52 protein-coding genes are annotated in these 57,671 nt (G+C 68.4%); 20 read left to right on the top strand and 32 right to left on the bottom strand.

The genetic code is table 11. From position 1 onward, the window contains the following. Positions 1-212: 212 nt before the first annotated feature. The 4 genes from EDF63_RS02660 to EDF63_RS02645 all read right to left on the bottom strand — a co-directional run bounded on the left by EDF63_RS02660 (position 213) and on the right by EDF63_RS02645 (position 5,751). Positions 213-1,211 (bottom strand): LCP family protein, encoded by a 999-nt coding sequence (locus tag EDF63_RS02660; protein ID WP_123310969.1) that lies wholly within the window; start codon positions 1,209-1,211, stop codon positions 213-215. Between the two features lie 71 nt (positions 1,212-1,282). Next, entirely contained in the window at positions 1,283-1,537 is a 255-nt protein-coding gene (locus EDF63_RS02655) for an Ig-like domain-containing protein (protein ID WP_123310967.1), read from the bottom strand. A 123-nt stretch (positions 1,538-1,660) separates the two neighbouring features. After that, positions 1,661-2,125: a DUF3060 domain-containing protein gene (locus EDF63_RS02650; protein ID WP_123310965.1), complete on the bottom strand. Its 465-nt coding sequence runs from the start codon at positions 2,123-2,125 to the stop codon at positions 1,661-1,663. An 89-nt stretch (positions 2,126-2,214) separates the two neighbouring features. Beyond that, positions 2,215-5,751, bottom strand: coding sequence for an Ig-like domain-containing protein (locus EDF63_RS02645; RefSeq protein WP_148061704.1), 3,537 nt, complete (start codon positions 5,749-5,751; stop codon positions 2,215-2,217). 663 nt (positions 5,752-6,414) lie between these two features. On the opposite strand from EDF63_RS02645, the gene EDF63_RS02640 reads away from it, so the two are divergent. Continuing rightward, complete coding sequence (locus EDF63_RS02640) at positions 6,415-7,062, top strand: GntR family transcriptional regulator (protein WP_123310961.1); 648 nt, start codon at positions 6,415-6,417, stop codon at positions 7,060-7,062. A 406-nt stretch (positions 7,063-7,468) separates the two neighbouring features. Continuing rightward, the gene (locus tag EDF63_RS02635; RefSeq protein ID WP_123310959.1) at positions 7,469-8,050 is read left to right on the top strand and encodes a GntR family transcriptional regulator; all 582 of its coding nucleotides are present in this window, start codon (positions 7,469-7,471) and stop codon (positions 8,048-8,050) included. Positions 8,051-9,093: 1,043 nt separating this feature from the next. Here EDF63_RS02635 and EDF63_RS18585 read toward each other — a convergent pair. Continuing rightward, positions 9,094-9,594 (bottom strand): hypothetical protein, encoded by a 501-nt coding sequence (locus tag EDF63_RS18585; protein ID WP_185021255.1) that lies wholly within the window; start codon positions 9,592-9,594, stop codon positions 9,094-9,096. Positions 9,595-9,606: 12 nt separating this feature from the next. Between EDF63_RS18585 and EDF63_RS18580 the strand changes: the two genes are divergently transcribed. Further along, positions 9,607-9,966, top strand: a complete 360-nt coding sequence (locus EDF63_RS18580) for a hypothetical protein (protein ID WP_185021254.1) — start codon at positions 9,607-9,609, stop codon at positions 9,964-9,966. A 94-nt stretch (positions 9,967-10,060) separates the two neighbouring features. Here the strand turns inward: EDF63_RS18580 and EDF63_RS02625 are convergent, their stop codons facing one another. The 5 genes from EDF63_RS02625 to EDF63_RS02605 form a co-directional block, all read right to left on the bottom strand. Next, complete coding sequence (locus tag EDF63_RS02625; RefSeq protein ID WP_123310955.1) at positions 10,061-10,765, bottom strand: hypothetical protein; 705 nt, start codon at positions 10,763-10,765, stop codon at positions 10,061-10,063. A gap of 566 nt (positions 10,766-11,331) precedes the next feature. Next, positions 11,332-12,003, bottom strand: coding sequence for an antitoxin VbhA family protein (locus tag EDF63_RS18360; RefSeq protein ID WP_148061702.1), 672 nt, complete (start codon positions 12,001-12,003; stop codon positions 11,332-11,334). Between the two features lie 55 nt (positions 12,004-12,058). Beyond that, positions 12,059-12,694, bottom strand: coding sequence for a hypothetical protein (locus EDF63_RS02615; protein ID WP_123310951.1), 636 nt, complete (start codon positions 12,692-12,694; stop codon positions 12,059-12,061). Positions 12,695-12,782: 88 nt separating this feature from the next. Beyond that, positions 12,783-13,418 (bottom strand): hypothetical protein, encoded by a 636-nt coding sequence (locus tag EDF63_RS02610; RefSeq protein WP_123310949.1) that lies wholly within the window; start codon positions 13,416-13,418, stop codon positions 12,783-12,785. A 227-nt stretch (positions 13,419-13,645) separates the two neighbouring features. Next, the gene (locus EDF63_RS02605; RefSeq protein WP_148061701.1) at positions 13,646-14,095 is read right to left on the bottom strand and encodes a hypothetical protein; all 450 of its coding nucleotides are present in this window, start codon (positions 14,093-14,095) and stop codon (positions 13,646-13,648) included. Positions 14,096-16,635: 2,540 nt separating this feature from the next. Here EDF63_RS02605 and EDF63_RS02600 point away from each other — a divergent pair. Both EDF63_RS02600 and EDF63_RS02595 read left to right on the top strand, forming a co-directional pair. Next, entirely contained in the window at positions 16,636-16,857 is a 222-nt protein-coding gene (locus EDF63_RS02600; RefSeq protein WP_123310945.1) for an AlpA family transcriptional regulator, read from the top strand. Between the two features lie 3 nt (positions 16,858-16,860). Further along, positions 16,861-17,952, top strand: coding sequence for a site-specific integrase (locus EDF63_RS02595; protein WP_123310942.1), 1,092 nt, complete (start codon positions 16,861-16,863; stop codon positions 17,950-17,952). Positions 17,953-18,305: 353 nt separating this feature from the next. Here the strand turns inward: EDF63_RS02595 and EDF63_RS02590 are convergent, their stop codons facing one another. After that, on the bottom strand, positions 18,306-19,655 hold the full coding sequence (locus EDF63_RS02590) for a helix-turn-helix domain-containing protein (RefSeq protein WP_123310940.1): 1,350 nt from the start codon (positions 19,653-19,655) through the stop codon (positions 18,306-18,308). A gap of 36 nt (positions 19,656-19,691) precedes the next feature. Between EDF63_RS02590 and EDF63_RS18355 the strand changes: the two genes are divergently transcribed. Further along, positions 19,692-20,678 carry a hypothetical protein gene (locus EDF63_RS18355; protein WP_148061700.1) on the top strand — a complete coding sequence of 329 codons (987 nt, stop codon included), beginning with the start codon at positions 19,692-19,694 and terminating at the stop codon, positions 20,676-20,678. A 184-nt stretch (positions 20,679-20,862) separates the two neighbouring features. Here the strand turns inward: EDF63_RS18355 and EDF63_RS02585 are convergent, their stop codons facing one another. From EDF63_RS02585 to EDF63_RS02575, 3 genes are read right to left on the bottom strand one after another with little or no spacing between them, the layout of a single operon-like run. Next, positions 20,863-21,522: an ABC transporter ATP-binding protein gene (locus EDF63_RS02585; protein ID WP_123310938.1), complete on the bottom strand. Its 660-nt coding sequence runs from the start codon at positions 21,520-21,522 to the stop codon at positions 20,863-20,865. Next, a complete protein-coding gene (locus EDF63_RS02580) occupies positions 21,512-23,500 on the bottom strand; it encodes a hypothetical protein (RefSeq protein WP_148061699.1) in 1,989 nt (662 codons plus the stop codon). Before EDF63_RS02580 ends, EDF63_RS02585 begins: the two co-directional genes overlap by 11 nt. A 32-nt stretch (positions 23,501-23,532) precedes the next feature. Further along, entirely contained in the window at positions 23,533-23,964 is a 432-nt protein-coding gene (locus tag EDF63_RS02575; protein ID WP_123310934.1) for a lactococcin 972 family bacteriocin, read from the bottom strand. 544 nt (positions 23,965-24,508) lie between these two features. Here EDF63_RS02575 and EDF63_RS02570 point away from each other — a divergent pair. The 3 genes from EDF63_RS02570 (at position 24,509) to EDF63_RS02560 (ending at position 26,932) form a co-directional block, all read left to right on the top strand. Then, the gene (locus EDF63_RS02570) at positions 24,509-25,345 is read left to right on the top strand and encodes an alpha/beta fold hydrolase (protein WP_123310929.1); all 837 of its coding nucleotides are present in this window, start codon (positions 24,509-24,511) and stop codon (positions 25,343-25,345) included. 61 nt (positions 25,346-25,406) lie between these two features. After that, entirely contained in the window at positions 25,407-25,652 is a 246-nt protein-coding gene (locus EDF63_RS02565) for a hypothetical protein (protein ID WP_123310927.1), read from the top strand. Positions 25,653-25,720: 68 nt separating this feature from the next. After that, positions 25,721-26,932 (top strand): cupin domain-containing protein, encoded by a 1,212-nt coding sequence (locus EDF63_RS02560; protein ID WP_221180515.1) that lies wholly within the window; start codon positions 25,721-25,723, stop codon positions 26,930-26,932. Positions 26,933-26,938: 6 nt separating this feature from the next. Here EDF63_RS02560 and EDF63_RS02555 read toward each other — a convergent pair whose 3' ends face one another. The 4 genes from EDF63_RS02555 to ppk2 all read right to left on the bottom strand — a co-directional run bounded on the left by EDF63_RS02555 (position 26,939) and on the right by ppk2 (position 29,481). Beyond that, positions 26,939-27,355, bottom strand: coding sequence for a hypothetical protein (locus tag EDF63_RS02555; protein WP_123310925.1), 417 nt, complete (start codon positions 27,353-27,355; stop codon positions 26,939-26,941). A gap of 70 nt (positions 27,356-27,425) precedes the next feature. Then, positions 27,426-27,953 (bottom strand): DUF6611 family protein, encoded by a 528-nt coding sequence (locus EDF63_RS02550; RefSeq protein WP_123310923.1) that lies wholly within the window; start codon positions 27,951-27,953, stop codon positions 27,426-27,428. Further along, positions 27,950-28,486 carry a hypothetical protein gene (locus tag EDF63_RS02545; protein ID WP_123310921.1) on the bottom strand — a complete coding sequence of 179 codons (537 nt, stop codon included), beginning with the start codon at positions 28,484-28,486 and terminating at the stop codon, positions 27,950-27,952. The genes EDF63_RS02550 and EDF63_RS02545 overlap by 4 nt, the downstream gene beginning before the upstream one ends. An 86-nt stretch (positions 28,487-28,572) precedes the next feature. Further along, the gene (gene ppk2 / locus EDF63_RS02540) at positions 28,573-29,481 is read right to left on the bottom strand and encodes a polyphosphate kinase 2 (protein WP_123312180.1); all 909 of its coding nucleotides are present in this window, start codon (positions 29,479-29,481) and stop codon (positions 28,573-28,575) included. Positions 29,482-29,681: 200 nt separating this feature from the next. On the opposite strand from ppk2, the gene EDF63_RS02535 reads away from it, so the two are divergent. Continuing rightward, complete coding sequence (locus EDF63_RS02535) at positions 29,682-30,683, top strand: aldo/keto reductase (RefSeq protein WP_123310919.1); 1,002 nt, start codon at positions 29,682-29,684, stop codon at positions 30,681-30,683. Between the two features lie 91 nt (positions 30,684-30,774). Here EDF63_RS02535 and msrA read toward each other — a convergent pair whose 3' ends face one another. The 3 genes from msrA to EDF63_RS02520 form a co-directional block, all read right to left on the bottom strand. Then, entirely contained in the window at positions 30,775-31,296 is a 522-nt protein-coding gene (gene msrA / locus EDF63_RS02530) for a peptide-methionine (S)-S-oxide reductase MsrA (RefSeq protein WP_123310917.1), read from the bottom strand. Positions 31,297-31,395: 99 nt separating this feature from the next. Beyond that, entirely contained in the window at positions 31,396-32,217 is an 822-nt protein-coding gene (locus EDF63_RS02525) for an aldo/keto reductase (protein ID WP_123310915.1), read from the bottom strand. 141 nt (positions 32,218-32,358) lie between these two features. Further along, positions 32,359-32,817 carry a DUF4383 domain-containing protein gene (locus tag EDF63_RS02520; protein WP_123312179.1) on the bottom strand — a complete coding sequence of 153 codons (459 nt, stop codon included), beginning with the start codon at positions 32,815-32,817 and terminating at the stop codon, positions 32,359-32,361. 177 nt (positions 32,818-32,994) lie between these two features. On the opposite strand from EDF63_RS02520, the gene EDF63_RS02515 reads away from it, so the two are divergent. Then, positions 32,995-33,351, top strand: coding sequence for a VOC family protein (locus tag EDF63_RS02515; RefSeq protein ID WP_123310913.1), 357 nt, complete (start codon positions 32,995-32,997; stop codon positions 33,349-33,351). Between the two features lie 78 nt (positions 33,352-33,429). Here EDF63_RS02515 and EDF63_RS02510 read toward each other — a convergent pair whose 3' ends face one another. From EDF63_RS02510 to aztB, 4 genes are read right to left on the bottom strand one after another with little or no spacing between them, the layout of a single operon-like run. Beyond that, positions 33,430-34,608: a hypothetical protein gene (locus tag EDF63_RS02510; RefSeq protein WP_123312178.1), complete on the bottom strand. Its 1,179-nt coding sequence runs from the start codon at positions 34,606-34,608 to the stop codon at positions 33,430-33,432. A gap of 26 nt (positions 34,609-34,634) precedes the next feature. After that, positions 34,635-35,564 carry a metal ABC transporter substrate-binding protein gene (locus EDF63_RS02505; RefSeq protein WP_260232952.1) on the bottom strand — a complete coding sequence of 310 codons (930 nt, stop codon included), beginning with the start codon at positions 35,562-35,564 and terminating at the stop codon, positions 34,635-34,637. Continuing rightward, positions 35,561-36,772: an ABC transporter gene (locus tag EDF63_RS02500; RefSeq protein WP_123310911.1), complete on the bottom strand. Its 1,212-nt coding sequence runs from the start codon at positions 36,770-36,772 to the stop codon at positions 35,561-35,563. Before EDF63_RS02500 ends, EDF63_RS02505 begins: the two co-directional genes overlap by 4 nt. Then, positions 36,769-37,659 (bottom strand): zinc ABC transporter permease AztB, encoded by an 891-nt coding sequence (aztB, locus tag EDF63_RS02495; RefSeq protein WP_123310909.1) that lies wholly within the window; start codon positions 37,657-37,659, stop codon positions 36,769-36,771. Before aztB ends, EDF63_RS02500 begins: the two co-directional genes overlap by 4 nt. Positions 37,660-37,709: 50 nt before the next feature. On the opposite strand from aztB, the gene aztA reads away from it, so the two are divergent. Beyond that, the gene (gene aztA / locus EDF63_RS02490) at positions 37,710-38,342 is read left to right on the top strand and encodes a zinc ABC transporter ATP-binding protein AztA (protein WP_260232951.1); all 633 of its coding nucleotides are present in this window, start codon (positions 37,710-37,712) and stop codon (positions 38,340-38,342) included. Positions 38,343-38,357: 15 nt separating this feature from the next. Here the strand turns inward: aztA and EDF63_RS02485 are convergent, their stop codons facing one another. Genes EDF63_RS02485 through EDF63_RS02475 form a run of 3 tightly spaced genes read right to left on the bottom strand, consistent with a single transcriptional unit; the run spans position 38,358 to position 41,693 of the window. Next, complete coding sequence (locus EDF63_RS02485; protein ID WP_260232950.1) at positions 38,358-39,599, bottom strand: MFS transporter; 1,242 nt, start codon at positions 39,597-39,599, stop codon at positions 38,358-38,360. Positions 39,600-39,648: 49 nt separating this feature from the next. After that, positions 39,649-40,677, bottom strand: coding sequence for a Gfo/Idh/MocA family protein (locus EDF63_RS02480; protein WP_123310907.1), 1,029 nt, complete (start codon positions 40,675-40,677; stop codon positions 39,649-39,651). After that, positions 40,674-41,693, bottom strand: coding sequence for a Gfo/Idh/MocA family protein (locus tag EDF63_RS02475; protein ID WP_123310905.1), 1,020 nt, complete (start codon positions 41,691-41,693; stop codon positions 40,674-40,676). Before EDF63_RS02475 ends, EDF63_RS02480 begins: the two co-directional genes overlap by 4 nt. 223 nt (positions 41,694-41,916) lie before the next feature. Between EDF63_RS02475 and EDF63_RS02470 the strand changes: the two genes are divergently transcribed. Beyond that, positions 41,917-43,104: a Fic family protein gene (locus EDF63_RS02470; RefSeq protein ID WP_123310903.1), complete on the top strand. Its 1,188-nt coding sequence runs from the start codon at positions 41,917-41,919 to the stop codon at positions 43,102-43,104. Positions 43,105-43,117: 13 nt separating this feature from the next. Here EDF63_RS02470 and EDF63_RS02465 read toward each other — a convergent pair whose 3' ends face one another. Genes EDF63_RS02465 through EDF63_RS02455 form a run of 3 tightly spaced genes read right to left on the bottom strand, consistent with a single transcriptional unit; the run spans position 43,118 to position 46,585 of the window. Then, positions 43,118-43,858, bottom strand: a complete 741-nt coding sequence (locus EDF63_RS02465) for a copper homeostasis protein CutC (RefSeq protein ID WP_123310901.1) — start codon at positions 43,856-43,858, stop codon at positions 43,118-43,120. Further along, on the bottom strand, positions 43,855-45,408 hold the full coding sequence (locus EDF63_RS02460) for a M81 family metallopeptidase (protein ID WP_260232949.1): 1,554 nt from the start codon (positions 45,406-45,408) through the stop codon (positions 43,855-43,857). The genes EDF63_RS02465 and EDF63_RS02460 overlap by 4 nt, the downstream gene beginning before the upstream one ends. Further along, the gene (locus tag EDF63_RS02455; RefSeq protein ID WP_123310899.1) at positions 45,401-46,585 is read right to left on the bottom strand and encodes an ROK family protein; all 1,185 of its coding nucleotides are present in this window, start codon (positions 46,583-46,585) and stop codon (positions 45,401-45,403) included. Before EDF63_RS02455 ends, EDF63_RS02460 begins: the two co-directional genes overlap by 8 nt. A 216-nt stretch (positions 46,586-46,801) precedes the next feature. Between EDF63_RS02455 and EDF63_RS02450 the strand changes: the two genes are divergently transcribed. The 5 genes from EDF63_RS02450 to EDF63_RS02430 all read left to right on the top strand — a co-directional run bounded on the left by EDF63_RS02450 (position 46,802) and on the right by EDF63_RS02430 (position 53,149). Beyond that, complete coding sequence (locus EDF63_RS02450; RefSeq protein ID WP_123310897.1) at positions 46,802-48,598, top strand: peptide ABC transporter substrate-binding protein; 1,797 nt, start codon at positions 46,802-46,804, stop codon at positions 48,596-48,598. A 93-nt stretch (positions 48,599-48,691) separates the two neighbouring features. Further along, the gene (locus EDF63_RS02445; protein WP_123310895.1) at positions 48,692-49,651 is read left to right on the top strand and encodes an ABC transporter permease; all 960 of its coding nucleotides are present in this window, start codon (positions 48,692-48,694) and stop codon (positions 49,649-49,651) included. After that, entirely contained in the window at positions 49,648-50,541 is an 894-nt protein-coding gene (locus EDF63_RS02440; RefSeq protein WP_123310893.1) for an ABC transporter permease, read from the top strand. Before EDF63_RS02445 ends, EDF63_RS02440 begins: the two co-directional genes overlap by 4 nt. Further along, on the top strand, positions 50,541-52,229 hold the full coding sequence (locus EDF63_RS02435) for an ABC transporter ATP-binding protein (RefSeq protein WP_123310891.1): 1,689 nt from the start codon (positions 50,541-50,543) through the stop codon (positions 52,227-52,229). Before EDF63_RS02440 ends, EDF63_RS02435 begins: the two co-directional genes overlap by 1 nt. Beyond that, positions 52,226-53,149: an ROK family protein gene (locus EDF63_RS02430; protein ID WP_220036441.1), complete on the top strand. Its 924-nt coding sequence runs from the start codon at positions 52,226-52,228 to the stop codon at positions 53,147-53,149. The genes EDF63_RS02435 and EDF63_RS02430 overlap by 4 nt, the downstream gene beginning before the upstream one ends. A gap of 24 nt (positions 53,150-53,173) precedes the next feature. Here EDF63_RS02430 and EDF63_RS02425 read toward each other — a convergent pair whose 3' ends face one another. Then, positions 53,174-53,896: a hypothetical protein gene (locus tag EDF63_RS02425; RefSeq protein ID WP_123310889.1), complete on the bottom strand. Its 723-nt coding sequence runs from the start codon at positions 53,894-53,896 to the stop codon at positions 53,174-53,176. Positions 53,897-54,018: 122 nt separating this feature from the next. On the opposite strand from EDF63_RS02425, the gene EDF63_RS02420 reads away from it, so the two are divergent. Both EDF63_RS02420 and EDF63_RS02415 read left to right on the top strand, forming a co-directional pair. Continuing rightward, positions 54,019-55,305 carry a HupE/UreJ family protein gene (locus EDF63_RS02420; protein ID WP_123310887.1) on the top strand — a complete coding sequence of 429 codons (1,287 nt, stop codon included), beginning with the start codon at positions 54,019-54,021 and terminating at the stop codon, positions 55,303-55,305. 93 nt (positions 55,306-55,398) lie between these two features. After that, positions 55,399-57,534: an Ig-like domain repeat protein gene (locus EDF63_RS02415; RefSeq protein ID WP_260232948.1), complete on the top strand. Its 2,136-nt coding sequence runs from the start codon at positions 55,399-55,401 to the stop codon at positions 57,532-57,534. The last annotated feature ends 137 nt before the right edge of the window (positions 57,535-57,671 follow it).

Below are 57,671 nucleotides of genomic sequence, written 5' to 3'. Positions count from 1 at the left end.
CCCGGAGACTCCACCGACGGCGTTCTCGACGGTGGCACGCAGCATCCGTCCCTGCCCCGAAGCCAGCGACCATGAGAGCGGCCTGGATCGTGCGCTATCACCTGGGAGACCCGTCGTGCTACCCCGGACTGACGCCAGGACGGCGCGCGAAACATTGCACGATGGAGCAACCCCGAACCCGTCGGACGCGGTCTGCTCGAGTGAAGCGCTGGCTACCTCGAGCTCGCCGTCACCCAGGTTTCGACGTCGTCGCTTCGCAAAGCGCTGCTGAGCTCCTGCACGTCAAGATTATTCAGGGCCACATAGGACTGGCCGTCAGCGGACACTCCGCCTCCCGCTGTGGGGATGGTGAACGTGGTGAGGTCACTCGCTCGCACATGCCGCAGGCTCCACCCCAGGCTGACGATTGCGCGGAAGGTCAGCTCACGATCCACAGAGAGGTACGCACTTGTTGCGCTCACAAAGTCCTGGACGCGGCGTGGGTTGGTGATCGTGCCCCGAGATAGAGCTTCTTCGACCAGACCACGCATGAACGCCTGCTGATTCCGCACCCGCGTGTGATCTGCGTCGGCGAAGGGGGACCGTGCGCGCACAAAAGCAAGCGCCGCTTCGCCCTGCAGACGGTTGGGCCCCGCGGAGAAGTGCTGGCCCTGCGCTGTGAACGCCTTCGGTGACTGCACGGTGACACCGCCAAGGGCGTCCGTCATGCCCTTGAAGCCAGCGAAATCGATCTCGGCGACGTGATCGATGCGAACGTCCAGTAGTTGCTCCACGGTCTGCACTGTGAGTGAGACCCCGCCCCAGCTGTACGCTGCGTTGATCTTTGCCTCACCATGGCCAGGGATCTCGACCCACGAGTCCCGCATGATCGACATGAGGTACACGGTCTTCCGATCCGCTGGAAGGTGGGCGAGCATCAACGTGTCCGACCGGCCTCCGGGCGTGTTATCTGCGGGATCGGCTGAGCCCGAGCGGCTATCCGAACCGATCAGGAGAATGTTCTGAGCGTCCTCGGTTGCCGCTGGACGCTTGCCGTCCGGAAACGCGTCGACGATTGTGTCACTCTGCGTCTCAAAAGACCTTGCGATCCCTCCGACGAAGCTGCTTGCGACCATCGCGAGCACCACCGCGACAGCAACCAGCGTCCCGCCCATGGCGATGATTGCGACCAGGACAGGACGGCGCCGCCGTGTCGCTCGATGACCGGCCATGACGGCTCCTCTGCGTGGAAGGGGGACTGGGCGGCGGCCGGGGGAGCCGCCGCCCAGTGGTGGTGGTGGTGTTACTTGGCCGGGGTCAGCGAGATGCTGCCGGGGACCGTTTCGGTTGCGTCGTCGAGGGTGCTGGTGACGGTGAAGGTGTACGGGCCGTTGCCCAGGAACTTCTTCACGCTCCAGGTACCGTCTCGGGTCACGGTGGTGGTGACTGCGCTGCCCGATGCCGGGGCGACGGTGATGGTCGCGCCAACCTTGCCGGTGCCGGTGAAGGCGACCTGCGTGTTCGCGGTGAAGGTGTCACCATCGGCAGGAGCAGCCACCGCGAGGGGCTGATCCTTACCCTCAGCGGCCATTCGTCCGCATCTGGAGAGAGATTCCGTCGAATGGGCTCCGGCGCGCAACTGGGCGTGAATCGCAGATCGCAGATATCACGTGGGTACCCGCTACTTCTTGATGACCTTTGGCTGGATACTGTTACCAGATGACCGCTCGTTGAAAGTAGGCTCAGCGCCCTGGTACTTGACGGTGTTGTTCTTGCCGAGTGTGGTCACTTCGGTAGCTGAGGCAACGACGATGGTATTGCCGGAGCCTTCGACAACGAGGTGCTTGGTATTCCCTGCCTTGACCGTGTTGTTCGAGCCCATGACGTCGATCAAGTCGCAATCGTCGATCGTCATTGTCTGCTTTGACCCGGTTGGGGTTGCCTGTCCGTCGACACATTTGCCAGTCTCGTTCGCGACACCGCCAACCGACGAGGAGGGAGAGGGGCTTGCTGCCTTCGCGCGGGACGAGTTCTTCGCACCGCTCGGGGACTGGGTGTCCGTAGGCGTGGTGCCGCTACAAGCCGTGAGGGCCACTGCGATCAGGGTGGCTCCCGCAAGGGCCATGGGGAGGGTGTGGGTGCGCATGCGGCTGTGCTTCCTACTCGGATGTGACGTGCGTGGAAGGGGGACTGGGCGGCGGCCGGGGGAGCCGCCGCCCAGTGGTGGTGGTGGTGTTACTTGGCCGGGGTCAGCGAGATGCTGCCGGGGACCGTTTCGGTTGCGTCGTCGAGGGTGCTGGTGACGGTGAAGGTGTACGGGCCGTTGCCCAGGAACTTCTTCACGCTCCAGGTACCGTCTCGGGTCACGGTGGTGGTGACTGCGCTGCCCGATGCCGGGGCGACGGTGATGGTCGCGCCAACCTTGCCGGTGCCGGTGAAGGCGACCTGCGTGTTCGCGGTGAAGGTGTCACCATCGGCAGGAGCAGTCACCGCGAGGGGCTGATCCTTACCCTCAGAGGTGCTGTCATCCTTCGCGGGCTGGTTGATTCGGAAGTCGCGTTCCGCTCCGGACTCGACGCCGTCCTTGGTCTGGATGATGTCGAACGCGTAGGGGCCGTCGCCGATGTATCGGTTGATGCTCCAGGTGCCGTCCGTGTTGACGATGCCGCTCACCTCGGCCAGGCCGGCGGGACTGATGGCCTTCAGGGTCACCGTCTCGCCGTGGCGGCCGGTGCCGGTGAAGGTCTGGACCTTCGAGCGGATGTCATCACCTGCGGTGGGGGAGATGACAGCGAAGGGCTTGTCGATACCGATGACGGGGTTGATCTCCAGCCCGCGGAGTTCGCCGGTGACACGTCCTTCCTGCGTGATGTCGATCACGTAGGGGCCGTTGCCGATCCACTTGTTCACTGACCAGGTGCCATCGTTCTTCACGACGGTGGTGATGTCCGCGGAGGTGAAGTTCGTGGTGTGGATCCGCACTGTGGTTCCCGCAGCGCCGGTACCGGTGAACGCGACAGCCTTGCTCGCCGCGGACGATCCCGTGGCGGGGCTGGTGACGGTGAAGGGCTGATCAATCGGCGCAGCCGACTTCGGGGTCAGAGCGATCCCGTTGACCTGGCTCGTCTGGCCTGCCGCGACCTGCTTGACGTCGAAGGTGTAGGGGCCGTTGCCGAGGAATCGGTTGATACTCCAGTTGCCGTCATCATCCACAGTGGTGGACACGGCAGCGGCACCGTTAGTCGGAGTGAGCGTCACGGTACCGCCAGGGGTGCCCTTGCCGGTGAACAGCACCGAGGTGTTCGGTGCGAATTGCGAGCCCGACTCCGGGGCCGTGACCGTGATGGGCTGGTACTGCACCGTCGAGATCAGGGTGACGTTGGAGGTGGTGGTGTTGGCTCCCTTTGAGCTCTGCGTGACGCTGTAGACAGCGTCGGCCGCGGGGATGTTCGCCGCCGCGAAGCTCCAGGTTCCCGACTTGGAGACCGTGCCGGAGGCAACGATGTCCTGGCTGCCCTGCTTGCGCAGGTCAACGGTCGAACCGGGCTCGCCCGTTCCACGGAACTCCAGCTGCCCACCGCCGTGCTCGACGTTGTTCTCCGGCGAGGTGATCTTCACGGCGTTGCCGTAGTCCGCGGTCACCGTGACGGTACCGGCAGCGGTCTCACCGTGGAGGACCTGCTTGATGGTGTACGTCTGCTTCCCGCCGGCGTTCGGCGCGGCGATACCAGCCGAGAACTTCCCCGTCGCAGCATCCGCTGAAACGGTCTTGACCAGCTTGCCGGCAGCGTTGTAGATCTCCACCTTCGCGCCAGCATGCGCCGAACCCGAGATCGTCAGGTCCTTCGCGATGTCGGTCGGGAACGCGGCCTCAGCCTTGATACCAGTGGCCGTCAACAGCAGGGTGACGTTGGAGGTGGTGGTGTTGGCGCCCTTTGAGCTCTGCGTGACGCTGTAGGCAGCGTCAGCCGCCGGGATGTTCGCGACCGTAACACTCCAGGTTCCGGAGTTGGAGACCGTGCCGGAGGCAACGATGTTCTGGCTGCCCTGCTTGCGCAGGTCAACTGTCGAACCGGGCTCGCCCGTTCCACGGAACACCAGCTGCCCACCGCCGTGCTCGACGTTGTTCTCCGGCGAGGTGATCTTCACGGCGTTGCCGTAGTCCGCGGTCACCGTCAAAGTCTTTGCTGCGGTTTCGCCTTGGAGGACCTGCTTGATGGTGTACGTCTGCTTCCCGCCGGCGTTCGGCGCGGCGATACCAGCCGAGAACTTCCCCGTCGCAGCATCCGCTGAAACGGTCTTGACCAGCTTGCCGGCAGCGTTGTAGATCTCCACCTTCGCGCCAGCATGCGCCGAACCCGAGATCGTCAGGTCCTTCGCGATGTCGGTCGGGAACGCGGCCTCAGCCTTGATCTCGGTCGGATCGAAACTGACCGTTGAGTCCGCCTTCGCGGTGCGGATGCCGTGGTCCTCGAGCTGCTCGATCGAGACCGCGTTTGTGCCGAGCTTGAGACCCGTGATTGTTGCAGACCAGGTTCCGTCACGGGCAACCTTGACTGTGTTGCCGCCGTTGAGCGTGATCGATGCTCCAGGCACGCCCCGGCCCTTGAAGGTCGCCGATCGGCTCGCGAGATCATCGTCGTGGGAATCCTGGGCGAAAAGGTTCGTCGAGCTGTCCGCCACTACTTGCATCCAACCTTCCTTCAAGAGAAGCAGTTCGGCGCGCGAGTCGGAGCCATTGATGCCGATGCCATAACCCTTATTCACGCCGGGTCCTGCGTACAGGAGCCGGCCTTCCGAGGTCGTGTTCCACTGCTGGTTTTCGCCGCCCGAGCAGTCAGTCGCAGTGATCCAGGTGTTTTTCGGAGCGTCGGTGCCTGTCAGGCAGAGATCACCCTGGCGCACCTGACCGGGGTAGCCCGGCTGCGGGACCTGGGTGACTGTACCGGTCTTGCCCTTGACGGTCCAGGCGTTGGCGCCTGCAGTGAATTCCTGCAGGTTGTGATTCAGCGGGTCAGCCTTCCAGGCAAGGATCGCCTGGGGTGCGTTGAGGGTGACCGTTACCGACGTATTTGCCGTGAGATCCTTGCCGGTGTAATGCTCCAGCGCGATCTTGTTGTTGCCCAGCTTCAGGTTGGATACCTTCGCCGCCCAAGTGCCGTCCGCGGCGACTTGCACCTGGGAGCCGTCTCCGACGCTCACCCATGAGCCTGGCATGCCGCCGCCAGAAATCGTTGCGCTCCGCGAGAGTGTGTCTTTGTCGGCCGTCGACGCGTGGAACCAGCCAACCGACCCTTCAGAGCGCACGCGCATGGCTTGACCAGCAGTCAAGAACAGTTCGGCCGTTTGGGCACCGATGATGTTGATACCATAATCATAGTTCGCGCCTTTACCCCTGTAGTAAAGATTCCCGTCGTTTTGGCCGACAGCCCATAGCTGGCTCTCGGCATCCGAGCACTTGGTCGCGAGGACACGGCCCCCCTTAATATCTGTGCCCGTGAGGCAAAGATCGCCCTGCCGAATCTGGCCGGTACGCCCCGGCTGGGGGACTTGAGTGAGCGTACCTTCCGCGAAGGTACTGGTTTCTACGACGGCATTTGCCTTAAATGCCTGCATGACATGTCCCGAAGTTCCTCCCGCATAGGAGATAAATGCCTGCGGACCGGCACTGGCGGCGCGTGCGGCCGCGGGGCCGATCGCGACTCCGGCCAGAACTGTCGCGACGGCGACTGCTCCAGCACTGGCTTGAGCGAGCGCTCTCTTCTTTTTCATCAATGGGATCCAATCGCTTCGACGACGCCAGCCGCCTCGGGGTGAGGCGGAGGCCGGTGCGTCGGCAACTTACGGATACACACTATCACTCGGTATTTTAGATCACCAAATTCCGAGTAGTCGTGGACGAAATTCCACGTCGGACATGTCACATATGACCAAATTCGTTGGCGCCCGTGGCTGTTGGTCGCCGAGGCAACGGCGAGTCGGGCAAAGCTTTCGAGCTCGAGTAAGCATGCATCTCGCTTCCTACCCGGCAGTGGGGGGCCGAAGGTGCTGAGCGGCGCCGTGGGCTGCGCCGCTGCCTCGAGCACCTGCCTGCGGACGACGTGCCGTTGGTCTAATCGACGGGCCGGCTGGTCCGGTCAATGGCCGACTTTGAGAGCATGGTGACCGAACTCCAAGAGCGGGAGACTCGGCCGGGAGGGGTATCCCGTGTGCTGCCGAGCTCGCGTTCAGCAACGAAACCCACGCCTAGGGGTGGCCATCCTCGGCCGGTTGACCGTCGTCCCCGACGAGCTCGTGGGAGGGTGTCACCGCCAGCAGGAGTGCTGGCGCTCTGAGGCCCCCGGTCCGAGAGTGAGAAACTAAAACCTGCTCTGCACGTGCGGAGTGGTCCCTATGGGGAACACTGGGTGTTCCCACGATCAAAAGGACTTCTTTATGCCAGTACCCAACTCTGGTGCCCCAGCGAGCCGCTTGTTGATTCGCGACGAGGTCCAGGACAAAATCCGCAACGCAATCTTGGAGGGTACGCTAGTACCAGGTGAACGCCTCCACGACGAGGATCTGATCGGTTGGCTCGGGGTATCTCGCACGCCAATCCGGGAGGCTATCTCCGCCCTGGCCAACGAAGGCCTTATTGAGATGGCTCCAAATCGGTACACGCGGGTCGCGCAGCCCAATCCTGCGGAGGTGCTAGACGCATACCGCACCTTGGGGATCATACTGGGAGGGGCTGTCCGCCTTGCAATACCGTATCTGACCGAAGTGCAGCGCAAATCTGCAATTGCCCGTCTAGATGAGTCCCTCCGAACCTTGCCTATTCAAGGGACTCCGAGCATCGTCCCGACTATTCATATCGCCTACCACGCGTGGCTCGACCGATGCCCGAATCGGCAGCTCGTCACAGTGGGCAGGCAAGTTATGGACGGACTCGCATATAAACTCCGTGTCGAGACGATCGGTGACCTTATTCCCGCAAAGCTCCTCATTGAACATCTCACTGATTTCCGGGCGGCAATCATCGCAAGCGACGCCGTCGCCGCCAAACTTGCCATTGAGGCGGCGCACATGCTTCCCCGCCATTAGCGGATCTCTTCCTGCTCTGTTGTGCAATGACGTGACCGGCTGGCGTTTCAAACGCTAGTCCGGGTGAGGGCGCGCTGCTTCAGCCAGGAAGGTGCGCACGATCACTTCAGTAGAACTGTTCCCTTCGGGAGACGGGAGACGGGAGACGGGAGACGGGAGACGGGAGACGGGAGACGGGAGACGGGAGACGGGAGACGGGAGACGGGAGACGGGAGACGGGAGGCGGGAGACGGGAGACGGGATGCGGGATACGGGAGACGGGGTGCGGTCGCGTCCTGCGAGTGAGCTTCGAACCCGGTGGATGGCTGCGGCTGCCGCCGGCGTGCGGTCTCGTCGGCTAGCAAGGCGCCAACCCGCCTGTGTGGTGTCCTCCGCGATTGACTGATGTCCGGGATACGGTCTTGACATGCCTGTACCCCAGTCTTCGACCATCCAAGGTCCCCGCCGCCTTCTCCGTGACGTCGTCTACGAGCAGATGCTCAAGGCGATCGAGAATGGCACGCTCGAGGCAGGGGAGCGCCTGAACGATGATGAGCTCACGAGCTGGCTTGGTGTCTCGCGCACTCCGGTACGGGAAGCGATCGCCCGGCTCCAGTCCGAAGGTCTCGTGGAGATGGCCGCAAACCGGTACACCCGAGTCGCCAGCCTCTCCGGCCCGGAGCACGACCAGGCAGCCATGCTCCTGGCAGCGCTCCACAAGTGGGCGATCGACCACGCCGGCGAAGCGACCGCTGACGCACGGAAAGCCGGGTCTGTTGCCGCGAGCACGCTAACTACGGGCATCGACGCGCACGACGTCGACGCGTATCGGGGCCTGCAGGACGCTGTCGCGGCGCTCATCGCCGGGTTCAACAACCCGATTTACACGGCAACCGAGGCCGCGGTGCGTGGCCGGGTGAAGTTCCACGCCCCAGCTGCTTACGCGAGTATCGACTGGAATGCAGCAAGTGCAACGGCCGGAGCCCTCGCGAAGATTCAGCCGCTCTAGCCCAATTCGACCAAGGGGCACCGCGGCGGCTCGCCTCGTCCGACCTCTTCTAGGCGCTGACTGGGCAGCTTCTCGCCGAGCAGGGCTGCACGCGCGCGCCGCCCATGAGATCGGTGCCTCGCGGTGGCCTGGCCGACGCTACCGGTGCGATGCGCGCGGCACGTTGCCGATGAACTCGATCTGGGCTGGCGGCGAAGTAGGGCCCTGGAGGGGTACGCATGGAGCTCCCACCCTCCAAACTGACATAAGTTACATTATCCGATGGGCGGCTTGGCGAGCGCGAACGCCAGCGGTGCCTTCCGTGCGATCCCTCACCAGATAAGCCATGTCGTCGTCGCGACGCGTCCACGTAGCTGCTGGCTCAAGCTTCACACTGCCTCGGCGATCGGCACTTCACCCCTCGACAACTTGTTCCGGGAATGACTGTTATCGGAACTGAGGCGGTGGCGTGTGCCAGCTACTCCCTCGGGGCCCCCTCAACGGTCGGATCACACCTCTTGATGACGGCCTCGATGCCCAGCAACGGCGAAGATCGATCGTGGTTCGCGCCTTCCAGCAGGCCTCCCTTGATCAGGAGGTCACGAAGGTACGTCGGCGGGGCACAAGGCAGACCTCACTAATTATGGCCGCGATGATCAATGGGGTCAGCCCGAACGGTGTACCTGGTGTGTACCTGCTCAAACGGGGTGCAGGTACACCACCAGGTACGCTTCGATCGGCGCGGTTGCAAGGATCCGAGGGGATGTACCTGGTTGTACCTGGTCTGATCAAGAAACCCTTCCCCAGGATAGAATTCCTTGCGACACCCGTCATTGGAATCCTTTTTCCCTCCCTATACCGGTTTGCCCCTCTGAGCAGGTACGCCAGGTACACGGAAGAAAAGCCCAGATCAGCAGCTGGTTTCGGTGTACCTACCCCACGGGTACATGGCCGGTACAGCAGGTACACGAGCAGGTACGCGACGGCGTTGAGGGTGCGGTCGGCCCGTCGCTGGTCAAGCGGTCACCCCGCGGTCAGCTGCTGGCCACTCGGTCACGACGAGGTCACACGCCCTCGTCGGCCTCGAACTCGACGTCCGTCACCCAGTCGACCCATCTCCAGCGCCCAGCTTCGCTCACGATCGCGCGGCAGCCAACCAGCGTGCTCGCGACCCACACCCGGTCGACGCCTTCTGGAAGCTCGGGTGCTCGCGCCGGCAGTGTGCGCTGCACCACGGCGACGTCCGGGTCCGTGAGTAGGCCGGTGACGTCGAGGTCGCTCGCGACGGTGGCCCAGATGAACGCGTCGCCGTGCCCTCTCGGGAACGCCCTAAGCTTCGCCGGGACGTCGGCCTCGCGATCGAGCACCTCGAGCACCCAGCTGTTGAGACGGTCGATCTCCCCCGAGTTCCCCCATCCCTCCCCTGCGAGCACGATCTGACCGGGTCCCGGCGCATCGAACAGCGGCGACATGAAGTACACGCCGAGCCTGCGCAGCGGGCGTGGGATCTCGTTGCTGTCCATCTGGAGCGACGTCGACCGAGCCCAGTCCGGACGGTCGTCCATGATCTCGTCCAGATGGAGGAGCAGTCCCGGGAGGTGCTGATGCACGTCGCGGACGTTCGCCTTCGTGGTGAGACTGACGTACCAGCCGGGATTCAGACCCGGCACCGGGATGAAATGTCCGTGCTGTCGAAGGGCGGCCGACTGCCGCTGCTCCGGGACGTTGACATCCCGTACGACCTCGAGCGGCACATCTCCCGGAGGATGCCGGATGACGGCGTCGACCATGCCGTTCACGCTGCCGTCCTCGAAACGGTCCACCGCAACGCCCAGCTCGGCCGCCACAATCTGCCGCGCCCAGCGCTCCTCCGGGAGCTCACGATATCGATCACGCTTGTTCGTCACAGTGCCCATGCTCACCTGAAGCCGAGGTGACAAGCGAGAGCCGTAATAGTCCTGGGCATGATCGTCGCGAGCACGTCCGGCTTTGCGAACGGATGGACCAGACCGACCGAGGTCGATCCTGAGCTCAGAACTCGAGCATCGCCACGACCTGTCTACCTACGTCAAGCACAGCAGCTGAAGCGGGTTCGCCGCTGCCGCTGAGAATGACGCTTCGTATCTCGAACGACTCCGCCGTCGCGGGGCAGAGCATCTCCGTTGTGTCGAGGTGCAGGTGATAGTGCCCGGAGACGACGAGTTGCCGACGCACCTGTTCGACCGCGCGGTGGAACATTTGTTGTCCGTCGTTCGCGTAGTCAAGACCCGCAGTAGTCCAGCGGTGCCGGCTCGGCTCGAGCCGACGAGTGAGCTCTGTGGTGATCGGTGCGTCGTGTGCGAGGAGGACGTCAACGTGCGCCGTGCCGAGCGCAGCAAGGTCAGCATCGGTGAGTTGCTCCTGCGGACGCCACGACCCACCGCGACCGCCGACTGGCGGCTGCCGGCGGGGTCGATCGATGCTGTCCGCCCCGCCGAGGCCCGCGACGGTGGTGCCCGCCGCGGTGGCACCGCGCCATCCCCGTGGCAACCAGACGATTCGCTCGGTAAGTGACCTGTGCTCGTCGTGATTCGGCGGGTAGTCGCGCTCGAGGGCGTCGTACCCCTCGCTGTTGCCGCCGGTGATGAGGAGCTGCGCGCCCTGCGTCTCGAGGACTTCGTCGAGCCACTCGAGGTCGCGGCGCTCCTTAGGTGCGCCGTGCCAGACGAAGCCGCCGAGTACGTGGATCTGCCGCACACCGCGCGACGAGACGGCCAATCGCACGGCTTGTCCACAGCAGGTCGGCATGCGGGTCGCCAAGGAGTCCGATACGAGCGCCGACGTGGCACAGATCGTGAGCGCGCGGCATCATCAGTGGGCTTCATCGGGTCTGTGTTCATCGAGTGACCGTAGCTCTGGACGGGGGGAGGGGAACGCGTGTCTCGGAACGCTGGGAGCGTTGCTCGAGCCCGGCGACTGCTCGCTGTGAATTCTGACGTGCGGGTCGCTCGCGTCGCCCGGGCAGAAGCCGTGCTCGGCGATGCCTGGTGTCATTTGGTGGCGCCTCCGATCTCCTGCCAGGTGCGTGGAGGCGCGAACGCTCGCGGCCGGCATCGGAGTGGGATCATTCGGTAGCGCTTCTCCGGTCGTGGCGACCGGCGCGCAGCCACGTTCCGGCAGCCGTCGGAGCGGTGGGGTCATTTGGTGGCGCTTGTGTCGGACTGCGCTGCGCAGGTTCGTCGCTGCGGATCGTCCGTGCGCTGGGGTCATTCAGTGGCGCTTTACTGGGCTCGTCAGTCGCACGGCCCTCGACGGAGTTCGGATCAGTGCCCATGGCGGCGCATCCGGTCGAGCCCACGCGAGATAGCGTCATCCTCGGAGCGCGTGCCTCGGACGACGTCACGGACGAGGTCCGAGAGCTCTGGATCTTTGAAGTCAAGGTTGGCGTCGAGGTCTTGCGGGATGACGGCCGCTCGGAGCGCTGATTCGACCCGGTAACCGCTGAGGACGCGACGGGTTGCTTCCGCTCTGGTGATGAGGCCCTCGTCGACGTCGGGCTGCAGGTCGATCGGGTACGCGACCGGCAGGGCGTTGTAGCCGGGGTCCGTCGGAGCAGTGCGATCCGAGACGTAGCTGCCGTGATCGACCAGCGCGATCACGAAGGGCAGCGCCTCGTCGGCGGTCATCTGGCCGTTTGCGACGCGACGCAACAGTTCACGAGCGTCCGAATCGACAACGGAGCCACCTTCGGCGCCGCTCGCGCCGTCACTGAACGCGACACGACGGTCGGTCTCGGCAGGAGTCGTTGTCGGCGATCGATGGTGATCGACGTAGTCGAGGGCATGCTCGATCGCTTCAGAGGGGGATGCTTCGCCTGCTATGACACCTTGGAGAAGCGCTAGCAGGATCGTGTCGGACACTCGCTCGCCTGTTTTGGTCAGGGCCTCGCGGCGATTCGAGTCGCAGTGAGCAGCATCGTCGGTTCGGTCGTTCAACGGTCTCCTTGACGGGTCAGATGAATGGTCCACTGGCACGGCATCGATGACGACCTCAGGCATCGATAGGTGGGAGGGCGGCGATGATCGCAGCCACGGCGTCGCTGTTCTTGCCGGACCGGAGCCAGGTCTCAGGGGATTGGGGTTGCTGGACAACGAGCTCAGGGTGAGGCGTGATGAAGAAGTCGTCGGCATCACGAACCCGCCAGCCTGCCGGCATCCTGCGAATGAACTCTGGTAGTCCTGCAACGAGGCATGCCTTCTCGGCGTTGAACTGCCAGCGGGGGAACCGAAGCAACCCGAACACCTCCACGGCGACCAGCTTGCCGACGGAGAACGCCTCGTCCAGCTCCTCTGGAGTCCAGGAAAGAAGCTCGAGTACCCAGCGGCGGGACATGGTGAGGTCGACCGCCGTCTGATCGTCAGGGTCCAGCACGAGGTGCAAGCGCGTAGCCGAGTTCACCGTGTCGAACTGCTCGGCCTCGCCGTACGCGCCCCTTTCGATGAGCTCCTCGGTCACGTCGGCGACGCGATCTCGCCATGGCGACTGACGTGGCTTGACGATTTCGAGAGCGGAAGCGATGGCGTCGAGGGTCAGGTCGACATCGTCGACCAGAGGTCGGAGCGCCTCGCTGAGACGATAGACGGCTTCGTCACTGATTGAGGAGGCCCGGAACTCACCGTCGCTCATTCGGAGCCTCGATCACAGGAAGGGCTCGAACGATGTGCCGAACCGAAGCGTTGACCCTGCAAGCGAGACGAGTCGCCGTGCCTGCCCACTACCATCGCCCGCTGCTTCCCACGATGTCACGCACGGCTTCTGGGGCTCCGCCGTCCTCGAGCCATGCGGCGGGGGTCTTGCGGCCTTCGCCGTAGAGATCCTCTTGGCGGGTCGTGAAGAAGCCGCCCATGGAGATCCAGTCCCAGCGTTGTTCGAGTGCGGGGATCAGTTCCGGCAGGTGTGGCAGGACCCGCCCGACGGGACGAGTGTTGAGCTGCCAGGTCGGGAAGCGAAGTTCGCCGCCGATCTCGACGGCTACGAGCCGATGCTTCGCGACTTCCACGAGAACCTCGTCCTCTGAGAGGTGGAGGAACCTCGCAACGCTTCGGAGTGACCTCGTATCTCGTGCTGCGGTGAGCCAGGTCTTGATCTCGGCCAGGCGCAGTTCGCCTCGGTCAACCGCGCGCTGTGTCTCGGCGAAGGATTCCTCGGTGAACGCGCCGATCTTGACGAGCGCCGCCTGCTGATCGTCGTCGGTTGTGCGGTGGGGTCGGATAGGGTCGAGCGTCTCGATCAGAGTCGACAAGCCGCGCAGCAGATATGCGCGCTCACCGCCGAGGCCCCGAAGGGCTTTGATGAGGCGCTGGACTTCGTCGTAGTTCGGATCTGTCGGCGATGGTTCCCGTGTGGTCATGTCGGGATGCTCGCAGGGTTCGGACTAGTGCAGACCGGGACCGAAGTGGGCGCTAACGAAACTGCTCGAATATGAGCATCCCGGATAGCGGATATTCCTGCATTCCGGGCGTGTCTGCGATCTTTCAGCCGACCCGGCTGCGGGGGGTCTTCGTTTTCGGTCGTCGGTGCTCAGCTGCGCTTCGCGAACACCGGGCCCGAGTTGGCGGCGACGGCGTCGGCGACGCGTCACTCCCAGTCGGTCAATCCGTGGAACTTCTCACGATTCAGGATGTCGACGACGTCTGGACGCGTGGACGCGGCGAGGGCGCGCGCGCTCGCACTCGACGGGTCGATGGTGCAGAGCCTGCCAACGTTGCGCATGTTCGCGGTAATGCGCTCGTACGTGCCCTGCCACTGGGGCGCCGGGGTCGCGCTGGCCATGCTGTTGGCAGTGAATGCCGTGTATGAGCAGTCCTCCGCCGTGGCGTTCGGCTGCGACGACTTTGCCAGCGCGCCGATCGCGTAGCTGAGCTGCTCGAGCGCGCTGGAGTAGTCGACAGCAGGGCTGGCCGACGGTGCATCGACGGACGCAGTTGCTTCGGTGGGCTGCGCCGATCCGGAGTTGATCGTGATGCAGCCGGTGAGTGTGACCGAGAAGGCCACCGCCACACAGGCGGCGGCAAGACGTGTGCGCACAGCGTGCATCATACGGTGACAATTCCTCGCGCCGACGTGGCAGGCTCGTCCCATGGGCACCACGAAGGAGCGCCGACTCATAGCTGCGTTCGGCGGCGGCCTCGCCGTAGTGATCGGCCTTGGGCTCGTCGCAGCGGCGCTCCTCGACGTGATCTGACGATCGCGCTCCTCTCATCCTCCAGCCTTCGCACGACCGGGCCCCCGCAGCCTTCAGGCTGCGGGGATCTTCGCTTTCGCAAGAGCGAGCGCTGCTCTGCGCTGCAGTCACTCTCGGCGGCGGTGCCAGCGTCGCCGTGGCGCACCAGCGCGTCGATGTTCGTCGCAGCGGGCATTCCGACGAACCGATTCATCACGGTCGCTCACCCGGATCGGCCACTGGCCGGCAGAGGCCCGTCTAGTGGTCACCCGATGGTCAGCCGACGCCCTCCGGAGGGAGGGTGCGAGAGCCCAATCAGGCACGAGGGCGACGACTGGGCCGCAGCGGGGCATGAGGTGACCGGCAACTGGTCAGGAAACGGCCACCTGACCCACGTGGAATCGGAATGCCGTCGCTGACGCTCCGGAGACGCATCTGTGGCCGCGCGTCGGTCAGCGGGAGGCCATCAGCCGGTCACGAGTGGGCGGCCTGTGGCCGCCGCGTGGCCGTCGACTGGCCAGCAGGACCCGGCCCTCCGGCCCGGAATCGAGGCCGCGTGACGGGCGGTGAAGGGGCGGGAGCGTGGCGCGATGAACGCGACCAGGAACCCATCCTCACCGGGGCCAGGAGCTCAGCCAGCTCGTCGTCAGTCGTCTTCGTTCGTGCCTCTCGACGACTCCTTCCTAGCGCTGGGTCGCGCCTGTCCCCGGCTCGGGAGACCAAGGGCGCTGGAACCGCGAGCCGGGTTCCTGGTCGCGAGTTGACAGCCGCACCCCGCCCCCGCTGATGGGACGACCTGGGGCGCGGAGATCTCCTCTGCTCGAGGGGGAACGGGGGTGTTCGGCGGAGCCTGATGATGCAAGGGCCGTCCCCGGTGGCTACGCCCCCTGGGCATGGAACGCAGACGCAGCTCGGGCCTGGCGGCCCTCCCTGATCCTCGAGCGCTGCGCGACCGATCGAGCGAGTGCGGCCGGCGGCGGAAATCCGCTCCACGATGACTGGCCAAGGGCTTCAGGGAGCGGAGGTCCGATGCAGCCTGAGGGCCGTGTGCGGTGATGAACCTGGCACCAACAGCTGCGGGGTGGACCTCGCCCACGGGGCGGATCCTGGGACGAGGTCGTAGCGACCGTGGGCTCGGCGCATCGGGTGTTGGAGCTCCGCGCGCGCCGACCCAGTTGCGGGGTCTGCAGCGGCTCCGGAGCGATGCTCCGGAGCAGTCCCGAGGCGGTGGCGTGACGAGGGCTGCGACAAGTCTGCAGCGGCGCCGGGCACTCCACAGTCGTGCCCTCATTCGGCATCGGAAGAGCGTGCCAGAGGTCCGCTGCGCGGACGACGCGGAAGGCGGCGCCGGCTCTCCTTCGTCGGCCGCCGCGATGGCGCTGCGCGCCCGGCACGAGACCCGCAGAGAAGGTCTCCGCGATGCTGCGACCTGCGCTGCTGTGAGACCAAGGGGGCGGCTCCGCGAGCCGCCACGTCGGGGCTGTGAACAGCTCGCTTCGCGACCTGGCCTCGCGTTGCTCGACGGTCTGTGCACACGGCGTCAACATGTCCGTTTCCGTGTGCACAGCCCTTCCCCGACTTTCCGGGGGCTACGGGTGGACCTGTGCACAGCCCGCGCTACGCGTCCTTCGGATTCCGGTCTGTGCACAGAGGGGCTGTGCCCACCCGTTTCCCCCGATCACAACAGCAGTTGTGACCCTGATTCGTCGCTGAAGCTCCGAATGCAGGGACCAAGAGAAAAGGGCATAAGGGGGACTGACGCCGACCTGCGTTTTCTCCTCGCTGCGCTTCGTCGGAAACTGGTTCGTCGGTCGGCATGGCCGACAGTCCTTCGGGACCCCCTGAGCCTGTCGCTGCGCTCGGTCTCCGGGTGCCCCTCACCCTTCGTCGCTGGCGCTCCTTGGGCCCTTACTGCGCCGCTTCGCGTCTTGCCCCCCAACGCCCCGTCGGGGGCGTTGGGGGGGTGCCTTGCGCCGATGCCGATCCTCCGCGTTGCTCCCCCTCGGACACCGGCTGTGAGCCGCCCTTCCAGGCCGGCGTCATGAGCGCTCGCGGGGTCGTGACCGGGGTCTCCCCGGTCCTTGCGAGGTCCTGGCGGAGGCGCAGGAACAGTTTTCGAAATGATTACGCTCATATCGTCGCTCGGGGTCGCGACCCGGCGACGACCGAGCGGGCCAGCCGGGAGGACGACGAAGAGGCGCCAGCGTCTGCGGAAGCGACCCTCCGCAAAAGGTCGGAAAGCGTACTCTTCACACACGTTGGAGCTCGGTAGAATCGAGATAGGTCCGGATGACATGAAAGGGACCAGAGTCAACGACGGCTCGACGAGTGGGTACGCCAAGTAACTGTTAACGGGTTCGGCTGCCAAGGCCCCCTCGGAAGCGACAACTTCCGAGGGAAAACTATGCCCACAACCATCTCTGCTCCGCGTCTTGACGATCTGCTCACTCCAGACGCGCTTGCTGCTCAGCTGCACACCACCACGCGCAACCTGCGTGAATGGCGGACTAATGGGCGCGGCCCTCGATTCGTGCGGATTGGACGCTTCCCGCTGTACCGTCCAGAAGCCGTTGAAGCATGGCTTCGTGACCAGGAGTACGCCAGCACCGCCGACGAGCTGCGCTGACCGATGGGAACGATCAAGTCTTACGAGACGAAGACCCGCGGGAAGCTCTACGAAGTTTGGTACACGAAGCCCGATGGGACGCGGGGTCATGATCGAGGCTTCGCCCGCAAGGGCGACGCAGAAACGTACTTGACCACGATCGAGGCCTCGAAGCTCCGAGGTTCCTATATCGATCCGACCGACGCGAAAGTGACAGTCGGTCAGCTCGGGAAGGCCTGGCTTGAGCTCCACCGGTTCAAGCTCACCGAGAGCAGCTTCCACTCCGTGGAGAGCTGTTGGCGCGTGCACGTCGAGCCCAAGTGGGGCGGCTATGCCGTCGGCCGGATCACCAAACGGGACGTCCAGGTATGGCTGAACGAACTCGGCAGGAGCCTCTCTCACACGTCCGTGGCGCGAGCCCGCGACCTCCTCGCCGGCATCTTCGATGAGGCGATCGAAGAGAACCGCGTGAACAAGAACCCTGCGCGAGGACTCGCCGTCAAGAAAAAATCGATCCCCGACGAGGTGTTCCTGACTCACCAGCAGGTCGAAGCACTTGCGTCGCAGGCGCGGTACGGCGATCTGGTCCGAGTGCTCGCGTACACGGGCCTCCGGTGGGGCGAGGCGACCGCGCTCCGAGTTCGCAACGTCGACCTCACTCGCCGACGCCTCAACATCCGCGAGGGCGTCACCGAAGTGAACGGACAGCACATCCTGGGCAGCGTCAAGTCCCACGAACGACGTGCCGTGGCCTACCCGGACTTCCTCGACGAGGCTGTCGCCGCGGCGTGCTGTGGGAAGCACCCTGAAGAGCGGCTCTGGTTATCTCCTACCGGAGGGTTCCTCCGTCCAGGCCACTCGCAGCAGGGATGGTTTGCGCAAGCCGTGAAGCGCGTCATGGATGCCGACGCGCGCTTCAGGCGCGTCACGCCCCACGACCTCCGGCACACGGCGGCATCGCTCGCGATCAGCGCCGGAGCGAACGTGAAGGTGGTGCAACGCATGCTCGGGCATAAGTCAGCGAAGGTGACGCTTGATACCTACGCCGCGTTGTTCCCTGACGACCTCGACAACGTCACCGCTGCGTTGAGCCGGCAGCGAGTGGAGCAGCTCTGAGGCAGCCGTGGTCGTGGTGACGGCCACGGCCACGGCCACGGGATGCTGCCTTCCTTCATGGTGGTCACCCCGCGACTCTCGCCGGACGAAGGTTCGCACCGCGCGGCGCCCGTACGAGCAGAAGGACACGACCGCTGCGCAGACTGGTGATGTTCTACGTGTCCGTCGCACAAACGTGTACCGGGCCCAACGAGAGAGTGAACCAGTCACTGAACAGCGCGGCAAGACGTCCGGATGACCATCGGCTAACGAGGCAATTTATCGGCAGCGGCCGCACACCGTTTTGCAGACGCTGATCCCAGTCGCGGCCGACGGTCGGCTGCTGGTCCGGCGGAAGGACGGTGCGTAGCGCGTCAGCTTGGGGCGCCGACAGGAGGTAGGAGGCTCTCCTCGGCGAGGACGCCCACGACGGCGGAGACGGGAACTGACCCCTGCCACTGGCCGGATCGGTTCGCTGCGGTGATGCTCACCGGCAGGGCCCATCGTGCGCCGGCGATGTTGCCGGCGCCGATCTCGCTGAGCTTCGTAAACAGCAGGATGGAGTCGGTCGATTCGGCCCGGTGGGGGTGGATGTCGGTGATGCTGAACGTCACTGACCGACGGTCCTCGGCGATGTAGAACCGGTCGAACATATGGGATGTGTCCATCGGTCGGAAGCCCCCTCCGTACATCGCGGCGAGACTCCCGGTAAGAAGTGACGAAGGCTTCTTCGGACGCTTGGGTAGTTCGACGTGGTAGTCGCCGGGAGTTGCGAACGCGTAGAGATCGTCCGGGAGGCCCACGTGGATTTGCAGGTCGGTGAGGATGGTGTCGGACTCGTTTGTGATCTGCAGCGCGAAGGGCGCTCGGTGCCGACGTCCTGCCATGTCTAGGGCGTACGGACGGAGTGCCGCCTTGAAGTCGCGGAGGTACTGTCGTCGCTCCCGTTCGTACCGGTCTCGTTCCTCCGGTCGGTGATGGTCGACCGTGGGTACGACCGTGCCTTGCAGGCCGGGCCCCGACCAGGAGGTTGAAGTCTTCAGCGGCGGCACCATTTCCTCCTCTTCGGCGTACCGCGCGTCCTCGGATTCTTGGGTGAAGTTGAGGACGCGGACGGCGCCGAGCGAGTCCGCTGCGACCTTGCCGAACGCTTCGACGCCGGACCGTCCCGCGAGGAGCCGCTGCTCGAGGTCGCGGATGTCAGCAGTGGTCGCCGGCGCTGACTGTGCGTGATGCCGAACGAAGATGGTGCCTTCTTGGTGTCCGCCCTTGCCACTGTCCGGTGTGTAGGTCTTCCTCAGCGTGTGGATCTTGTCGCTGTCGCTCGGCGGTTCGATCGTGATGACAAGGACGCTCTGCCCGTTGTAGTCCACGGACCGCGGGGCCCAGGAGGGACCGTCGTTGCCGAGGTACTTCACCAGCCATGGCTCGAGTTGCGCGAGGTCGGGGATGAAAACGCCCGGAGTGTTGCCCGGCTCAGCGCCAACGACCATGTAGCCGCAACCGCCGAAGACGAGCGAGGCCTTCTGCACTGGCCGATTACTCATCCCGATGATGCACTTGGAGATGGCGAACCAGCCGGCGGCTTTTGTGAGGTCCAGGTCGCGCTTCCACTCCAGGAAGTTGGACTCGTCAGACGAATCCGCACCGTTGACCGCGTTGATGAGGTCGCGGAGGTCCTGAAGGCTTCGGAGCTGACGGCTGGTGTCGGTGTTGAGCGCCACGGGTTCATCTTGCCGTGGACGGCCGACAAGTGGCGCGTGTCCGAAGAAGACGAGAAGACTCGGGGCGCATCGCGCTATGTTCAGACAGTGAACGCTGATGCCGGCCGGATCACGGTTGATCGAGAACAGTCGCGCCCTTGGGTGGAGGTGGCGCAGTCTGCTCGCGTCTTACGGGATCTACTTACCGAGACTCCAGCCGCCGTTGCAGGCTCGCCCTTCAAGACCATCGACGAGGGCATACCGGAATCGTGCGAGACATGGTGTCGCTCCTACCTCTCGGCCGCTCTCGAACACCTTGGGCTGTGGGCCGACCACGTTGCACCGCTTACTCTTCACCCTGACGCGGTCGTGCACCATGAAGCACGACCGGCTCAGACGCTCGCCCGTGCGGCGCTCGAATCTGCATCTCAGGCCGTGTGGGTGATGGCATCGCGTGACCCGCGCGAAGTGCTGCGGCGGCACTTGTCGCTCGTGCTCGCAGACTGGGAAGAACAAAGGAAGGCTGAACTAGACCCGCAGCGCAAGGCGGACCTCAAGCAGCAGCGGCTCGACCTACTCAAGATCCTTGAAGAGCACGGCGTCAAGATCAGTGACCCGAGCTATCTGACCCTCGTCACGGCCGCTGCTAATGAGGTGCGCAGTAAAGCTCCCATGGCGGACCTAGGCGACCCAGAACGAGTGGAGCGCCTCTGGCGTGCATCAGCCGGGTCAGCACACGGGAAGATGTGGCCATCTGTGGAGTTGCGAGTCTCGGTCGAGCTCGACGGCCAAAAATTCTCGTTCCCAGATGCTGACGCGATGTCCGCGATACTCGTGCTCGCGAACAAGGTCACGCAATATGGCGTCTTCCGCTTCATTGACTACGCGGGTCATGAGCCCCAAGTCGCGGAGCGCCTCAGAGTGACCACACACCGCTGGTACGCGCGCATTCCGAAGATTGCTGGCGCACCCGAGCGGCTAGAAGACGTTTCTGGCTATCCGCATCCCACTGCTGATTCTGCCAATCCAAGCCAAAGTCAATAGCTGTCACGCGAAGCGCAGGTCCGGGTGCGTGCTCGAAGCGCATTCCGTCCCGCCAGCCGGTCCTTCGGCGTACGAGCCAAGTCGCACCGGTGTGGTTGTTCACGCTGGCCTGCATGCTTCTGATCACATGATCATGCGTGATCCGGGGTCGGGTCTCCGACTGCCCATGATGAAGCACATGTGGTCAGTGGGTCATGATCGATGTTCTCTCGTCGGCTGATTGGAGGAGGTGCTCGTCGTGGGATGCGACCACGATCGTTGCTCCCTGGTCGACGAGTTCGTGCGCGATCTCGTTGATGAGTGTCGTTCGGCGGCCGTCAAGCGCTGCGGTGGGTTCATCCAGCAGAACGAGCGGGGGCTTGCGGACGAGGATCCGGGCGATGGCGGCGCGTTGGCGTTCGCCTCCGCTGAGCTCTGCCGCTCGTTGACCAAGGAGCGTCCGCGGGAGGTCGAGCCGGTCAATTGCTGCCTCGATCGTCATGGGCGGCGATGTCGGATGGTCGGAGGCGGCCTTCGCGGCGGCGTGCAGGTTCCTCCGGACCGTCCACTGCTCGATCAGCCCGGCGTCTTGGAACACGAACCCGATGTCGTTGCGGAGGTACCGGCGGAGCTTCGCGCCACGCAGCGTGGTGACGTCATGCTCGAGGGAGCGGATGCTGCCTCCGTGTGGGCGCTGGAGTCCGCCGATCATCCGCAGAAGCGTCGACTTCCCGACTCCGGACGCCCCAACCAGTGCATGCACCGTGCCGGATTGGATGGTGAGATCGAGACCGCCGAACAGCTCCCGTCCCTCAAGCGCGTGTTCAAGTGCGGTGATCGATACTGCGGGCCGGCTAGCGGGCATGCCTGGTCAGCTCCTTCGGGGTAGAGGCTCGGACGGTGATGATCGCGACGGATGCGAGCACCACGGCTCCGACTGCGGCGAAGACGATCCCCAGCGTGGTGGGGAGCATGTCGGGCCCGGTCAGGCCGCTTCGGAGGCCGATGAGAATTGCGCCTCCTGTACAGGCGAGCAGCGCCATGGTCTCGAGGAGCATCCGCAAGTGTGTGCGCACCGGCGAGTGGCCATGGGTGACGGAGAACAGGAGGCGGTCTCGGTGTGTCTGCAGGTGGGCGCGCGTTCGAATGATGAGCACACCGAATACGGCAAGGAGCCCGACTATCCCCCCGATCAGGGCGAGAGGAAGTTTTGCTTGTGCGGCCTGCACGCCTCGGCCGACTTGTTCGGCGAAGCGGTCGGTGACGTAAACGGAGCTGCTGACGCCAGCCGCATGCAGGGCGTGCCGGGTGGTGGCCTCGTCTCCGGTGAAGAGGAGGTTCCCTGAGGTGCCGGCGGCGAAGTAGGAGTCATCGTCCACGAGCCCGGCTGTTGCCGGAACGGCGACGATGACGGGTGAGTCCGAGTACACATCGACCCGGAAATCGGTGCGGCCGTAGTTGAAGACCTGCCCCGGTGAGTAGGTGGCGATGTGTGGCCGCTTCGGGGTTGCTCGGTTTGGAACATCCCCGAGCGGTGTCCGGAACGACTCTTGCCACGCCGCGGCAATGGAGGTCACTTCGGTGCTGCGGTCCTCAGGCACGAGAAGACCCCACTCCCCAGGGCCGGTGGCACCATGCAGCGGGTCTGGGAGTCGCCCGTTGGATCGGGCGATGAACTCCGGGTTCGCCACGATCACGTTCGATTCGGGATCTCCCGGCGTGTACCGGTGGCCGCGATCAGCACCGGGAACCCAACTGAGGACAACCCCGCCGACTACATCAAGCTCACGCACTGCCGACGCGAACGGGCGGACGGCGTCGTCGAGAGCGCCAGGGCCGTCATATCCCTGGAAGATCGTCGTCGTGCACGCCGCGCACGCGCGCCAGTCCGGCCGGCTCTCGCGCACCGACTGCAACGCGACCATCGAGACCACGGCCTGCGTAAGGAGGAACACGACCACCGTCACTGCCAGCACCTGGACCGCTGCGACCACCGGGCGGCCGCGGGACCACGGCCGCCACCCGCAGTACGCCGCACGGAACCGCAAGCGCTCCGGCAGCAGCCCCGGCAGGCACATCCCAGCTGCGAACGCCGTCAACAGCACACCCAGCACCACGGCGCTGATGGTGAGGTAGGAGCTGAGCTGATTCCCGCCGTTGTACCAGCGGAGCAGGAACACGGCCGCGGTACCAAGGACTGCGAAGGCGCCGACGGACAGCAATCCGGACATCCCGAGGTCGCACGCGAACGGTGCCCGTCTCCCGAGCGTCCGTGCGATCGCGGTCTGCTGGGCGTGCGTGGCCGCCCGTGCGAACCCCGCCAGAAACGCCGCCAAGACCGCAGCCACCCCTGTAATCACCGCGGGGGTAAATCCGATCATGTACCGCAGGAGACCGAACCAACCAACCGACTCCACTCGCACCTCGACACCGGAAGCCGCAAGCTCGGACGCTACCTCCTGGAGTTCCTGGGGCGGCAGCGTCGACAGGTACCCGGTGGCCCGCACATCGTGCCGGATCGACTCGATCTTCGTCGTGATGCTCGTATCGAAGCGGGCATACTGCCCGGACGGGAATGCGCGATCGTAAGCCGCCTGATCTCCGATGATCGGAGCGAGGGTCCGCGTTGGTACCTTCCCCGTTGGGTCCTGCCGGATCCGGTAGAAGTTCCCGTGGTGCCGGCGTGCTGCTTCTTCAAGCAGCTGAGGAACGGGGGTGGCCTGGTCAGACTGGGTCAATATCAGTGCCGAGCGAACCGTTGCGACGGATTGCGTGTCATGCACGCTCAGCACCGCGAAACCGATCAGCAACGACACCACAGCAGCCGCCAATACGGCGGCCACCCGGACTATGCCCGAAGCCACCCCCACCGGAACTACTTCACGTTCCAGTACGCGGTGTTGCCACTGTTCGTCCGGCCGATCTTCGCCACCGACCGTGTGCCCTTCTTTGTCCACCCCGAGTAGTTGCAGCTCGTGTCGTAGCCCGAACAGGCAGTGGACTTATGGGTCTTTTTGCTGTGGTCGTAGTACGAATACGAGTTTCCGCCGCCGATCCCGTAAATCCACACGCCCCCACCGACCTTCTTCGTCGTGCGGAGCATGCCGTTGCCGACCGTGTCATCAACGATCACCCGCGTGCCCTCCCCGCCAATGATGACCGCGGAGCCCCCCGAGGTCGCCCCAACGCCGTCCGGAGTCGACGCCGACGCTGACGTGGGCAACGCGATCGCTCCCAGCAGCGCCGCCCCAGCCATGACGGCCGCAACCTGAACAACCGAACTATCCTTATTTTTCATGTTGAACATGTCCGTTAATTTACTGGAACTTTAGACAGCGACGCGACCAAGGGCGACGCACGCCGAGTGCCACACTCCACCAACCGATCTCACGGACGGTGGTCCGCAAGCAGTCTCGATGATCGGACGCTATACGGACGCCCGTCGAGGCCGACCGCATGCGATCGCGGCTGCCTCATGGCAGCTTATGGAGGTTCTCTCGTGGTGCATTCTGGTGCATCGCCACTTGGCTTGACGTGGCTTAGCTTGGCCCGACCGGTCGGGTTGGTCCCCGTGTTCGCAGGGATCGGACCCTCAGCGGGGATCACTCGACGGCTTGCCAATGGGTTCAAATCCCACCGGTACCGCCACTTCTCAGAAAACCCCCGTTCCCGCGGGGGTTTTCTGCATTTCCGGAGCACGTTGCGGACCACGCTCGACGCCGATCGAGATGAATGACCCAAGCGCCCGACCGCGCCGCGACCGTAGCGTGAGCCTGCTTCGACCTTCCGCCGGACGGAAGGCAGCGGCCAGCCCGCGAACCAGGTGGAGCAACGACTCACGGAGGTGCAAGATGGCGTTCGTCACCACGAGCGACGGTGCAGAGATCTACTACAAGGACTGGGGGCCCCAGGACGCCCAGCCGATCGTGTTCCACCACGGATGGCCGCTGTCCTCCGACGACTGGGACGCGCAGATGCTGTTCTTCCTGGCGAACGGCTACCGGGTGATCGCCCACGACCGTCGCGGTCACGGCCGGTCGTCGCAGATCGGGACCGGTCACGACATGGACCACTACGCCAGCGACACGGACGCGCTGGTGCAGCACCTCGACCTGCAGAACGCGATCCACATCGGGCACTCCACCGGTGGCGGCCAGGTCGCCCGGTACGTCGCGAAGTACGGCGAGCCGCAGGGCCGGGTCGCGAAGGTGGTCCTGGTGTCCTCCGTGCCCCCGATCATGCTGCAGAGCGACGACAACCCGGAGGGCACGCCCATCGCGGTGCTCGACGGTTTCCGGAGCGCGCTCGCCGCGAACCGCGCCGAGTTCTACCAGGCCGTCGCCGAGGGGCCGTTCTACGGGTTCAACCGCGAGGGCGCCGAGGTGTCCGCTCCGGTGGTCGCGAACTGGTGGCGGCAGGGGATGACGGGCAGTGCGCTGGCGCACTACGAGGGGATCAAGGCGTTCTCCGAGACCGACCAGACCGAGGACCTCAAGGCCATCTCGGTCCCGGTGCTCGTCACGCAGGGCGACGACGACCAGGTGGTGCCGTACAAGGCCGCCTCGATCAAGCAGGCCGAGCTCCTGCAGAACGCCACCCTCAAGATCTACGAGGGGTACCCGCACGGGATGCTGACGACCCACGCGGACGTCATCAACCCCGACATCCTCGCCTTCCTGAAGCAGTAGGCGTTCACGGACCCGAGGGGCGCGTGCCGTGGTGGGCGCGCCCCTCGTGCCGAGGAGTGACATGCAGACCGAACTGTTGCAACAGGCCGACCGCGTGCTCGCCGCGCTCCCCGCGGGTCGCCGCGAGGCCGTGCGCGAGATCGTCGTCGACGCCGTGCACCGGGGCGAGCTGACGGTGACGGGGCGGGCGTTCATCGCGCGCGTGTCCGGCTCGACGTTCCTGGCGGACGTGCTGAGCGACGCGCTCACCGAGCAGCGACGAGCGCTGGAGCAGCGACGAGCGCTGGAGCACGATCGCGTCGAATGACGCTAGAGGCCGCCGACGGCTCCTGGTCCGATGGTCTCGACGCGCATCCGAGAGCGAAGGAGCAGACGATGACCGACCAGCCCACCCCGCCCCACCACGAGACACCGTCCGTCGGCGATCCAGACCTCCCGCAGGAAGGGCTCGTGAACATCGCGGACGACCCCACTGCGAACACGATGACGGGTCCGCAGAACCCGGCGCTCGCGGCGCAGTTCCCGAGCCAGCTGAACGCGCCGGCGACCGACATCAGCACACAGGCCTTCTTCTGGTCCTCGTTCAACATCTCGCCCCGACGAGTCCAGCGCGGCGGTTGGGCTCGTGAACTGACCCAGTCCGACTTCGCGATCTCCGACGAGATCGCGGGCGTGAACATGTACCTGGAGCCCGGGGGCATCCGGGAGCTGCACTGGCACCAGACCGCCGAGTGGGCACTGATGACCCGCGGCGGGTGCCGCGTCACGACCCTGAGCCGCGAGGGCCTTCCGAGCGTCGAGGACGTGTTCGAGGGCGACCTCTGGTTCTTCCCCGCGGGCCTCCCGCACTCCCTGCAGGGCCTCGGGCCGGACGGGGCCGAGTTCGTCCTGGCGTTCGACAGCGGTGAGCAGTCCGAGAGCAACACGCTCCTGCTCACTGACTGGTTCGCGCACACGCCGCCGGACGTGCTGGCGAAGAACTTCGGCGTCGCGCAGGAGGCGTTCACGGACCTCCCGCTCCACGACCTCTGGATCTTCCCCGGCGAGGTCCCCGGTGAGCTCGAACGGGACCAGCTGGCGGCCGGTGTCGAGTGGGGCGGGACCGAGCCCGTGATCTTCCGGATGGGCAAGACGGCCCCGCGGTTCGAGAACAGCGGCGGCAGCATCCGGATCGCGGACAGCACGAACTTCCCGGGCGCGAAGACGGTCGCCGCGGCGCTGACGGTCGTGGAGCCCGGTTCGATGCGGGAGCTGCACTGGCACCCGAACGCCGACGAGTGGCAGTACTACCTGAAGGGCCAGGGCCGCATGACGGTCTTCAACACCGGCCCCCACGCCAACACCATGGACTTCAGGGCCGGTGACGTCGGTGTCGTGAAGCGGAACCTCGGGCACTACGTCGAGAACACCGGTGACGAGCCGCTCGTCTACGTGGAGACGTTCCGCAGCGACCGCTACGAGGAGGTCTCGCTGGCGAACTGGCTCGCACACCTGCCGCCGTCGCTGGTGTCGCAGCACCTGAACATCCCGGAGGAGGTCCTCGCCACGTTCCCGCGCGGGTCCCAGGGGATCGTGCCGCTGCGGTAGTCCGGCTCAGCGGCGCTTGCGGAGGGCGTTCGTCGCCCAGAGCGCGACGGCGATCAGCACGGGCTGGAACAGGAGCCGGACGAACCGCTTGGTGTCCGTGTCCAGGCCGAAGCCGTCACGGTGGTGCATCCACTGCGCGATGTTGCCGGGGAAGATCGCGGTGAAGAACACCGCGGCGACCCACCCGACGGTGGCCTGCCGGCGGACCAGCAGCACCAGGGCGGCTCCGAGGGAGATCTCCGCGATGCCCGATGCCAGGACCGTGACGTCCGGGTCCAGCGGGACGAACTCGGGGACCTGGGCCCGAAACTCCTGACGTGCGACGGTGAGGTGGCTGATGCCGGCCCAGGTCATGGCGGCTCCCAGCAGGATGCGGACGACGGTGCGGGGCTTGGTCGAACGAGGAGTGCGACGGGAGGTCATCGGGTGGGCGCCTTTCGCGAGGATTACCGAGTACGTGTGATCGATTGTGCTCAGTTGAATTGCGCACAACCTAACACGACGTTGCTGCCGCCCGTGGCGGCTGCTCCGGCAGTGCAGCCCACACGTCCGCCCAGATGAGCTCGAAGTCGACGGGCTCGAGCCGGTGCGCCCGCACCGCCCGCTCCAGGATCGAGAGCGCGTCGAGCGACCCGGCGAGGAGCCGCTCGTCGCCGTGCACCTCCGGCCGACCGTTGCCCAGGAACGTGGTCACGGTGATCGAGCGCACCCGTGGCCGCAGCCGCCTGGTGGCCCGGCCGAGGACGACGAACCCCGCGGCGTACAGCGCGAGCCCGACGGGCATGCCCGCCGCCGGTACCGAGACCGCCAGGACCACGACCACGAGCGCGGAGAACGCCCCGACGGCGGGCCACACGTGCCACGCCCGGAGCAGCAGGCGCTCACTCGTGTTCGTCCCGGGCGGGAACACGACGAGTGTCCGCGAGGTCCACATCGTGCGTCCCACCGGCCGGATCGTGTACCGCCCCCACAGGTGCGGCCCCTCGAGCAGACGGTCGCGGACCGACGTCGCCGTGGTCACCGTCCCACCGGCAGGAGCTCGGCGCGGACGGGCTCGACGTCCCGGTGCCGGACGGTCGTCAGGCAGGGGAAGCAGACCAGGTCGCCATCGCGGACGTCGGCCGGCAGCGGAGCCGGGAGGCGGTGGAACGGACCGTCGGCCTGACCGTCACATCGGGTGACGACGTACATCGTGGCGAGGGGAGCGGTGCTCCGGCGTCCGATCAGGCGCACCTGGTCGAGCACGGCGCAGGTCGGCAGGACCGCGTCCAGTTCCAGGAGCACCACCCCGGTGCGCGGCCGTCGCACCCGGGTCACCGACGCGACCGCGACGCTGACATCTCGAGGGGTCCAGCCGCGGGGGCGGTAGCGCGGCGGCGACTGCTCCGCGGTGTGGACGCTCGGGGTGCCGGTCAGGTCGGCGAGCCGGACCATCGAGATCGCGGCGACGACCAGGTCGTCGGTGGTCGCCACGGTGTGGGCCGGCCACAGGACCGGGTCCATCGGATCCGGCAGGGACGCACGGAGCGTCGGCATGATCGCTGTCAGTGTCACACCGGACACGTTCCCGCGTGGTCGGGCAGTGGGGAAGGTGCCCTGACGGAACCCCTACGCCCGAGTGACGACTCCTGACGGTCCGCTCACTCGATGTCGACGTCCCGCTTGCCGCGCCGCACGATGAGCGGGTCCGGCTTGCCGATCACGTCGACGGCCTTGTCCGGGTAGTCGAACTGCGTCAGGAAGTACCGCATCGCGTTCAGGCGGGCGCGCTTCTTGTCGTTCGACCGCACGATGGTCCACGGCGCGTACCGCTTGTCGGTGCGGGTGAACATGGCGTTCTTCGCCTCGGTGTAGTCCTCCCAGCGGTCGAGCGACAGCAGGTCGATGTCGGACAACTTCCACCGGCGGACCGGGTCGAGCTGCCGCATCGCGAACCGGGTGCGCTGCTCGCGGCGCGTGACCGAGAACCAGAACTTCGTCAGGTGGATGCCGGAGTCGACGAGCATCCGCTCGAACTGCGGCACCTGGGTCATGAACGACTCGTACTCGTCGTCGTCGCAGAAGCCCATCACCCGTTCGACGCCGGCGCGGTTGTACCAGGAACGGTCGAACAGCACCATCTCGCCGGCCGACGGCAGGTGCTGCACGTAGCGCTGGAAGTACCACTCGCCGCGCTCCCGCTCGCTCGGCTTGCTGAGCGCCACCACGCGCGAGGTCCGGGGGTTCAGGTGTTCCGTGAACCGCTTGATGGTGCCGCCCTTGCCCGCGGCGTCGCGCCCCTCGAACAGCACGACGACCTTCTGCCCGGTGTCCTCGAGCCAGTACTGGCACTTCAGTAGCTCGATCTGCAGCTGGTACTTCGAGTACTCGTACTCGTCACGCGGCAGACGCTCGTCGTACGGGTAGTCGTCGCGCCACGTGAGGACGGGGTTGCCGTGCGGGTCGATGAGGTCCGGGTCGGCAGTGTGTCCGTCCGCGACGCTGTAGCCCTCGGTCCGGAGCTGCTCGATGTACTCCCGGAGCGGTTGCGAGTACGGCGCTGTGTCCACGGTGTCTCCCTCACTGCCCACCGGTCGACGGTCCGTCGATCGGTTCGTCCCCCATCCTGTCCTGCACAGCCGCACGGACGCCGAACCACGCGTGTCGTCCCGGTGAAGGTCGTCCTGCTCAGCCGACGCCGCACCGTGCCGCCCGCCCGTCATCCGCTAGCGTCGACAACGGCCAAGTCCCCGACCCGGATCGAGCAACGATGCCTGACGTCCACCTGCCTGCCGCCGACCGCTACGAGCAGCTCCCGTACCAGCGCGTGGGGAGGAGTGGCCTCAAGCTGCCGCGCATCTCCCTCGGCCTGTGGAACAACTTCGGCGCCGACCGGGCGCTCGCGACGCAGCGCGACATCGTGCTGCACGCCTTCGACCGCGGGATCACCCACTTCGACCTGGCGAACAACTACGGTCCGCCTCCCGGGTCGGCCGAGGAGCAGTTCGGCCGCATCCTCGAGTCGGACCTGCGTCCGTACCGCGACGAGATCGTGGTGTCGACGAAGGCCGGCTACGACATGTGGCCGGGCCCGTACGGCGACCGGGGCTCCCGCAAGTACATGCTCGCGTCGCTCGACCAGTCGCTCCGGCGCCTCGGGCTCGACTACGTCGACGTCTTCTACTCGCACCGTCCCGACCCCGAGACCCCCATCGAGGAGACGGTCAGCGCCCTCGTGACCGCGGTCCGTTCGGGCAAGGCGCTGTACGCCGGCATCTCGAACTACGACCCGGAGCAGACCGCCGCGGCAGCCGAGGCGCTCGCCGCCGAGAACATGCACCTGCTCATCCACCAGCCGCGCTACAACATGTTCGACCGGGTCCCCGAGGACGGGCTCTTCGACGAGCTCACGCGACTCGGGACGGGTGCGATCGTGTTCTCGCCGCTGGCCGGCGGGCTGCTGACGGACCGGTACCTGGACGGTTCGGTGCCGGTGGGTTCACGTGCCGCCGAGGGCCGTTGGTTCGGTGCGGACCGCATCGACGACGAGTACCTGACCACGGCGCGGGCTCTCAACGACATCGCCGCGGCGCGCGGGCAGACGCTCGCCCAGCTCGCGATCACGTGGGTGCTCCGGCAGCCGGCCGTCACGTCGGCGTTGGTCGGGGCATCGAGTGTCCGTCAGCTGGACGGCACGCTCGACTCGCTCGCGGGCGCCCCGCTCACCGACGAGGAGCTGGCGGCGATCGACGCACTGGTACCGCGCGGCTGACGCACGCCGGATGCAGTGGGCGTGACCCAAGAGCAGACGGGAGGGACGGTGCCAGCTGGCACCGTCCCTCCCGTCTCATGGCCTGTCGCTTTTAGACCGCCGCGGTCGCCTCGTCGCGGTGCGGGAGCTTCCAACCCGGACGCACGAAGTGGCACGTGTACCCGGCGGGGTACTTCTCGAGGTAGTCCTGGTGCTCCTCCTCGGCCTGCCAGAAGTCGCCCGCGGGCTCGACCTCGGTGACGACCTTGCCGGGCCAGATGCCGGACGCGTCCACGTCGGCGATGGTGTCGCGCGCGACCTGCTCCTGCTCGGGCGAGCTGAAGAAGATCGCCGAACGGTAGGCACGGCCGACGTCGTTGCCCTGACGGTCCTTCGTCGACGGGTCGTGGATCTGGAAGAAGAACTCGAGCAGGTCGCGGTACGAGATCTCCGACGGGTCGAAGACGATCTCGACAGCCTCGGCGTGGTCACCGTGGTTGCGGTACGTCGCGTTCGGGGTGTCGCCACCCGAGTAGCCGACGCGGGTGCTGACGATGCCGGGTCGGCGACGGAGGAGCTGCTGCGCTCCCCAGAAGCAGCCGCCGGCGAGGATGGCGGTTTCGGTGGTGGTCATGGTGGCCTCCTGAGGTCGTCGTGCCGCTGGCTGCGGCACCGTGTGGTGCAACCGGCAACGGGGCTGCGGTGTTCCCGTGTCGCCGGATGTCGGGTCGCGTCAGTTCGTGGTGTCCTCGAGCGCGTCGAGCGCGGCCACGTCGTCGGCGGAGAGCACGAAGTCGACGTCGGCGTTCGCGGCGATGCGCGACGGGGTCGTGGACTTCGGCAGCGGCAGGACGTCCTTCTCGAGCAGGTAGCGGATCGCGACCTGGGCGACGGACTTGTCGTACTTCGCCGCGATCTCGGCGATCTGCTCGTTCTCGAGCAGGCCACCCGTGGCGAGCGGCGAGTAGCCCTCGGTCAGGATGTCGTGCTCGCGGTCGAAGGCGGTCGTCTCGTCCTGGGTGTTGCCGATGAACCAGCGGATCTGGTTGGCGTGCGGGACGACGTCGGTGCGGCCGAGCAGGTCCTCGAGGTCGGCGACGGCGAAGTTCGAGACACCGATGCTCTTGGTGCGGCCGGCGTCGTAGAGCTCCTCGAAGACCTTCCACACCTCGACGTTGCCGTCGCGGTGGTCGGAGCCCATGTCGCTCCAGGGCCAGGGCGCGTGGATCAGGTACAGGTCGACGTGTCCGAGGTCGAGGTTGCGGCTGGACTCCTCGAAGGCGTCGCGGGCGCCGGACGCGGTCTTGACCTCGGCCGGCAGCTTCGTGGTGATGAAGAGTTCGTCGCGGGGGATGCCGCTGTCACGGACGGCCTCGCCGACGCTCGCCTCGTTGCCGTAGGCCAGGGCGGTGTCGATGTGGCGGTAGCCGAGGTCGAGCGCGGTCTTCGTGGCGTCGTACGCGTCGGAACCGGACGGGATCTGCCAGGTGCCGAAGCCGATCTTCGGGATGTGCAGGCCGTTGGACAGGGTGAACGTGTCGATGAGAGCGGGCATGCGTCGGACAGTACGCCGCGGGTTGGTGGACGTGTGGAGCGCCGCCGCCGCGCACCGCGCCCCTGCGCGGGCATCGCGCCCCGACTCACATGGGCGCGATGCCCGCCAGGGGGCGCGAATGCGTCAGACGACGGACGACTGTCAGCGCGTGCGCGCGCCGATGCGCGGCAGCACGAAGCCGAGGACGATCATCGCGACGGCGAGGAACGCGTGCAGGACGTTGTCCGCGCTGTTCAGGGGGACGAAGTTCGCGGGGTCCGCCATGCCGGCCGTGAACAGACCGTAGACGAACAGGACCGCGTAGACGATGCCGCCGACGACCAGGTAGAGGCGAGCGCCCGACGCCGAACGGGCTGCGATGAGTCCGACGATGCCGAACAGCAGGTGCACGATGTTGTGCAGGACCGACACCTGGAACAGGCCCAGGAGCAGGGCCATGGAGCCGTGGCCCGCCATCGACATCGAGCCCATGTCCATCGTGAGTCCCGGGATGAAGCCGGCGATGCCGACGATCAGGAAGACGACACCGAAGAGGAGCGCACCCTTCTGGGTCCACGTCGAGCCGGTGCGGTTGCGAGCGGTTGCTGCGTTGCTGGTCATGGTGAGACCTCTCTTGTCGATCGCGCCACGGATGTTGCGCACAGGGGATTCGGGGCCGATGCGCAGTCGGATTGCAGGGGACATCCGATTTCCGAACGCCGGTGATCCTGCTGAGTCGGCCCGCATGCCCCGCTGCCTACGCTCCGCCGTACGGCAACACCGACGGAAGGCAGCACCATGGCAAGCGGAGTCGCAGCGGTATGGGTCCCGGTCACCGACATGCAGCGGGCGGTCGCGTTCTACCGCGACACCCTCGGGCTGACGGTCACGGACGAGTCCGACGACTGGAGCGAGATCGACGCGAACGGCTTGATGATCGGTCTGAACGGCCGTGAGTCGGCGAGCCCGTCGAGCGGCGGGGGAGCGGTCGTCACGTTCCAGCCGGACGGGTCGATCGAGGACGAGCTGGCGAGCATCCGCGAGCGCGGTGCGGACGTGCAGGGCGAGATCAGCGAGCACCCGTGGGGCAAGATCGTCCCGTTCAAGGACAGCGAGGGCAACGACCTGCAGTTCTACTCGCCGCCGCAGGGCTGACGCGACCCCAGGACGGACGGGAGGCCCGGTGCCAGCTGGCACCGGGCCTCCCGTCCGCGGGTGGTCGCCTGCAGAGCGCTACGCGACCGCGATCTCGTTGGGCACGCCCGGTAGCTCGTCGCTGGAGGCGACGACCTTCCCGGTGGTCAGGTCGACCGCGTGCACCTTCTGCTCGGCGGGGTCCGTGACGTAGGCGATGTCGCCCGCGACCTTCACGGCGGGGTGGGCGTCCTGCCACTCGGCCGGGCCCTCCCACGCGTCGATCACGGGGAACGAGTCGAGCTGGTCGCCGGTGGTCTCGTCGAAGGTGTGCAGGGCGCCGTCGTCACCGAGCACCACCGCTTCGTCGCCGGGGCCGCGTGCGAGGTCGCGGAACGTGAAGCCGACGCCGTCGGGCATGTCCGCGACGGTGTACTTCCCCGAAGCTGCGTCGATCAGGGCGATCTGGTCGAGCAGGTAGCCCTCGCTGTCCGGGTCGTCGTTGTAGTCGCCGACCGCGACCGATGACGTGTCCGTGGTGAACAGGTTGCCGGTGCGGCCGTACTCGGTGGGGGCGTCGAGCTTCTCGAACGCGCCGTCGGTGTAGACGAGGGCGCCGTCGGTGCAGCCGAACACCGCGACCTCACCCGTGACGGCACCTTCGCCGTGCACGTCCGGGCACTGCTCGGACCGGGTGATCTCCTCGCCGTCGGCGTCCAGGGCGCGCACGCCGGAGCGGCTCTCCTCGGTGCCGATGGTCGTCAGGAGCGTGCCGTCCTCGAGCTCGATCGCGACGCCGTGGTGGGCGGCCTCGGACTCGGTGGTCTCGACCTCGGGCAGGGCGTCGCCGTCGAGCTCGGTGTTGTCGAAGGTCGTCACGTCGCCGGTGCCGTCGGCGAACAGGGCGGTGCGGTCGCCGTGCACGACGGCGTGCCCGCCGGTGTCGGCCGGGAAGACCGCGTCGGTCAGGGCCGGGTCCGCCGCGGTGTCGAGCACCCGGAAGCCCTCCGGCACCGTGACGAGCACGTGGCGGCCGTCGCCGGCGGGGTTCACGCGGGTGAAGCCGTCGACGGCGTCGTCGGCCACGACCCGCAGGTCCTGGTCGAGCACGAGCAGGCCGCCGTCGTAGGTGAGTGTGATGCGGGTGCCGTCGGCCTTCGGGGTCGAGGTCCGCTCGGCGTCGGCGGCGTTGGTGGCGCACCCGGTCAGGGCCAGGGCTGCGGCACCGAGCAGCGCGGTCGGCAGTGCCGCGGCGCGGAGGGTCTTGGTTCTGGTCATGGACATCACTGTACTGATTCTCATTCTCAATTAGAAATCGGAGTCGTCAGGCCGTCGACGATCGCCTCGGTGTTCGAGCGCATCATCCCGAGGTAGGTCGACGCCGCGCCGTCCTCGGTCAGGGACTCGGTCGCCAGCGAGCGGATCGACACCTGCACGTCGACCTCCTCCGCCAGGACCTCGGCCAGGCGTGCAGGTTGCGAGGCGTCGGCGAAGATCGTCGGGACGCCCGCCTGCTCGATCGCGTCCGCCAGGTCACGCAGGTCGGCGGCGCTCGGGGACGCCAGGGTCGTGCCGCTCGGGATCACGGCCCCCACCACCCGGAACCCGTAGCGGTCGGCGAGGTACCCGAACACGTGGTGATTCGTCACCAGGGCCTTGCGATCGGCGGGGACGGTGTCGAACGCGGCGGTCATGTCGGCATCGAGGGCATCGAGCCGGTCGGTGTAGGCCTCGGTGCCGGGTGCGTCGATGCCGACGGCGTCCAGTTCGTCGTCGAGGGCCTCGACCACGTCGACCATCCGCGCGGGGTCCGTCCAGAAGTGCGGATCGGGGCCGCTGTCGTCGTCGGTGGTCCACTCCAGGGTGTCGATCGTGTCGCCGGCGGTGAACACGGGTACGCCGTCGTCGGCCGCGGCGCGGACGTGGTGGGCCACCCCTTCCTCGAGCCCGAGGCCGTTCTCGACCACCAGGTCCGCGCTCCGGAGTCGAGCCGCCTGCTGCGCGGAGACCTCGAACGAGTGCGGATCGCCACCGGGCGGCATGAGCACCATGACGTCGGCCCGGTCCCCGACGACCTCGGTCACGACGTCGCCCAGGATGTTCGTCGTCACGGCGACGAGTGGACGGTCCGAGCCGGCGGTGGTGCAGCCGGCGGTGGTGACGGCGACGGCTGCGACGACGAGCGCCGCGGTCAGTGTCCGCGCGGTGCGCCGGACGGGCGTGCTCCCGCTCACCGTCCCACCTCGGCGAAGGCGACGGGCGCGAACGGCAACTCGATGGTCCGGGCCACGCGGGCGCCGTCCGCGAAGTCGATCTCGTGCACGACGGCACTCGTCGGGTCGGCCACGTAGGCGCGCTGCGCGTCGAGCTGCAGCAGCGGCGCGGTGTCGCCGTCCACCACGGGCTCGGTGGTCGCGACGGCACCGGTGGACGCGGTCACGACGACGACCCGGCCGGTGTCGTCGACCCCGACCACGTGCTCGTCCTGGTCGTCGACGGCGACCACGGCGCGCAGTGGCCGTTCGGTCGCGACGTGCTGCCACGCGCGTTCCCGCACGTCGAGCAGCCAGAACCCGGTGTCGCCCGCGAGTCCGGCGACCGTGGGGCGGCCGGCCCGCGCGGCGAAGTCGGTCGGTCGCTCGGCGTCGTCCGGCAGCGCGACGAACGAGGTCCCGCCGGCTTCGTCGACGACGACGGCTCCGTCGGCGCACCCCACCACGGCGCCGGCGCGGGTGACGATCCCGCCGGCCGGGTCGGTGCAGGGCTGTCCGGCTCCGGTCGACCCCGTCCGCTCTCCGTCGGCATCGAGGACGTGGACGGTGTCGCCCTCGGCGGCCACCAGGTGCTCGCCGAGCGGCAGCAGGACGGTTGCGTCCAGTCGTGCGGTCTCGTCGAGCTCGCCCTGCCCGAGTGCCGCGCGGTCGAGCACCACCGCCTCGCCGCGTTCCGGCCAGGCGATCGTGGTCATCGTCTCCGAGGAGTGCACCTGGACCGGGCCGCCGCCCTCGAGCGTCCCGACGACGCGCGGCTCTGCGGCGTAGTAGTGCGTGTGGTCGCCGTGGTCGACGGTCCAGGAGCCGCCGTCGACGACCGTGGTGCGGTCGCCGTCGCTCGTCACGAGGAACCGGCCGTCGGTCGCGGCGTGCTCGGCCGCGTCGACGCGGTCCAGGTCGGTCGTCTCGCCGGTGAGCAGGTCGTGCAGCGCCGTCTCGCCGGTCGCGGCGACGGCCAGGAGGCCCAGCTGGGGTTCCTGGGACTCGGTCGCGCCCGCCACGTACCCGTGCGGGGCCGTGGTCGCGGTGGTGACGTCGGCCTGCGGCGCCGAGGTGGTGGAGCACGCCGTGGCGGTGAGGGCGAGGCCGGCCGTCAGGCCCACGGCTCCCAGGAGTCGTGTCGTCCGGAGTCGTGTGTTCGCGCGGTCGGTGGTCGGGTCGTGGTTCATGGTGCCTCTCGTGCTGGTGCTCGGACGGGGTGGTCGACGGGGTGTGCGTCGCTCCGTGCGGTGGTGCGCGCGACCCCGCGGACGACGGCGGCGGTGGCGCGGGACAGGGCGACCCCCGCGACGGCGACGGCCGCGATGCTCGCGCCGGCGGCGGTGCCGGCGTGCCACGAGACGAGCAGCCCGACCAGCACGGCGACGACACCGAGCACCGCACCGAGGAGCATCGTCGAGGCCACGTGCTTCGTCCAGGCGCGGGCCGCTGCGGCGGGCGCGAGCAGCAGTCCGACGACCAGCAGGGTCCCCACCGCGCGGTAGGACGCCACGACGGCGAGCGTGACCAGGCCGATGAGGACCACCTCGGCGAGGCGGGGATGCAGGCCGAGCGTCGCGGCCTTGCGGACGTCGAAGGCCAGTGCCGTGAACGGTCGGTGGAACACGGCGGCGACCACCAGTGCGACGGCGACCGCGATCGCCAGGCCGCCGAGGTCGGCGCGGGTCACGGCCAGCACGTCGCCGAACAGGATCGCGGTGACGTCGGTGGCGAAGGACCGCGAGGCCGAGACGATGATGACCCCGAGCGCGAGCATGCCCACGAAGAGCAACCCGATCGAGGTGTCGTACGACAAGCCACCGCGTCGTCGCAGCGCCCCGACGCCGAACACCATCACCCCGGCGCTCACGGCGGCACCGAGCACCGCCGGGACGCCGGTGAGGGCTGCGATCGCGACGCCGGGCAGCATGCCGTGCGACAGTGCCTCGCCCAGGAACGCCATCCCGCGAACGAGCACCCAGGTGCCGACGACGGCGCACAGGACCGCGGCCAGGGCGCCACCGGTCAGGGCGCGCACCATGAAGTCGACGGTGAAGGGATCGGTCAGCCAGCTCACGGTCCGAGACGCTACATGAAAACGAGTATCGATACTGATAGCGTGCTCAGGTGCCAGCGACCGACCCGCCACCAGCCGTCCTCCTCGACCGGGTGACCGTCCTGCGCGGGGAGCGGACCGTCCTCGACGGCCTCGACGCGACCTTCGCCGCCGGCCAGGTCACCGCGCTGACCGGACCCAACGGGTCCGGCAAGTCGACGCTGCTCGACGTGGTCGCCGGCGTGCTGCGGCCGACCGCCGGGCGCATCACGGGCCTCCCGTCCGACGGCGTCGCCCACGTGAGCCAGTCCGTGCCGCCGACCACGCTCCCGCTCACCGTCCGCGCGACCGTCGCGATGGGGCGGTGGCGCCACCGGGCCTGGTGGCGCCCGCTCGGCCGCGACGACCGCGCCGTCGTCGACGCGCAGCTCGAACGGATGGCGATCGCCGACCTCGCCGACCGTCCGCTCGACGAGCTCTCCGGCGGGCAGCGGCAGCGGACGCTCGTCGCGCTCGGCCTGGCGCAGCGGGCCCGGGTGCTGCTCGTCGACGAACCGACGGCCGGCGTCGACGCGGACTCGGCGGCGCTCGTGGTGGCGGCGCTCGCCGCCGAGGCAGCCGACGGCGTCGTGGTCGTCCACGCCGCGCACGACCCCGCGGCGATCGCCGCAGCCGACGCCGTGGTCACGCTCCCCGTGCCCTGACGGCGCGGGCGGCGATCAGGGGCAGGCGACGGCGACGGAACCCGTCGAGGTCGTCACCGGCGCCGGTGCCGGAGCCTCGTCGGCGTCCGGCACTGCGCTCGAGCGGCGCAGCCCGAGGGAGACGAGCACGATCGCGCCCACGACGGCGACCGCTCCGGACAACCAGAAGTCCGCGGCGAGCCCGAACGAGGACACCGCCGCGCCGCCGAGCACCGAGCCCGCGGCGATCGCGAGCTGGATGGTCGTGACGAACAGCGCGAGCCCGGTCTCGGACCCGGCGGGCGACGCCGTGGACATCCACGTCTGCATGCCGAGCGGCAACGCGCCCCAGACCAGCCCCCACACCACGAGCAGCACGAACACCCCGACGACGGAGTGCGCGAGCAGGGGGAGCAGGACCACGGCGACCGCGAGGGCGACCTTCGACACACTGATCGTCCCGAGCACGCTCCGGCCCAGGGTGAAGCCGGCGGCGAAGTTCCCGACGATCCCCGCGACGCCGAACACCAGGAGCGCGAGCGTGACGGTGTCCGGGCCGACCCCGACCAGGTCCTGCAGGTACGGGGCGATGTACGTGTACGCGGCGAACTGGGCGGCGAACAGGAACGCGGCGGCGATCAGACCGACACGGGCGCGGGGGACGCGGAGCAGCGAGCCGAGCGTCGCGAACCGGACCTGCTGCTGCGCGGGGATACGCGGCAGCATCGCGAGCTGCAGGACGAGCGCGACCAGACCGAGCACGCCGCCGATGACGAACGCGAGCCGCCAGGTGGCGAGCGACGAGACGAGGGCGCCGAGCGGCAGGCTCACGACCGTCGCGACCGAGACCCCGGCGGTGATGAGCGAGGTCGCCCGGATCGTGGCGGCCGGCCGGACCAGTCGACCGGCGATGCCGGCGCCGATCGCCCAGAACCCGCCGATGCCGACGCCCAGGAGCATCCGCGCCACGAGCAGCACACCGAACGAGGGCGCGATCGCCGCGAGCCCGTCCGCCACCACGAGCAGCACGGTCAACGACACGAGCACGACGCGGCGGTCCACGCGCGAGGTCAGGACGGTGACGACCGGTGCAGCCACGGCGCCGACCAGCCCCGTGGCGACGACCATGAGCCCGGCCGTGCCGATCCCGACGTCGAGGTCTGCGGCGATGGCGGGCAGGAGCCCGATCGGCAAGAACTCCGAGAGCACGAGGACGAAGGATCCGAGTGCGACGGACGTGACACCGAGCCACCCGCGGCGCTCTGCTGACGAGGTCATGGGTTCGTCAAGCAGCGCTGGTCGCGGGCCATTCCCGCGTGTCGTGTCGCTACTCGCCGGGTACCGGCACCGTGCGGCCCGACGCCACCGACTCCTGCGCGGCGAGCACGATCGACAGGGTCCGCAGCCCGACGTGCACGTCTGGCTGCGGCTGCACGCCCGCCCGCACGGCGTCGACGAACGTCCGGAGCATCACGGCGTCGGGGTCGGCGCCGGTGCGGGACTCGATCGGCAGCCCGGTCTCCGCGACGATCCCGCGCGCAGCCGCCCCGAAGAAGTCGAGCGACACCGTGCCGCCCGTCCCGGCGACGTCGAGCGTCAACCCACCCCACACCGCCGAGGTGTCCGGCTTGCTCCACGAGCAGTCGATCGCGGCGACGACGCCGTTCGCGTACGTGATCGTGACGAGTCCGGCGGTCTCCGCCTGCGCCCGGGCCGCGTGCAGCGTGCGGTTCGCCACCGCGGTCACGGTGACGGGCGCCGAGCCCATCAGCCCCTCGAGCAGGTCAGCGATGTGCACGACGTGGTCGACGATCGCGCCGCCGCCGGACAGCTCCGGTTCGGTGAACCACGACCGGGTCAGGGGCAGCATGCCGTTGTTCGCGCCGCGGACCGAGAACAGCTGCCCGAGCGCACCGGAGTCGTGCGCCGCGCGGAGCTTGTCGAACGCCGAGGTGAACCGCACCGGGAACGCCACCATGAGCATGACCCCCGCGGCCTCGACGGCGTCGCGGATCGCGAGGCCGTCCTCCCACGTGGTGGCGAGCGGCTTCTCGCACAGGACGTGCGCACCGGCGGCGGCCGCTGCCTCGACGAGTTCGCGGTGCCGGGCGTTCTCGCTCGTGACGACGACCGCGTCCGGGCCCCAGGCGAGCAGTTCGTCGTAGGTGTCCGTGTAGTCGACCCCGAGCTCGTCGGCCAGGTCGCGGCCGCGCAGCTCGACGACGGCGTCGCCCGTGCTGACGCCGTCCGGGTCCGTACCGCGCACCTCGACCCCGGGCATCGCGGCGAGGGCGGTGAGGTAGCCGATCGCGTGGGTGTGGGCGAACGACATCACGGCGATCTTCAGGGCGGTCATGCGCGGGCCCCCGTCGCCAGGTGCACCGGCTGTCCGGTGTCCATCGACTCGAGTGCCGCGTTCGCGATCCGGACCGCCTCGGCGCCGTCCGCCGCGGTCACCCGGGGTGCGGCACCACCGGCGAACGCCCCGAGGAACTCGGCGAGCTCGAGTCCGTACGGGTCGTCGGCTGGGTCGACCTCGGGCAGGAAGCCGTCCGCGGCGTCGGGCACCGCGAGGTCGGCGACGTAGTCCTGTTCGTCGAGCGACCGGTGCGCCAGGCTGCCGCGCGTGCCCGTCACCGAGTACTCGGTCGAGAACGCGAGGTGCTGCGGCCCCCAGATCCCGGCGACGTGACTGATCGCCCCGGATCCGTGCGTGAGCAGGACGTGCGCCGCCTCCACCGGCTCGGCCTCGGTGCCGGCGCGGACGCCGACCGCCGACACCGTGGTGACCGGTCCGGCGACCCAGCGGGCGATGTCGAGGTCGTGGATCATCTGGTCCATCACGATGCCGCCGGACAGCGCCCGGTCGGCGAACCAGGCGGTGCGGATCGGGAACGCGCCGGAGCGGACGAACCGCAGGACGGCCAGGTCGCCCAGGAGGCCCGTGGTGACGGCTTCGTGCAGGCGCACGTACGCGGGGAAGAAGCGCACCACGTGGGCCGGGTAGAGCTGTCGGCCCGCCTGCCGAGCACGGGACACCAGGTCCGCGGCGTCGGCGTCGGTCCGGGCGAGCGGCTTCTCGGACACGACGTCCTTGCCCGCGGCGAGTGCGGCGCGCACGACCTCGGCGTGGGCGAAGGTCGGTGTCACCACGTCCACGACGTCGACGGCGTCGAACAGGTCGTCGAGCGTGTCGACGACGGTGATCGAGGAACCCGCGGCGGCTGCGGCCGGACCGAACGCGGCGGCCAGGTCCTCAGCACCGTCCTGCGCGTACACGACGACCGGGCCGAGACGGAGCAGGCCCGGCATGTGCGCGTGTGCGATGCCGCCGGCGCCGACGAGGCCGATCCGTGGCGGGGTCGGGGGCATCGGGGCTCCTTCGCGGGGTGGGCCGGTCGACGGTGACGGGGACCGGGCCATGCTACCGAGCCGCCGGTCGGAGGGCAGTACTCAGGCGGAGCCACGCCAGACCCCCTCGGTCGGCCTTCCACTTCGTGGCCGAGTCGAGGTCAGAACCCGATGGCCAGATTTTCTGAGATAGTGGCACAAGTCAGAAAATCTGGCGCAGTTGTTCTGAGGTCTGGAGGCAGGAGTGTCCACGAGCACCTGGCCCGCGCTGGAGTACGAGCAACTCGACTGGGAGCGGCGTGACGCCGACCACGGTCCTCGTGCCGCTCGACGCAGCACGGTGCGCGAACAGTACCTCGCCGCCGTGCCGCCGCACATCTCCACGGCCGCCCTCCGGCTGAGCGACGAGGTGGCGACGCTGGTCGACGAGGCCTCGACGGCGCTCGTGCGCTTCGACGGCGAACTCGGTGGCGAGGTGGCACCGTTCTCGTCCCTCCTGCTGCGGTCCGAAGCCGCGGCGTCCTCGCAGATCGAGCACCTGACGGCCAGCGCCCGACAGGTCTTCGCTGCCGAGATCGGTGCTCCGGGCAAACGCAACGCCACGGCGATCGTCTCCAACACCCGAGCCATGCGCACCGCGATCGAGTTGTCCGATGAGTTGACCGCGGACACCGTGCTCGCGATGCACGCGGTGCTGATGGACGGCGATCCCCACCACGACGCCGGAGCGTTCCGGCAGGAGCCCGTCTGGATCGGCACGGACGGACGCTCCCCGGTCGGTGCCGACTACGTCGCTCCGGCCTGGCAGCGTGTCCCGGCGCTGATCGACGACGTGATGGCGTTCGCGCGGCGCCTCGACCTGCCGCGGTTGGCGCAGGTCGCGGTGGCGCATGCTCAGTTCGAGACGGTCCACCCGTTCACCGACGGGAACGGTCGCACGGGGCGTGCCCTGCTGCAGGCGATGCTGCGCTCGAACGAGCTGACCCGGAACGTGACGGTTCCCGTGTCGGCAGGTCTCCTGACCGACACGGACGGCTACGTCGAGGCGCTGACGGCGTACCGCCGCGGTGCCGTCGAGCCGATCATCCGACGGGTGGCGGAAGCGTCGTTCACCGCCATCGGCAACGCCAGGGAACTGGTCGACGACATCCAGCGGATCCGTCAGGGCTGGCGCGAGCGCGTCGATGCTCGGAGCGATTCGGGCGTCTGGGCCGCACTCGACGTCGTCGCGCGGCAGCCGGTGCTGAACGCGACGGTGCTCGCTTCCCAGATGGGGATCGAACCGCGGAACGCGTACCCGCACCTCCAGAAACTCGTCGGAGCAGGGATCCTGGTGTCGAAGAACGAGTACCAGCACGGGGTCCTGTACCGCAACGACGAGGTCCTGGCAGCGCTCGACGCCTTCGCCAGGCGGGCCGGGCGTCGCGGCTGACGCGGGCCCGGTGTCAGGCGTCGAGGGCGCGTCGCGCGGCGGCCACGACCTCGGCGTCGGTCACGAAGTGTGCTGAGCCGTCGTCGGCGCCGCCCATCGGGACCCCCGCGTGCGCACTGTCCGGCGCGGCTCGCTTGGCCGACAGGTGCACGGCGGCTGCGCCCGTCGCGACGAGCGCGCCGATGTCGGCGGGGGTGACGCCGGCACCGGCCATGACCTGCACCGGCCCGGCGGCGTCGACCATCCGGGCGATCGTGGCCGCGCCGGCACCCGCGGTGGGGGCGCCGCCGGACGTCAGCACGCGGGTGAAGCCGAGCGCCGCGAGCGTGGCTGCTGCGGCGACGGGGTCCACCGCGTGGTCGATCGCCCGGTGCAGGGTGATCTCCGCCGTCGCACTGACCGAGCGGGCGGCGTCGACGAAGCGCCGCAGGGCGTCCTCGTCGAGGGTCCGGTCGGGGCGCAGTGCACCGACGACGACGCCGGCGGCTCCGGATCGCAGGACCGTCCGGACCTCGCGCACCATGAGCTCGACCTCGTCGGGGGTGTGCACGAACCCGCCGGGGCGGCACCGGACCAGCGCGTGCGCCGGGATCCCGGTCTCGTGGGTCGTCTCGACCAGGGCCTGCGACGGGGTGAGGCCGCCGAGCTCGAGCCCGACGCAGAGCTCGACCCGGTCGGCCCCGCCGTTCCGTGCGACGACGGCACCCTGGGGCGATGTGACCGCGATCTCGAGTGCAACGGGCGAAGGGGTCATGCAGAGGCTCCGAGTGGCTGGTCCGAGGCCGGGATGATCCTGGCGGTCAGGTCCGGGGCCTCGGGGAACACTCGATCGTAGGGGAACATCGGGCGCGCGATCCTGTGGTGCCCGAGGCGGAGCAGGTCCTGGTCGACACCGCCAGGGGTGAGTGCGAGCATCCAGTCGGCGGCCATGTCGAACAGCTCCGGCTCGAGGTACCCGATCTTCACGACGACGACGTCCGCCTGCCGCGGTGCCAGGTCGAGGTCGGTGAAGTCGTGCTCGTGGTGGTACGGCTTCCGGAGCTTCGTCAGGATCGCGAACACGCTGCCGACCTGCAGCACGACCTCGGTCTCGGCGTCGCGGTCGCCGTGCTTGATCGCGTGCACCCGACCGGTCATCGTGATCGGGCCCGCGTGCACGTGGTCCACCGACGCACCGGCGGTCACGGTGACCGTCGCGCCGACGCCGGCCTCCACCGCTGCGGCGACGGCGGCCGGTCCGGGCACGCTCGCGTAGACGACCGTCGGGCCGGACGGGTCGCGGAACTCCGGGCGGGCGAGCACCTGCGTCAAGCCCCAGGTCATGTCGCCGGAGCCGCCCGCGGTGGGGTTGTCGCCGGAGTCGGACACGAAGTACGGGTGCGCGGCGCCGGGAGCGAGTGCCGCGTCGAGGCACTCCTCGAACGTGCCGGTCGGCGCGACGAACACGAAGTCCTCGCGGACGTCCCAGAAGGCTCGGGCGAGTCGCTCGGCGCCGGCGGCGACGGCGGCCTCGTCCCATCCGGTGACGACGGTGACGGCCTGGTCGCGCGGCTGGTCCGCCCAGGCGTAGCCGACCCAGATCGCGGCGTCGAGCACACCGTCGGTCTGCTCGACGAGCGGCACCTGTGCGTACAGCGAGGCGGCGGGTTCGAGGCGGGTCGAGGTCTGCTCGCCGGGCAGCAGGACGGGGATCGGGATCCAGGCCTTCACGGGACGCTGCGCGCCGGCGGGACGGGTGGTGAGCACGTCGACCAGGTTGCGGACGGCCCGCTCCTTCGTCTCCATGGCGTCCTCGTGCGGGGCCATCCGGTAGCAGGTCACCAGGTCGACCTGGTGGGCGAGCTCCCGCGTGACGTTGCCGTGCAGGTCCATCGACGCCGACACGACGACGTCCGGGCCGATCACCGCGCGGATCCGCCCGAGCAGGTCCGTCTCGGCGTCGTCGAGCCCCTCGACGACCATCGCGCCGTGGATGTCGTACCAGAGGCCGTCCACGTGCTCGGTGTCGACGATCGCGCGCAGTCGCGTCACGATCTCGGTCGCGAGCTCCTCGTACGAGGCGCGGTCCACGATGCCGCCGGGCAGCGCGTGCCCGATGAGCGCCCCGCGGAAGTCCGCCGTGTCCGACATCGCGGACAGGAACGGGTACCGCGCGACGACCTCGTCGCCGCGGTCCGGGTGGAACGCCGGAGCGTGCGTGCGGGTGGGCGTGAAGGTCGACGTCTCGATCGCCAGTCCGGCGATGGCGACGACCGGACGTCGGGCGACGGCGGGGGCGGGGGCGGCGGACACGGTCTCAGACACGGACGCTCCTGTTCCTGGTGGTGGACTGCGGGATGGGGGTGGACAGTTCCTCGAGCGAGGCGGCGAGGCCCCGCTGCAGCGCGAACTGCCCGGCACCGACGAGCCCGGCATCGGCGCCGAGCGACACCGGCTCGATGGCCAGGTGCTGCGTCATGAGCGGGTGGCAGCTCTCGTAGAGCTGACTGCGCACCGCTGCGATGAAGGGGTCGAGGGTGGAGAGGATGCCGCCCAGGTAGACGGCGTCCGGGTTGAAGAAGTTCACGTTGGCCGCCAGCACCTCGCCCAGGTACCGTCCGGCCAGGCGGACGGCACGGGTGGCCTCGGGGTGGGCGTCCGAAGCGAGTCGGACGACGTCGGCGGTCGAGGAGACGTCGACCCCGGCGTCCGACAGGATCCGCACCAGGGCGGCCCCGGACGCGACGGTCTCGAGGCACCCGGTGTTCCCGCACGAGCAGGGGGTGTCACCGGCGGCGTCGATCCGGACGTGGGTGATGTCGCCGGCCGAGCCCGTTGACCCGCGGTACAGGCGGCCGTCGATGACGATGCCCGCGCCGATCGCCGACCCGGCCTTGATCGTGATGGTCTGCCGGCGTCCTGGAGGCTGCACGCTCTGCTCGCCGGCGGCCATGCAGTTCGCGTCGTTGTCGACGATCGCCGGCAGGCCGAAGCGTTCGGACAGCCAGGCCGCCACCGGGAACCCGTTCCACCCCGGCATCCGGCTCGGCAGGTCGACGACACCGGCCTCGACGTCGACGGGACCGGGCAGGCTCAGGCCGACCCCGCGCAGGCCGGCGCGACCACGGTCGTCCGCGAGCCGCTCGAGCAGGCCAGCCAGTCGCTGCAGTCCGGCGGTCGGACCGTCGGAGAGGGCGAACGGGACGTTCGCGACCGACTCGAGCGCGCCTCCTGGCAGCACGATCCCGACCCGCGCGTGGCCGCCGCCGACGTCCGCGGCGACCGCGTACTCGTCGACGCCGCCGATGCGGAGCACCTTGCGCGGGCGCCCACCGGTCGAGACGTCGGTGCCTTCTTCCGCGAGCAACCCGTGCGACAGCAGCTGGCTGACGACGTGCGACACCGTCGACGGAGCGGCGCCGAGCAGCGTGGCGATCTCGGTGCGACTCGCGGCCTGGCCGGACGCGACGAGTTCGAGGACGCGAGCAGAGAGGTCCGTCACGACTTTCTCCAATCCGGGGGAAACGACGGTCGATCCGACCGAACACCCGGAGCCTAACCGGCGGAACGGCCCGTTCACCCTTTCGTCCGATCGGCAGAAACGCAGTTTTTACACGAAGATGTTTGTTTTTCCAACGGCTTTGGCCATTGACTGTGTGCGTGCCGCTCGGCACGCGTGCTCCACCTCCCCAGAACTCCCACGCACCAGGAGACACACATGACCAAGCCCCGCCGCTGGGCGCTCCTCACCGGAGCAGCGCTCGCCGTGAGCGCCCTGCTCGCCGGATGTTCCGGGGGTGGCTCCGCCACCTCGAACGCGAACACGGACGAGATCGACTACGCCCTCCCCGCCAACTTCACGCCCAACTGGATCCTGCCGATCGGCACCGCCGCGCACCTCAACACGAACAACGGCTCCATCGCGCAGTCGCTGTACGAGCCGCTCGTCGCGTACGACGGCTCCACCGGAAAGATCGCGTGGAACAAGGACGGCTCCGTCGCCACGGACGCGGAGTTCGCCGACGACGGCAAGAGCGTCGAGATCACCCTCGGTGACCGGCACTGGTCCGACGGCGAGGCGATCACCAGCCGCGACGTCGAGTTCTGGTTCAACCTGATCAAGGCGAACAAGGACCAGTGGGGCTCGTACTCGAAGGGCAAGGCGCCCGACAACTGGACGTCGTTCAAGGCCGTCGACGACACCCACTTCACGATCACGTTCGACAAGGCGTACAACTCGGACTGGATGCTCGCCAACCAGCTGAGCCACATCATCCCGCTGCCGCAGCACGCCTGGGACAAGACGAGCGCGAGCGCGAAGGTCACCGACGCCGATGAGACCACCGCCGGCGCGAAGCAGGTCTGGAAGTACCTGAACACCGCGGCCGGCAAGATCTCCGACTACGCCACCGACGACCTGTGGAAGACCATCTCCGGTCCCTACGGCGTCAAGGCGTTCACCACCGCCGGCAAGGTCACCCTTACCGCGAACACGAAGTACGACGGCGGCGAGAAGCCCTCGATCACGACCGTCAACCTGCTGCCGTTCACGACGGCCGATGCCGAGGTGAACGCGGTCCGCTCCGGCGAGGTCGACTACGGCTACATCAACGCCACGGACATGGACCAGGAGTCGTCGTTCACGGCGAAGGGCTACGAGGTCGAGCCGTGGACCGGCTGGGCGATCACGTACATGCCGTACAACTTCAACAACCCGGACATGGGTGCGGTCTTCAAGCAGCTGTACGCCCGCCAGGCCGTGCAGATGTCGATCGACCAGAAGTCCCTGTCGAAGGTCGTCTTCAACGGCACCGCCACCTCGACCTACGGTCCGATCCCGCAGGCGCAGGAGTCCGATTACGTCTCCGACGTGCAGAAGGACAACCCGTACCCGTTCAGCACGTCGAAGGCCAAGGACCTGCTGACCAGCCACGGCTGGGAGGAGCAGGGCGGCACGATGGTCTGCACCGACCCGGGCACGTCGGACAGTCAGTGCGGCGAGGGCGTCAAGGACGGCACGAAGTTCACCATGGGCGTCCTGTCGCAGTCCGGCTCGACCGTGACCGACAACATGATGAGCGCGATCCAGTCCTCGCTCGCGAAGACCGGCATCGGCTTCACCATCAAGACCGCGCCGGTGTCGAGCGTGCTGTCGCAGACCCCGACCTGCACGAGCGACGAGGCCAGCTGCGACTGGGACCTGTCGTTCTTCGGCACCGCGGGCAGCTGGTACTTCCCGGCCTACCCGACCGGTGAGTCGCTCTTCTCGACCGGCGGTTCGGCGAACTTCGGCAGCTACTCGAACAAGCAGGTCGACGACCTGATCGACGCGACCACCACCTCGACCGACGCCACCGCCGTGCAGGACTACAGCGCAGCGGTCGCGAAGGACCTGCCGGTGATCTGGCTGCCGAGCCCCGACTACCAGATCTCGGTCGTCAAGAAGGGCCTGTCCGGGTTCGACCAGGACTCGCTCGCCAACTTCCACCCGGCCCAGTGGAAGTGGACCAAGTAAGACCGTGACCACGGACGGGAGGCGCGGTGCGCGCCCGACGCGCACCGCGCCTCCCGTCCCTCGCACGTCTCCAATCCGACCATCGGAAGCCGCATGACCACAGCTCTCTACCTCACCAGGCGCGTCCTGCAGGCGCTCGCGGTGATCCTCATCGTCACGATCGTGGTGTTCTGCCTGCTGCACGCGCTGCCCGGCGGACCCGCCCGCGGTGTCCTCGGCGTCTCGGCCACGCCCGCGCAGATCACCGCGTTCAACCAGGCGCAGGGACTCGACCAGGCCCTGCCGATGCAGTACCTGCGGTTCCTCGGCCGCCTGCTCACGGGTGACCTCGGCACCTCGTACACGCTCAACGAACCGGTGTCGCAGCTCATCGCCGAGCGCCTACCGAAGACCCTCGTCCTCACCGGCATCTCCGCCGTCCTCGGCCTCGTCGTCGCCATCCCGGTCGGCATGCTCCAGGCAGCCCGCCGCAACGGCGCGGCTGACTACGCCGCCACCGCGCTGGCCTTCGTCTTCTACTCGACGCCGGCATTCTTCCTCGGCCTCGTCCTGATCATCGTGTTCAGCCAGCAGCTGCCGTGGTTGCCGTCGCAGGCGCCGAGCGGCAACACCCTCGCCGAGGTCTTCCAGGACCCGGCCGGGCTCGTCCTGCCCGTCGTCACCGGAGCGCTCGCGATGATCGCCGTGTTCAGCCGGTACATGCGTGCCTCGACCCTCGAGAACCTGCAGGAGGACTACGTCCGCACCGCCCGCGCCGGGGGAGCGTCGACGATGACGATCCTGCGCCGCCACGTGTTCCGGAACTCGCTGACGCCCGTCGTCGCGATGCTCGGCTACTACCTGCCCGTGCTGTTCGGCGGTGCCCTCGTCACGGAGCAGCTCTTCAACTACCCCGGCATGGGGCTCCTGTTCTGGAACGCGGCGCAGTCGTCGGACTACCCGACGCTGCTCGGCTGCGTCCTCGTCATCTCCATCGCGACCGTCATCGGCACCCTGCTCGCCGACGTCGCGCAGTCATTGATCGACCCCCGAGTGAAGGCGAGCCGAGCATGAGCGCCGTACAACTGGCACCCGAAGCCCCGGGCGCCCCCGTCACGGTCGCGGCCACCGGGTTCCGGCTCGCCGCCCGCCGGTTCCGCGGCAACACGCTCGCCGTGATCGGCCTTGCCGTGATCGTCGTCATCGTCCTGTTCTGCTTCGTCGGCCCGCTCCTGTACCCGACGGACCAGACCCACACCCTGCTCGAGCAGGCCAACCAGGGTCCGAGCGCCGCCCACTGGCTCGGCACCGACGCCGTCGGCCACGACGTCCTCGGCCGACTCATGTACGGCGGCAAGGTCTCGCTCATGGTCGGCATCGCGGCCGGGGTCCTGGCCACCGTCGTCGGCACCCTCTGGGGTTCCGTCGCCGGGTACGTCGGCGGCTGGGTCGACGCGCTGATGATGCGCGTGGTCGACGCGGGTATCGCGATCCCGGCGCTGTTCATCCTGCTCGTCATCTCGGCCATCACGACCCCCGGCGTCGCCGGACTCATCCTGATCCTCGGGCTGGTGTCGTGGCTGGTGCCCTCCCGCCTGATCCGCGCCGAGACCCTCACGCTGAAGAACCGCGACTACGTGCTGACGCTGCGAGCGATCGGCGGCTCGCACGCCCGCGCCATCGGCAAGCACCTGCTGCCGAACTCGGTGTCCACGATCGTCGTCGCCGCCACCTTCCAGGTCGCCGACGCGATCCTGCTCGTCGCCTACGTCTCGTACCTCGGGCTCGGCGTGCAGCCGCCCGCGACGGACTGGGGCGGCATGCTCTCGGCGGGACTCACCGCCGCGTACTCCGGACGCTGGTGGCTCATCGTGCCGCCGGGTCTGGCCGTGATCCTGATCGTCTGCGCGTTCAACGCCGTGGGCGACGGGCTCCGGGACGCCTTCGACGTGAGGGGCCGCTGATGACCACCGAACCGATCCTGCGGACGTCCGACCTCGGCGTCTCCTTCAGCACCGAGTCCGGCACCGTGTCGGCCGTGCGGGGCGTGTCGCTGACGGTCGCCCCCGGCGAGACGCTCGCCCTGGTCGGCGAGTCCGGGTCCGGCAAGTCCACCGTGGCGCTCGCCGCGATGGGCCTGCTCTCCGGCAACGCGACGGCGACGGGCAGCGCGCTCGTCGCCGGTCACGAGGTCGTCGGCGCTCCCGAGCCGTCGCTCCGTGCCCTGCGGGGCTCCACGGTGTCGATGGTCTTCCAGGAGCCGGCCACCGCCCTCGACCCGCTCACCCGGGTCGGCGCACAGATCGCCGAGGTGATCCGGAACCACCGCGACGTCTCCGCGTCCGCCGCCGCGGCCGAGGCCGTCGACCTGCTCCGCCGCGTCGGGATCCCGTCGCCGGAGCAGCGGGCGCGGTCGTTCCCCTTCCAGCTGTCCGGCGGGCAGCGGCAGCGCGTGGTGATCGCGATGGCGATCGCGAACTCGCCGAAGCTGCTCATCGCGGACGAACCGACGACCGCGCTCGACGTGACGGTGCAGGCCGAGATCCTCGAACTGCTCCGGAAGCTCGCCGTCGACACCGGCACGGGCGTCCTGCTCGTGACGCACAACATGGGCGTCGTCGCGGACTTCGCGGACCGCGTCGCGGTCATGCTGCAGGGCGAGATCGTCGAGACCGGCAGCGTCGAGGACGTCCTGCTCCGCCCGGAGCACGAGTACACCAAGCGGCTGCTCGCCGCGGTACCGCGGCTCGACGTGGCGGGCGACCGTCCCGCCGCCCCGGACGACGCGGGGTCCGCTGACGCGGTGGCCGGGAGGCCCGGTGCGGCCCCGGTGGTCGACCTGCGGGACGTCTCGGTGACCTTCGGGCGCGGGGCGCGCGCCGTCCACGCGTTGCAGGGGATCGACATCGCCGTGCACGCGGGCGAGACGGTCGGCCTGGTCGGCGAGTCCGGCTCCGGCAAGTCCACCGCGGCCCGGGTGGCGCTCGGGCTCATCAAGCCGACGTCCGGCACGGTCTCGCTGTTCGGGCAGGACCTGCGCAGCGCCAAGGGTCGTGACCGTCGGGCACTCCGGTCCGGCATCGGCGTCGTGCTGCAGGACCCCGTGGCCTCGCTCGACGCCCGGATGTCCGTCGCGGAGTGCATCGCCGAACCGCTCGCCGTGCACCGCCGTGGCATGTCGTCGGCGGACCGTCGCCGCCGGATCGACGAGGTGCTCGACGCCGTCCGGCTGCCGCGGACCCTGGCGTCCCGGGCCCCGCGTGAGCTCTCGGGTGGGCAGCGCCAGCGGGTCTCGCTGGCCCGTGCCCTGGTGCTCGAGCCGCGGTTGCTCGTCGCCGACGAACCGACCTCGGCGCTCGACGTCAGCGTGCAGGAGACCGTGCTCGAGGTCCTCGGCGAGCTGCAGGACGACCTGGGCTTCGCGTGCCTGTTCGTCTCGCACGACCTGGCCGTGGTGCAGCACTTCGCCGAGCGCGTCGTCGTGATGCGCCAGGGGGTCGTCGAGGAGCAGGGCACCACCGGCACGACGCTCCTGCACCCCACCACCGACTACACGCGACGCCTGCTCGCCGCCGTGCCCGTGCCGGACCCCGTCCTGCAACGGCAGCGGCGGACCGAGCGCCTCGCCTCGCTCGCGGCGGTGACCGCGTGACCCGGGTGATCGCCGGCGTCGACGTCGGCGGCACGAACACCAAGGTCGTCCTGACGACCCCCGACCTCGAGGTCGTCGACCGCGTCGACCTGCCGACGCCCGCCCACGCGGGCGGGGCGGCGATCGTGACGGCCGCCGTCGGAGCGGTGACGGGCCTGCTCGTCCGGCACCGGGCCTCCTTGGCGGGTGTCGGGGTGGGCGCGGCCGGCGTGGTCGACGCGGCCACGGGCACCGTCCTGGTGACGGGCAACTCGTTCACCGGCTGGGCCGGTTACGGCGTGACCCGCGCGGTCAACGACGCCCTCGGCGTGCCGGCGACGCTCGACAACGACGTGAACGCGTTCCTGCTCGGCGAGATCGCCACCGGCGCCGTCGCGGGGGAGTCCGACGTGCTCGGGATGACCCTCGGCACCGGAGTCGGCGGTGCGTTCGTGCTCGGCGGACGGCTGTTCGCGGGGCCGCGCGGCGCCGCCGGTGAGATCGGCCACGTGCCGGGCTTCGGCGACGCGCTGTGCACCTGCGGACAGGTCGGACACCTCGAGACCATCGCGGGCGCCCGCGGCATCGCCGACCGGTACGCCGAACGATCCGGCCGGCGGCTGTCGGCGCGCGACGTCGCGGTCGCCGCACGTGCCGGTGACACGGACGCCGCCGCCGTCTTCCAGGCCGCGGGGTGGGGACTGGCGCGTGCCGCCCTGCTCACCGCGGGCATCCTCGACGTCACGACGATCGTGATCGGCGGTGGCATCGCGCGGTCGTGGGACCTGCTCGAACCGGCCATCACCGCGGCGATCGCGGCCGAGCCCCCGGTGAGCGGCGCGACGATCCGCCTGGCACAGTCGACCCTCGGGTCGGACGCCGTCGCGCTCGGCGCCGCGTCGCAGGTGCGCGCGCTGGTGCTCGAGGCCGAGCCGGCGTAGCGGCCGGCTCGGCGGCAGCCGGGGTCAGCGCACCCAGACGACGATGCCGCGCAGGTCGTGCAGCACCGCCGCCAGGCCCGCACGCAGCGCGCGGTCGGCGCGCTCCTCGGTGAAGGTTGACGGGTCGTAGTGGCTCGACGGCCCGAGTCCCTCGCCGCGGAAGCCGCCGCCGGTCCAGTCCGCGGCCGTCACGTTCGACGTCGGCTCGGCGATCTCGGCGCCGACGACCAGGAACTGCTGGTGCAGCGCGGTCGGCGACACCGCGGCGAGCGGGTCGACCATGTGGTTGCCGACGCTGATCACCAGGTCGGACCGCTCGTCGATCGCCCGGGTGACCGCGGCGATCCGGTCGTCGGCGTCCGTCGCCGACACCGTCGTGACGGTGACGTCCTCGTCCGCCGCCCACGACGCGACGGCGTCGAGCAGGGTCCGGGTCGGAGCGTCCTCGGCGTCGCCGGCGTCCGACAGGAGCACGACGTCGTAACCGTCGGGGGCGTGCACCCCGGACCACGAACCCGGCTCCGGGTGGATGGTGGCCTCGGGTGCCGGCGGCCGCGTCGGGTCGGAGAAGCCCGCGCCGAGGGCGCCGGCCGTGGCGTGGGCCGTCGCCGACGTGCCGGTACCGGCGTCGGTTCCTGCGTCGGTCCCGCCGGGCGTCGCCGAGCACCCGGCCAGCACGGCGGCGCCGGCGCCGACGAGGGCGACGGCGGTCAGCAGGACGGTCGTCCGAGCGGCGAGGCGGGTCACTGCATCATCGAAACACGTCGGTGCGCCCCACCGGGCCGACTCCGGCGGCTGTCCGACACCTGTCCCACTGCTGGTCACCACCTGTTCACCTGCCGGTCGTCCGAGGGCCGGATCGTCTGCGCGTGCCTTCCGGAACCTCCGTCGCGCTCCTGCGCCCCCGCCCCGTCCGTCCGTCCCGCGCCGCCGCGCTGATCGCCCGGGTCGTCGCCGTGCTCCTGCTGCTCGGGGTGGTCGTCGTCGGCGTGCTGGCCGGGGCGTCGCCGGCATCGGCGCACGGCTTCAGCTCGGTCGTCTACGCGAAGGTGACGTCGCCGGAACCGACGGTCGTGCACGCGGAGCTCGGGCTCGAGTACGACCTGATGCTGGTGTCGGTCGCCACGAGCGAGCACGACGACCCCCTGCACACGCAGGGCCAGGCGGCCTGGGACGACGGCGACTTCCCCGGCATGGTGTCGGCGGCGGAGGCGCACACCGACGCCATCGGGAAGTACGTGTCCGACCGGTTCACGGTGACGGGGGCCGGCGGGCAGCGCTGCACGGCCGTGCTCGGGAAGACCGTGACGGTCGACCTGCAGGACGAGGTGCCGTACGCCCACGTGACGGCCGACTTCACCTGCCCCGAGCCGTCGGAGACGCAGACCGGACACGTCGTCCGGTCGACGCTGTTCCCGGACAGCGAGACCTTCGTGCGGGACACCAAGACGATCGTCACGTACGACGTCGACGCGAAGCAGGGGTCGGCGACACTCGACGCCGCGCAGCCGTCGTTCTCGACCGAGCAGTCGGCAGGGCAGCGCTTCTGGGAGTTCTTCCGCCTCGGCGCCGAGCACCTGCTGACCGGGATCGACCACATCCTGTTCCTCGTCGCGCTCGTCGCCGGTTCACGACGTCTGCGCGAGGTGGTCTACACCGCGTCGGCGTTCACGATCGCGCACTCGATCACGTTCATCCTCGCCGCGCTCGGGGTGGTGAGCCCGCCCGCCATCGTCGTCGAGCCGCTCATCGCCCTGTCCATCGCGGCAGTGGCCGGCTGGTACCTGTGGCGGCTCTGGCGGCGCCGGTCGCGGGCGGACGAACTCGTGGTCGGTACGCACGGGCACTTCTCGCTCGACCGAGCCGGCTGGACGCGCCTGGCCGTCGTCTTCGCGTTCGGGCTCATCCACGGACTCGGGTTCGCCGGGGCGCTGGGCATCCACGAGGCGTTCTCGTGGCAGCTGCTCGTGTCGCTCCTCATCTTCAACGTCGGCATCGAGGCCGTGCAGCTCGCGATCATCGTCATCGTGTTCCCGCCGCTGTCCCTCCTGCGCCGGAAGGCCCACCGTGTCTCGCTCTGGGTCACCGGAGCCGTCACCGCCGGGGTGTTCGTGATGGGGATGATCTGGTTCGTCGAGCGCCTCGCTGCAGGATGACCACGACTTGTCACTCAGCGTTTACCAAGACGTTTCGCAGTGCATGCAGAGTCTTCCGTGCTGCACCATCCCACGTCTGAGAAACGGACCACCATGAGTCTCCTGTCCGGCGCCACCACACGGCGCAGAACCACCACCCTCCGCGTGTGCGGAGCCGTCCTCGGGGCCGCGCTCATCGCCGGTGCCTCGATGGTCGGCACGAACGCCGCCACCGCGGCGACGAACACCCCCACCACCAACATCTCCACCGGCGGCCCGATCCACATCCTGCTGGGCGTCGGCGCCACCGAGAGCCAGCGCATCGCCTCGTGGTACTTCCCGACGAACGTCGCCCAGTCGCTCGAGATCCAGAAGACCGCGTCGATGACCGACGGGGTCTTCACCGACGCCAAGTCGACGATCGCCGCGTCGAAGGCCGCGAACACCGCAGCCGACACGAGCACGACGGACTCGAACACGAAGAACATCGACGGCATCGCCGCCGAGTCGGGCTACATCAACGCCCACGCCACGATCTCGGACCTCGAGCCGAACACCTCGTACACGTACCACGTCGGTGCGGCGGACGGGTCGGCATGGTCGGCGTCCTACACGTTCACCACGAAGAGCTTCTCCGGCGACTTCGACTTCCTGTTCTTCGGTGACCCGCAGATCGGTTCGTCGGGCTACGTCGACGACGACGGGGCGGGCTGGGCGGACACGCTGAAGTACGCCACGACCACCGAGCCGGACGCCGAGCTCCTGGTCTCCGGTGGCGACCAGATCGAGCACGCCAACAACGAGTACGAGTGGGGTGCGTTCGCCGACAGCAGCGACGTCCTCAAGCGCTACCCGTGGGCCTCGACCATCGGCAACCACGACGTCGGCGGCAAGGCGTACGAGCAGCACAACCAGGTGCCGAACTCGCTCAAGGTGCCGGACTTCTACCCGGGTGGCAACACCACCGCGAACTCGGGTGGCGACTACTGGTACATGTACAAGGGCGTCCTGTTCATCGACATCAACTCGAACGCCTACGCGGCCGGTTCGGACGCTGCCCACGTGAACTACGTGCGCGACGTCATCAACCGCTACGGCGACGACGCGAAGTGGACCACGCTGGTCTACCACCACTCGATCTACTCGCCGGCCGACCACGCGAACGACAAGGACAACCAGCAGCGCCGGTTCGACTTCACGCGTGCGTTCTCCGACATGGGCGTCGACCTCGTCCTGCAGGGCCACGACCACTCCTACTCGCGCAGCTACGCGATCAAGAACGGCAAGAAGGCCAACGTCAACGAGCAGCCCGCTGCTCCCGAGGTCTTCTCCGGCCCCGGTGGCGTCATCTACATGACGGCGAACTCGGCCTCCGGCTCGAAGTACTACGACCTGACCGCTCCGGACGCCACGCAGAGCGGCTACGGCGCGGACCCGCTCGACCCGACGGGCAAGCGCCACTGGGCCAACTCGGTCGAGAACCAGGAGCACGTCCGCACCTTCGTGAAGGTGTCGGTCACCGACGAGAAGCTCTCCGTCCAGGACATCCGCGCCGGTGACTGCACCACGCTCAACTCGGCGGTCCAGCACGGCAACGTCGACAGCTGCGGCGTGACGCTCCAGCCGACCGCCACCGCCGACCCGGCCGCGATCGGTTCGACGGTCGACCGGTTCGACCTGCACGCCACGCTGCCGGCGACCACCACGACGCTCGCCGTCTCCGCCGCGTCGCAGACCTACAACGCGGCGAAGCCGGCCACGGTCACCGCGACCATCGCCGGTGGCATCGGCAAGCAGCAGGGCACGCTGACGGTCTCGGACGGCAAGAAGGTCCTCGGCACCGTCCCGGTGAAGAACAGCACCGCCACCATGACGCTCCCCAGCGCCCTGGCCATCGGCACGCACGCGCTCACCGCCGAGTTCGTCAACGCGGACTCGACCTTCTCGGGCACCGACTCGGCGACCGCGAAGGCCACCACCGTCACCGTCACGAAGGCCCCGTCCCGCACGGCGCTCAAGTACAGCGGCGGCAAGGCGACCGTGCAGGTGAAGGCCACGGGCTTCACCGTCAACGGCACCGCGCGGATCTACCAGGGCACGAAGCGCCTGGCGACCGTCACCGTCAAGAACGGCAAGGTCACCTCGGCGCTCTCGCTGAAGAAGGGCACGCACAAGCTGCACGCCGTCTTCGCCGGCACCGACACCCTGACGACGAGCACCAGCCCGGTGCAGTCGATCGTCATCAAGTAACACCAGTGCACCGAGCGAGGGCCTCGCGACTCCGGTCGCGGGGCCCTCGTGCGTCGTTCAGGACTGCGCGATCGTGAAGCGAGGACGACGATCGCCACGGGCGTGCCGACCACTACGACCGCAAGACTCCGTGGGAG

Source organism: Curtobacterium sp. JUb34, from assembly GCF_003755065.1.
Taxonomy (GTDB): domain Bacteria; phylum Actinomycetota; class Actinomycetes; order Actinomycetales; family Microbacteriaceae; genus Curtobacterium.
The sequence above is the reverse complement of the archived record's forward strand: the minus strand, read 5'-3'. Positions and strand labels throughout refer to the sequence as shown.

Bases quoted from the DNA above. Each gene is read 5' to 3' on its own strand.
- EDF63_RS02570 (WP_123310929.1), top strand. From the start codon at position 24,509: ATGGCGTTCGTCACCACGAGCGACGGTGCAGAGATCTACTACAAGGAC.
- EDF63_RS02635 (WP_123310959.1), top strand. From the start codon at position 7,469: ATGCCTGTACCCCAGTCTTCGACCATCCAAGGTCCCCGCCGCCTTCTC.
- EDF63_RS02445 (WP_123310895.1), top strand. From the start codon at position 48,692: ATGACCACAGCTCTCTACCTCACCAGGCGCGTCCTGCAGGCGCTCGCG.
- EDF63_RS02595 (WP_123310942.1), top strand. From the start codon at position 16,861: ATGGGAACGATCAAGTCTTACGAGACGAAGACCCGCGGGAAGCTCTAC.
- EDF63_RS02465 (WP_123310901.1), bottom strand. From the start codon at position 43,858: ATGACCCCTTCGCCCGTTGCACTCGAGATCGCGGTCACATCGCCCCAG.
- EDF63_RS02485 (WP_260232950.1), bottom strand. From the start codon at position 39,599: ATGACCTCGTCAGCAGAGCGCCGCGGGTGGCTCGGTGTCACGTCCGTC.
- EDF63_RS02435 (WP_123310891.1), top strand. From the start codon at position 50,541: ATGACCACCGAACCGATCCTGCGGACGTCCGACCTCGGCGTCTCCTTC.
- EDF63_RS18580 (WP_185021254.1), top strand. From the start codon at position 9,607: ATGGAGGAGCAGTCCCGGGAGGTGCTGATGCACGTCGCGGACGTTCGC.
- EDF63_RS02515 (WP_123310913.1), top strand. From the start codon at position 32,995: ATGGCAAGCGGAGTCGCAGCGGTATGGGTCCCGGTCACCGACATGCAG.
- EDF63_RS02555 (WP_123310925.1), bottom strand. From the start codon at position 27,355: ATGACCTCCCGTCGCACTCCTCGTTCGACCAAGCCCCGCACCGTCGTC.
- EDF63_RS02415 (WP_260232948.1), top strand. From the start codon at position 55,399: ATGAGTCTCCTGTCCGGCGCCACCACACGGCGCAGAACCACCACCCTC.
- EDF63_RS02645 (WP_148061704.1), bottom strand. From the start codon at position 5,751: ATGAAAAAGAAGAGAGCGCTCGCTCAAGCCAGTGCTGGAGCAGTCGCC.
- EDF63_RS02660 (WP_123310969.1), bottom strand. From the start codon at position 1,211: ATGGCCGGTCATCGAGCGACACGGCGGCGCCGTCCTGTCCTGGTCGCA.
- EDF63_RS02475 (WP_123310905.1), bottom strand. From the start codon at position 41,693: ATGCCCCCGACCCCGCCACGGATCGGCCTCGTCGGCGCCGGCGGCATC.
- msrA (WP_123310917.1), bottom strand. From the start codon at position 31,296: ATGACCACCACCGAAACCGCCATCCTCGCCGGCGGCTGCTTCTGGGGA.
- EDF63_RS02525 (WP_123310915.1), bottom strand. From the start codon at position 32,217: ATGCCCGCTCTCATCGACACGTTCACCCTGTCCAACGGCCTGCACATC.
- EDF63_RS02640 (WP_123310961.1), top strand. From the start codon at position 6,415: ATGCCAGTACCCAACTCTGGTGCCCCAGCGAGCCGCTTGTTGATTCGC.
- EDF63_RS02585 (WP_123310938.1), bottom strand. From the start codon at position 21,522: ATGCCCGCTAGCCGGCCCGCAGTATCGATCACCGCACTTGAACACGCG.
- EDF63_RS02560 (WP_221180515.1), top strand. From the start codon at position 25,721: ATGACCGACCAGCCCACCCCGCCCCACCACGAGACACCGTCCGTCGGC.
- EDF63_RS02510 (WP_123312178.1), bottom strand. From the start codon at position 34,608: ATGACCAGAACCAAGACCCTCCGCGCCGCGGCACTGCCGACCGCGCTG.
- EDF63_RS02535 (WP_123310919.1), top strand. From the start codon at position 29,682: ATGCCTGACGTCCACCTGCCTGCCGCCGACCGCTACGAGCAGCTCCCG.
- EDF63_RS02450 (WP_123310897.1), top strand. From the start codon at position 46,802: ATGACCAAGCCCCGCCGCTGGGCGCTCCTCACCGGAGCAGCGCTCGCC.
- EDF63_RS02500 (WP_123310911.1), bottom strand. From the start codon at position 36,772: ATGAACCACGACCCGACCACCGACCGCGCGAACACACGACTCCGGACG.
- EDF63_RS02565 (WP_123310927.1), top strand. From the start codon at position 25,407: ATGCAGACCGAACTGTTGCAACAGGCCGACCGCGTGCTCGCCGCGCTC.
- EDF63_RS02520 (WP_123312179.1), bottom strand. From the start codon at position 32,817: ATGACCAGCAACGCAGCAACCGCTCGCAACCGCACCGGCTCGACGTGG.
- EDF63_RS02575 (WP_123310934.1), bottom strand. From the start codon at position 23,964: ATGTTCAACATGAAAAATAAGGATAGTTCGGTTGTTCAGGTTGCGGCC.
- EDF63_RS02650 (WP_123310965.1), bottom strand. From the start codon at position 2,125: ATGCGCACCCACACCCTCCCCATGGCCCTTGCGGGAGCCACCCTGATC.
- EDF63_RS02600 (WP_123310945.1), top strand. From the start codon at position 16,636: ATGCCCACAACCATCTCTGCTCCGCGTCTTGACGATCTGCTCACTCCA.
- EDF63_RS02440 (WP_123310893.1), top strand. From the start codon at position 49,648: ATGAGCGCCGTACAACTGGCACCCGAAGCCCCGGGCGCCCCCGTCACG.
- EDF63_RS02615 (WP_123310951.1), bottom strand. From the start codon at position 12,694: ATGAGCGACGGTGAGTTCCGGGCCTCCTCAATCAGTGACGAAGCCGTC.
- EDF63_RS02610 (WP_123310949.1), bottom strand. From the start codon at position 13,418: ATGACCACACGGGAACCATCGCCGACAGATCCGAACTACGACGAAGTC.
- EDF63_RS02480 (WP_123310907.1), bottom strand. From the start codon at position 40,677: ATGACCGCCCTGAAGATCGCCGTGATGTCGTTCGCCCACACCCACGCG.
- EDF63_RS18585 (WP_185021255.1), bottom strand. From the start codon at position 9,594: ATGGACGACCGTCCGGACTGGGCTCGGTCGACGTCGCTCCAGATGGAC.